The following is a 42,157-nucleotide window of genomic DNA, read 5'->3' as shown; positions in this document are numbered from 1 at the left end:
TACCTCCCCCCCCCCCCCCCCCCCCCCCCCCCCCCCCCCCCCCCCCCCCCCCCCCCCCCCCCCAGCTCCCACAGTTGATTTGTGTTGTATTCAGAATTGCTGTTTAACCGCTGTATTAGAAGAGAAGCACCTTTCACCCCATGCGTATCGATCCCCGCCCCTTGCCTGCTGTCCTGCCGTTTCTCGGTGAATTGCCGCCGCTGTTGACCCGTCTCTATGCCGCACGCGGGGTGCAGTCGGAAGCCGAGCTGGATAAAAGCCTGGCGCGGCTGATTCCCTATCAGCAACTCAAGGGCATTGATGCTGCCGTGGACTTGCTGGTGACCGCCTTGGAGCAGCGCCAGCGCATCCTGATCGTCGGTGACTTCGACGCCGACGGCGCCACGGCCAGCACAGTGGGCACCCTGGGCTTGCGTCTGCTCGGCGCGGCCCATGTCGATTACCTGGTGCCGAACCGCTTCGAATACGGCTACGGCCTCACCCCCGAAATCGTCGCCGTGGCCCTGCAGCGCAGGCCGCAGTTGCTGATCACCGTGGACAACGGTATCTCCAGCGTCGAAGGCGTGGCGGCGGCGAAAGCCGCGGGGTTGAGCGTGCTGGTGACGGACCACCACTTGCCCGGCGACGAACTGCCGCTGGCCGACGCTATCGTCAACCCGAATCAGCCCGGCTGTGAGTTCCCCAGCAAGGCCCTGGCCGGCGTGGGCGTGATCTTCTACGTGCTGATGGCCCTGCGTGCGCGCCTGCGCAGCCTGGGTTGGTACGAGAACAAGCCGCAGCCCAACATTGGCGAACTGCTCGACCTCGTCGCCCTGGGCAGCGTGGCCGATGTGGTGCCCCTGGACGCGAACAACCGCATCCTCGTGCACCAGGGCCTGGAGCGCATTCGCGCCGGGCGTGCGCGGCCGGGGATCAAGGCGATCCTCAAAGTGGCTAAGCGCGATGCGGCGCGCATCACTTCTACCGACCTCGGTTTTATCCTCGGGCCGCGCCTGAACGCAGCCGGGCGCCTGGATGACATGAGCCTGGGCATTGAATGCCTGCTCACCACGGATTTTGCTGCCGCGCGTGAAATGGCCGCGCAACTGGACGGCATGAACCAGGACCGTAAATCCATCGAGCAAGGCATGCAGCGCGAGGCCTTGGCCCAGCTCAAGGACCTGCCGGTGGAGTCAATGCCTTATGGATTGTGCCTGTTCGATCCGGAATGGCACCAGGGCGTGATCGGGATTTTGGCGTCGCGCATGAAAGAGCGTTATTTCCGCCCGACGATCGCCTTCGCCGACGCCGGTGACGGCCTGCTCAAGGGTTCTGGGCGCTCGGTACAGGGCTTTCACATCCGTGACGCGCTGGCGGTGGTCGCGAGCCAGCATCCCAACCTGATCGCCAAATACGGCGGCCATGCCATGGCGGCGGGGCTGACGCTGGCTGAGGAAAACTTCCCACTGTTTGCCGAAGCCTTTGATGCTGAAGTGCGTCGCCAACTGCGTGAAGAGGACCTGACCGGGCGCCTGCTGTCCGACGGCACCCTGGCCGTGGAAGAGTTTCACCTGGAACTGGCCCGCGCACTGCGCCACGCAGGTCCCTGGGGCCAGCACTTTCCCGAGCCGGTTTTTCACGGGGTGTTCCAGTTGGTGGAGCAGCGTGTGGTAGGGGAGCGCCACCTCAAAGTGGTACTCAAGACCGAGTGCGGGTCGGTGAAGCTGGACGGGATTGCGTTTGGGGTGGACCGGGAGGTCTGGCCGAACCCGACGGTGAAGTGGGTGGAATTGGCCTACAAGCTGGATGTGAACGAGTTTCGTGGCAATGAAACCGTGCAGTTGCTGATTGCCCACATCGAACCGCGCTAGATCTCAGCAACACCACAAAACAAATGTGGGAGCTGGCTTGCCTGCGATAGCATCACTCCGGTGTAACTGACATACCGTGGTGACTGCATCGCAGGCAAGCCAGCTCCCACACAAGCCAGCCCCACATAAGCCTGTGTAGGCCGGGAATTACTCGGCTTTATCCTTGGCCTGATGCTTCACGATGATGTCCACCAACCGCTTGGCCAGCGCGGGGTAGTTCTCATCGAAGTGATGGCCGCCTGGCAGCTTCACGGCTTCGCCCACGGCCGTCTTGTCGGTGCAGCCACTCTCGTCGACTTCTTCGGCACCGTAGATGCACACCACTTTGTCCGCTGGCAGCTTGGCCATTTCCGGGCCGGTGGCGGCTTCTTTGCCGGCGTTGCCCAGCCAGCCTTCCACTTCAATCTCAAAGCTGCCGGTACGGGCGAATGCCAACAGGATGATTGCGTCTACGCGCTGCTGCTCGTTTTCCGGCAGGCGGTTGTAGATGGCCGGCAGTACGTCGGCGCCGAACGAATAGCCGGTCAGCACGAAGCGCTTGGTGCCCCACTTCTGCCGATAGTGCTGCATCAGCTCGGTGAGGTCCTTGGCGCTTTGTTCCGGGGTCTTGTGCTGCCAGTAGTAGCGCAGGGTGTCGATGCCCACCACCGGGTAGCCGATCTTGGCCATCTCGCCGGCCACGTCGCGGTCCAGGTCACGCCAGCCGCCATCGCCGGAGAGGAACAGGGTCACGGTGTCCTTGGCTTGGCCGGCTGGCACTTCCACCACGGGAATGGCCAGGCCGCCGTTGTCCGAACCCACCAGCTGCTTGCGCAGTTCGTTGTTCAGCACTTGCGGGTAGTGAATGTCGTAGTCGCTGATGCTGGTGGTTGCGCGCGGCGTATCGCGTACGAAACTGGCGGCATCATCGTCAGGGTTATCGTTCCAGGCCACCAGCCAGCTGCCGTGGGCAGAGGTTTTTGGCAATGGGTCCTTGCAGCCTTCCTGCGTCATGGCGAAGCCAACCGAGATGGCGTTGGCCTTGTCGTCGCTCTGTGCAGCCAGCCAGCGCCATGCCAGCGCTGCGCCAGGGCCGATGCCGCTGACGAGGGTTGCCGGGCCCTTGAGTTGGCTCAGGGCGCCTTGCAGGGCTTGCTCCTGCAACGTGCAGTCATCTTTGGGCAGAACCACTTGGACAATCTGTGCCTTGCCGCCCTGGCTCAGGGCAATCAGTTGGCTGTCGCTCAAGGTGTCAGCGGCCAGCACCGCAACGGCGACGCGGGCTTTGGCCGTGCCGGCCGGGGTGACGCGGGTCATGACAGAGCCGTCGGCCTGGGGCAATTGTTCCAGGGTCGGTTGCGGGGCAGGGCGGTTCCAGTACCAATAGCCGCCACCCAGGATCAGGGCGAGCAGCACTACAAAGGCCAATACATACCGCCAGGAGCGTCGAATCATCAGCGTTTCACCAATCCAGTCAAGCCGCCCGCGATCAGGGCGGCGGTATCGGCCAGTGCCACCAGCGGATCAAGTCCTGCGGGCACGGCCATGTAACGGGGTTCCCAGTCAGGCTGGAACTTGTCTTTGAAGCGGCGCAAACCTTGGAAGTTATACAACTGCTCGCCACGGCGGAACACCATCGAACCCAGGCGCTGGGTCAGTGGGGCGCCACGACGCGGTTGCAGGCCCGACAACGGCACCATACCGAGGCTGAAGCGGGCGTAGTCATGGTTCTTATAATGTTGGATCAGGCCGACCATCATGAACTCCATGGTCAGCTTGGGCGCGTCTGGGTGGGCGCGCATCAGGTCGAGGCTGGCCAGGTCGTGGTTGTAAGTCTCGAGCAAGTTCGCGAAGGCCACCGGGCGCCCTTCAAAGCGAATGATCGCGATGCGAAAGTGCTTGAGGTAGTCGTCACTGAAGCGTCCCAGGGAAAAGCCTTTTTCCCGCACGTTCTTGCCGGTCAACCAGGCGTCGGAAATGACCTTGAGTTCATCCATCGGGGCGTGGCCCGGATCGAAGATTTCCAGGGACAGGCCGTCCCGGGTGCCACGGTTCCAGGTGTAGCGCAAATCCTTCATCTCTTTGCCCTTGGCTTCCAGGTCAAAGCGTTTCAGGTCGACGCGGGCTTCTTCACCCAGTTTGATCGCGGTGAGGCCGATGTCCATGTAGTACGGCAGGTTCTCGGCGCGCACTTGGTAGAACACCGGGCGGGCGTGGTGAATGTCGCACAGGTCTCGGAACTGCCAGATCATCTCGGCCCGGGGTTGGGTCGGGCCGATCGGGTCATACAAGGCCACCAGGCTGCGCCCACGACGGGCGTACATCAAAAAGGCTTCGTCGTTGGGATGGAACAGCAGCGCCTTGTCGCCGGTCAGCGCGAGGCCACCGTCAGGCTGGGATGAAGCCATCAGGATCTTGGTGGCGCGCTCCAGCTCGTCAGGCGTCGGCAGGTGGATCACCGGGCGTGCGGTACGCAACAGCCAGGTCAGCGACACGATCACCAGCAGCACGGCGGCACCCAGCAACGACCGCAAGCCACGTGGCGCGTTGGCGTCCAGGGTGAACTGCCACCACAGTTGATGGCTGTACGGCACGTCCTGGTAGGCAAACAGCAGCAGCCAGATCGAGGCGCCCAGTACGCAGACGCTGGCCACCAGGTACAGCGGCGAGAACGGCAGTTCAGTCAGGCGGCTGGCGCGGTAGAACGAGCGACGGAAGATCGCCAGCAGCACGGCGGTCATGATCATCAGGCTGGCTTCTTCCCAGTCGAAGCCCTTGAGCAGCGAGAGCAGGGCGCCGGTCAGCAGCAGCACCATCGTCAGCATCCAGGCTGCCGACAAGCGTCGGCGCAGACCCTGGGCGAGCAGCAGGCAGAGCACACCGATCAGGCTGGCACCAAAGTGGGAGGCGTCAATCAGGCGGTGGGGAATCAGGAAGCCGATGTTTTCCAGGCGTGAGTCGATTTCCGGCGTGGCGCCGGAAAACAGCAGGACCACGCCTGACAAAAAAACCAGTACGGCCAGTACCGGCGCCGCCAGCCCGGAAGCGACCCGCAGGCTCTGCTGCGTTTGGAACAGGCGCTGTGCTTCGTTGACCAGCAGAAACACACAGGCGATCAACAGCGGCAGTACCACGTAGATCATTCGGTACAACAACAGGGCCGCAGCCAGTGGCGCGGCGCCGAGCTTGTCGGCAAACGCGGCCAGCAGGATGGCTTCAAATACACCCACGCCGCCCGGTACGTGGCTGAGTACACCCGCCGCCAGGGCCAGCAGGTACACCAGCAGGAACGGGCCGAACGGCGGCGCTTCCGGCAGCAGCATATAAAGGACGGTTGCAGCGGCGGCGACGTCCAGTGCGGTGATGATCAGTTGCAGGAACGTCAGGCGGCGGCCCGGCAGGCGCAGGGTACGACGGCCAGCCTTGACCAGCAGGTTGTCGGGGTAGGGTTGTTCTGGCAGGCGGCGACGATAAATGCCGATGCACAGCACGGTCGACAGCAGCAGCACCGCGCCTGCAATACCGCCGAGCACCATCTGTGGCAGGTGCAGGTAGGTCGCGGCAGCGGGCAGGTTGCTCAATGTCGCCAGTGCGGCCAGGGGGGGCAAGGCGGTGCCGAGGGCCAGGCTGGCAAACACGGTCATGTGGGCCACTTCCGAAGCCCCGATGCCATGACGTGCATATAAACGGTAACGCACCGAGCCGCCCGAGAGCATCGATAAACCAATGGCATTGCCGATGGCGAAGGCGGTAAAACCGCCGAGGGCCAGGGTCTTGGCGGGCAGCTTCACGCCGGCATAACGCGCGCCCGAAAACTCGTAGCCCAACAGAATGATGAAACCGGCCACGGCGGCGGCAAACGCACCGAGCAGGGCAGGCTTGGGCACTTCCAGGATCGAGTCGTGGAGGGCGTAGAGGTCCAGTTCCAGCAGCAGGTGCCGGCAGGCGATCAGGGCGATTGCGAACAGCAACAGGGTAACGGCCAACCCGATGGGCTGACGGTATTTGCTCAACAGATCCAGCCAACGCAAACGAGTGGGAGTGATCGGTTGTTCTGCTGTGACAGTGTCTTGTGGTTCAGACGAGTTGGCGCGCATCAATCACCTCGTGGATTGTGCGCGACAGGATGGAGGTATCCAGCCAAGTTACCAATCCCTATGGACAAAATAATTACAAATATTAACGCGTATCGCCGGGGGCGGCGACAGCGGCCATTGGTCGTAGAGGGTAGCGCTTGAGCATTGAGCATAGCTTGCAAAGACATGGACTCAACAAACCGTGTAGGGTTTCATGAAATATGCCATGTCATTGTTTCAGAAGAACTTTTTCACCGGATACAAAAAAGGCCACTCTTTCGAGTAGCCTTTTTTGATGTTTGGTTGCGGGAGCCGGATTTGAACCGACGACCTTCGGGTTATGAGCCCGACGAGCTACCAGACTGCTCCATCCCGCGTCTGTGTGTCGGCATTCTACAGAGGAACTTCGGTGTGTCAACCGTAGATTCCAGGAAAAGCGCTTCTGCTTCAATCGGTTAGCGTGCCGGGGTGGGTTTCCGAAAGGGCTTGGGGCCAGTCAGGCCGTGGCTTTCAGCTCTATCGGATTGCCGATTTCGATTGAGAAAATAAATTCATTGGCGAAATTTCCTACCACTCAGACGGAAGATTCAAACTACTGGTGCTATATACAGGGGTGAATGCGATACTGGCCACCCGTAGGACCACACCCCTTTATATGACGCAGCGCAAAATCATCCACGTCGACTGTGATTGCTTCTACGCCGCCATCGAGATGCGCGATGACCCGAGCCTGGCGCAAAAGCCCCTGGCCGTGGGCGGCTCGGCGGACCGGCGTGGGGTGATCGCCACCTGCAACTACGAGGCGCGGGCCTATGGCGTGCGCTCGGCCATGTCTTCCCGTCACGCCTTGAAGCTGTGCCCGGACCTGACCATCGTCAAGCCGCGCATGGACGCCTATAAAGAAGCGTCAAAGGAAATCCAGACGATCTTTCGCGATTACACCGATTTGATCGAGCCGCTCTCCCTGGATGAAGCCTACCTGGACGTCTCCGACAGCCCGCACTTTGGCGGCAGCGCGACGCGTATCGCCCAGGACATCCGTCGGCGGGTCTCCAACCAGTTGCATATCACAGTGTCTGCCGGGGTCGCGCCGAACAAGTTTTTGGCCAAGATCGCCAGCGACTGGAAGAAACCCAACGGGCTGTATGTGATCACGCCGGATCAGGTCGAGGATTTTGTGTCCCAGTTGCGGGTCAGCAAGCTGCACGGGGTGGGCAAGGTCACGGCGGACAAGCTGGCGCGCCTGGGCATCGAGGACTGCCTGCAATTGCGCGAGTGGAACAAGTTGGCGCTGGTGCGTGAGTTCGGCAGTTTCGGTGAACGACTGTGGAGTTTGGCCCGTGGGATCGATGATCGCGCCGTGCAGAACGACAGCCGCCGCCAATCGATCAGCGTGGAAAACACCTACGATGTCGACCTGCCGGACCTTTCAAGCTGCCTGGCGAAATTGCCTGAACTGATGGAAACCCTGGCCGGGCGCATGTCGCGCATCGACAGCAGCTACCGCGCCGGTAAGCCGTTCGTGAAAGTGAAGTTTCATGACTTTACCCAGACCACACTGGAACAGGCGGGGGCAGGGCGGGACCTGGAGAGTTATCAACAGCTGCTGACGCAGGCGTTTAATCGCGGTGGCAAGCCGGGCTCCTACAAGGAAGCGTGCGCATCAGGTTTCAGCGTGCGCCGGGGTCTGCCACCAAACGCCCCGCATCCTTGGTCAATGCCTGCAGGAATTCCTGCTGCAACTCCGGATCATTGCGGGTCAGTTCGATCAGGCTTTGTTCCAGTTCACTGGCTTCTTCTTCCAGACCCAACTCCGACAGGCGCTTGACGCGGTGCACCCACTGGTTGACCTCGTCGTCTTCCAGGTCGTCGTAGATCAGGCCGTGGGCCTCCAGCAACTTGCTGCGCAGGGTGCTGCTGATCGCCAGGGTCGAGTCCGAATGCACATCGTCCTGGCCATCTTCCACGCTGATCTTCAAGGTGCTGACGCGGTTCAGATCCTGTTCGGCAAATGGGCTGTCCAACAGGTTCAGGCGCAGGACGCCGTTGCGGTCGGTGGTCAGTTCATGGGTCTGCTTGCCGGCAGTGACCTGCACCGGGCGCTCGCTCCAGGGCAGGCTCGAATACTCCACGCGCTTGTCGCGCTGGACTTCATCGATACCCGCCAGGTTCTGTTGCGCACGGCCATGGGATTGCACGTTCATGAACGGGTTGATGCCGTCCACGCCGTAGCTCAGCCAGTCGCGGGTCATGCTGGTGGGCAGGTTGCCGAGGGCGAAGATATTCGCCACGTTGGCGCCGGCGCCAGCCACCAGAGCCACGGCACCCAGAGGCATCTCGTAGAGTTTGCGCCAGGGCTGGTAGGGGGTGTAGCGATCGTAACGACGGGTGACTTCGAACTCGGTGACCTCAAAGGTCTTTTGCTCGTGAATCCGAACCCGGCGTTGCGGCAGTTCCAGCACTTTGGGCTCGCCTACATCGATCTGCAGGCTGTGGTCGAGCAACTTACGCTCGACCCGTTCCTCGTGCTCACTGCGTTGCGACATCTGGTTGGCGCAGCCGCTGACCAGCAGGGCGCCGCACAAGGCGGCGCCCCCCAGGGCTCTGGTGTTTCGCTTGAACATGACTTCTCTTGATCTGGTTTTCAGCGACGAATACGCGCCTGAAGGAAAGACAGCACGTCAGCCACCGGCAACGGTTGGGCTTCGGCTTCGGTCCGGCTCTTGTATTCCAGATTGCCATCCGCCAGGCCGCGGTCACTGACCACGATACGGTGCGGGATGCCAATCAGCTCCATGTCGGCAAACTTGATGCCCGGGCTGGTTTTCTTGTCCCGGTCATCGAGCAACACTTCAAAACCGGCGGCCGTCAGTTCGGCATACAGCTTGTCAGTGGCTTCGCGTACTTGCTCGTTGTCGTAGCGCAGCGGTACCAGGGCGATTTGGAACGGGGCCAGGGCGTCGCTCCAGATGATGCCTTTCTCGTCGTTGTTCTGCTCGATGGCAGCTGCCACCACGCGTGACACGCCAATACCGTAGCAACCCATTTCCAGGGTGATCGGCTTGCCGTTCTCGCCCAGCACTTCGCACTTCATCGCCTTGCTGTACTTGTTGCCCAGCTGGAAGATGTGCCCGACTTCGATGCCGCGCTTGATCTCCAGGGTGCCCTTGCCGTCCGGGCTTGGGTCGCCGGCCACCACGTTACGCAGGTCCGCCACGGTCGGAACCGGCAGGTCACGCTCCCAGTTCACGCCGAAGTAGTGCTTGTCGTCGATGTTGGCGCCGATACCGAAGTCGCTCATCAGCTCGACCGAGCGGTCGATGATGATCGGCAGTGGCAGGTTCAGCGGGCCGAGGGAGCCCGCACCGGCGCCAATGGCGTCGCGCAGTTCGGTATCGGTGGCCATCACCAGCGGGCTGGCCACGCCAGGTTGCTGGGCCGCCTTGATTTCGTTGAGCTCGTGGTCGCCACGGATTACCAGGGCAATCAGCTTGCCTTCTTCTTCAGCGCGCACGATCAGGGTCTTGATGGTCTTTTCAATCGGCAGATTGAATTTTTCCACCAGAGCCGCGATGGTCTTGGTCTCTGGGGTATCCACCAGGCGCAGTGCTTCGGCCGGAGCAGGACGGGAGGTTTCCCGTGGCACGGCTTCGGCTTTCTCGATGTTCGCCGCGTAGTCGGAACCGTTGCTGAACACGATATCGTCTTCGCCGGACTCGGCCAGCACGTGGAATTCGTGGGAGCCGGCACCGCCGATGGAGCCGTTGTCCGCTTCAACCGGGCGGAACTTCAGGCCCAGGCGCGTGAACACGTTGCAGTAGGCGGTGTGCATGCGGTCGTAGGTGACCTGCAGGGACGCCTGGTCGGCGTGAAACGAATACGCGTCCTTCATGATGAATTCGCGGCCGCGCATCAAACCGAAGCGTGGGCGGATTTCGTCACGGAACTTGGTCTGGATCTGATACAGGTTCAACGGCAGCTGCTTGTAGCTGCTCAGCTCGTTGCGCATCAGGTCGGTGATCACTTCTTCGTGGGTCGGGCCGGCGCAGAAATCGCGGCCATGACGGTCCTTGAAGCGCAGCAACTCAGGTCCGTACTCTTCCCAGCGCCCGGATTCCTGCCACAGTTCAGCCGGTTGAGTGCTCGGCATCAACACTTCCAGAGAGCCGGCGGCGTTCATTTCCTCACGAACGATGGCTTCGACCTTGCGCATCACCTTCAAGCCCATGGGCAGCCAGGTGTACAGGCCGGAGGCCAGTTTGCGGATCATGCCGGCGCGCAGCATCAACTGATGGCTGATCACAACCGCGTCGGAAGGCGTTTCTTTCTGTGTGGCGAGCAAATATTGACTGGTACGCATGGTAGGCCGTTGTCGGTTGCTTGGACTTGAAATGACTCTGGATTGTACGGGCGCAAACTGCCGGAGTACAGGCATCAGAATACAGAGGGGTATGTAGGAGCCGGCTTGCCGGCGATGGCGTCTTTGAGATTGACGCGAGGCTTGCGGGCCTCATCGCCGGCAAGCCGGCTCCTACAGGGGAGATACTTCGTCAGCTGGCGGATTCAACCGAGCCCGCCGATTTTCCTGGAACCAATGCAAGGCAATCAGGAACAACGTCGGCACGCCCAGCAGGCAGGTGATCAGGAAGAAGTTGTGGTAGCCAAACTTCTCCACCATCACCCCTGAATAGCCGCCGATCAGGCGCGGCAGCAACAGCATGATCGAGCTGAGCAGCGCGTATTGGGTCGCGGAAAACTTGAGGTTGGTCAGGCTCGACAGGTAGGCCACGAACGCCGAAGTGGCCAGGCCGGAACTGAAGTTGTCCAGGGAAATCGTGAAAATCAGCATCTGCAGGTCCGGGCCCATGTCGGCGAGCATCACGAACAGCAGGTTGGTTGCGGCCGAGGCCACGCCGCCGATGAACAGGATCGGCAGGATGCCGAATCGTACGATCAACAGGCCGCCCATGCCCGCGCCGAGCAGGGTCATGATCAGGCCGAAGATCTTGCTGACGCCGGCGATCTGATCCTTGGTAAAGCCTTGGTCGATGTAGAACACGTTCGCCATCACGCCCATCACGGTGTCGGACATGCGGTAGGTCGCAATCAGCCCGAGCAGCAGCAGCGCCTGCCAGCGGTAGCGCACGATGAAGTCGTTGACCGGCGTCAGCACCGGCGCCAGGCCACGGCGACCCATGGCCGAAAGGCACAGGCAGGTGAGGGTAATGTAGAGAATGGCGCGCAGGAAGGCGCGGTCTTCCATCAGCAGTTCCCACAGGCTCACGCCATGGAACAGCACGCTGGCGAAATCCGTGTTGTACAGCTGGGTGAACATCGCCGGCACCGACACCAGCAGCACAATCAGGACGAACACCGACACCAACTGGTGCATGAAACTGTAGCGACCGGCCTGCAACTGGGTACGCAGTGGTACGTTCGGCTCGCGCATGAACAGGGTGGTCAGCAGTGCCGGGATCATCAGCACGCCGAACAGCACGTAGGTGCCGGTCCAGGCCGAGTGCTTATAGTTGAAGCCGGTCGAGCCGAAGCCTTCGGCAAAGAACAGCGCGCCGGCCGTCGCCAGCAGGGCGGCAATGCGGTAGCCAGACATATAGCTGGCCGCCAGGGCGGCCTGGCGGCTGTCGTCGGCGATTTCCAGGCGATAGGCGTCTACTGCAATATCCTGGGTGGCCGACGCGAAGGCGACGATGACAGCGATGGCGATCAGCCAGGACAAGTGTTTCTGCGGATCGCAGAAGCCCATGCCGATCAATCCGAGGATTACCAGTGACTGGGCTAGTACCAGCCAGGAACGACGGCGCCCGAGTTTACCGAGCAGCGGCAGGCGCCATTGGTCGAGCAGCGGTGACCAGACCCATTTAAAGGCGTAGGCCAGACCGATCAGGCTCGCATAGCCGATGGTCTCGCGGGCCACACCGGCCTCACGCAGCCACACGGAAAGCGTCGAGAACACCAACATGTAAGGCAAGCCGGCGGCGAAGCCGAGCAACAACAGCACTAACGTCGAGGGGCTGGCATAGGCGGCGAGCGCGGCGCGCCAGGTTTTACGGGGCATGGGCTGGAGTCTGCCTCAGATTTGCGGAAACAAAGCGCGCACTCTAACCGCTGTGCTCTACCGGGCGCCAGCCATGACGCTGAATATCCACGCGATTGTTGCGGATCGTGACGCCTTCGCTGCGCAATCGCGCGCGTTGCTCGTCGCCTGAGGCACTGCCCACCGGTAGGCTTATCCGACCACCGGCACCCAGCACCCGGTGCCAGGGCAGCTTGGTGTCCTCGGGAAGCTGGCTCAAGGTGCGCCCCACCCAGCGTGCCGCGCGTCCCAGCCCGGCCAAGTGCGCCAGTTCACCGTAGCTCACCACGCAGCTAGGCGGGACCTGCGCCAATGTCAGGTAAAGCGCCGTGCGGCGCATCTCGGCGGGGCTTTGCGGGGTTTCGGCGGGTTTATTCACTGTGGGCATATCCGTTGAGATCGTCGGCATTTTTGTCAGAAACGTCTGTAAATATCGCGATGAGCACTGAACTCAACCCCAATCCCTGAGTCAGTCCTTGCTAAGGCGTTATCTAACACGATAATGCCGCCTTTTTTGTCAAACTTGAGCCCCGAACCTGCTTATGTTGTCCAGAACCCTGCTGTGCCTCGCTGTTTTCAGCGCCTCCACGCCCTTGTTGGCCGACACCGTCTGGTTGAAGAACGGTGATCGCCTGACCGGCAAGATCAAGGTCTTCGACGGTGGCAAGCTGCTGATCCAGACCGACTACGCAGGGGCCATCCCGGTGGATTGGAAGCAGGTGAAAACCCTGGAAAGCGACCAGGAATTGCTGGTCAAACAGGATGCCTACACGGGCGAGAAAGCCAAGTCGCTCAAAGCCGCAGATGACGGCAAAGTAGTCCTGGCCAATGGCGAAGCGCCCAAGACCGTGGAGCTGGCGAGCATCCAGCAGATCATCAAGCCCAAGCCTGTGATCGAAGACCTGGTGTGGAAAGGCAACGTCGACCTGGCGCTGGACTACAAGCGCGCAGAAAAAGATACCAACGACTACGACATCGACTTCAAGACCACCGCCCGTCACGGCCAATGGCGCCACACGGGGCAGGGTGAGTACAACCGCGAGTTCCAGGACGACGTCACTACCACCGACAACTGGGCCCTGGAATACGACCTGGACCGCTTCCTCACCGAGCACTGGTTCTGGCAGGGCCGCCTGACCTATAAGCGTGACAAGGTGGAAGACCTGTCCCGCCAACGCACCGTCGGCACCGGCCCGGGCTACCAGTTCTGGGACGATGAATTGGGCGCGTTCTCTCTGGGTTCGCTGGTCAACCGTACTGACTACGAATATTCCGACGGCGGTAAGGACAACTTCTACTCCGTGGCCATGAAGTGGAACTACAACCGCTACCTGGTGGGCAAGACCGTCGAGTTCTTCACCAGCGGCGAATTGGGCCGGCCGATCGATGGGCCGGTGGATTACTCCCTGGATGCGGAAATGGGCCTGCGCTACAAAGTCACCGAATGGGCCTCGCTCAACCTCAAGGCCGAGCGCGACATCATCAGCGGCGATTCGGACAGCAGTCTGAGCAAAACCCGCTACACCGCCGGGTTCGGTGTGGCCTGGTAATAAGGCCGCACAAAACCTGCTTGGCAACCTTTGCCGATATTGATTACCTTGTGGTTGAGATCCATTCCCATATGCCATGGGCGGCTGAATACCCCGAGGAGTCATACGTTGAGCACACAGGTTGCCAAGAACGCCCGAGAGCTGTTGCTCAAGGAATACCGTGGGGCGCTCGCCACACTGTCCAAAGCCATGCCAGGCTTTCCCTTCGGTTCGGTGGTGCCGTATTGCCTCGACGATCAAGGCCGCCCGCTGATCCTCATCAGCCGCATCGCCCAACACACCCATAACCTGCAGAAAGACCCCAAGTGCTCGCTGCTGGTGGGTGAGCGCGAGGCCGATGATGTACAAGCGGTAGGGCGCCTGACCTACCTGGCAGAGGCCGAGAAGCTGGAGGACGCCGCAGCCATCGAGGCGGCCGCCGAGCGTTATTACCGCTATTTCCCCGATTCGGCCAACTACCATAAGGCCCATGACTTCGATTTCTGGGTGCTCAAACCGGTGCGCCACCGTTATATCGGCGGGTTTGGCGCGATTCACTGGGTCGATGAACTGACGCTCGCCAACCCGTTCGCGGGCAAGGCCGAGCGCAGCATGATCGAGCACATGAACAGCGATCACACCAAGGCTATTGCCCATTACGTCGACCTCACCGGTTTGCCGACCTCCGAGCCTGCACAACTGGCGGGCATAGACAGTGAAGGCATGCACCTGCGTATAGGCCAATCCTTATATTGGTTGCCCTTTGCGGAGTCTTGCAACACTCCGACACAAGTGCGCGAAGCCCTGGTTTCATTGGCTCACGCCCAGGTTTGGCCGAAAAAAGCGGCGGCCAGCGCTTGAATTCACGAAACGGCGACGTCATCTAAGGTGGACTGGCAAGGCATTCTTGCGTTGAGGAACCATTTGATGCGCCCTTTTTTATTGCTCTTTCTGCTGTTCCCGGTGTTGGAGCTGTTCGTATTCGTTCAAGTCAGCAGCGCGATCGGGTTTTTCCCGGCCCTGTTGCTGATCATTCTCGGCTCGATGCTCGGCGTTCTGGTGCTGCGCGTCGCCGGCCTGGCCACGGCGCTGCGTGCCCGTGAAAGCCTGAACCGTGGCGAACTGCCCGCCCAGACCATGCTTGAAGGCCTGATGATGGCCCTGGCCGGTGGCTTGTTGATCCTGCCGGGCTTTATCAGCGATGTGGTCGGCCTGGTGATGTTGTTGCCGTTCACCCGCAAGCTGCTGGCGGGCAAGATGCGCCAGCGTGCCGAAGAGGCTGCGATCCGTCAGCGAGCGTTCGCCGACGACCTGCAATCCCGTGGCGGCCCGACCCCGCGCCAGCCGCTGGAGCGTGAAGGCGACGTGATTGAAGGCGAGTTCGAACACCGCGACACCAAGTAACCGCTTCACCAGCACGGCACCTTCGGGTGCCGTGTTGCTTTTACCGCCCGGCGAGTGCAAAAAAAATCCGTCGAGCCCCCTTGTAATAAGCTTATGCGCCCTTATGTATCGGTCACCGCAAGGTTTCTGGTGGCAACGCCAGACAGACTTCCGCGTTTCGCTTGGCGAACCGCGACCGGCACAGCCGGATTACAACCCGCCGGTACTGACACCGGCCGATGAAAAACACAATTAGGAGAGATCGACAATGAGCAAGCTTCGTCCTCTGCACGACCGCGTCGTAATCCGTCGCAGCGAAGAAGAAAAGAAAACCGCTGGCGGTATCGTTCTGCCAGGTTCGGCTGCTGAAAAAGCCAACCACGGTGTGATCGTCGCTGCTGGTCCAGGCAAAACCCTGGAAAACGGTGAAGTGCGTGCTCTGGCCGTTAAAGTCGGTGACAAGGTTGTATTCGGCCCTTACTCCGGCAGCAACACTGTGAAAGTTGACGGCGAAGACCTGCTGGTCATGGCCGAGAACGAGATTCTCGCCGTTCTGGAAGCGTGATTTTTCCGCTTACTTTCCCGTTACTCCAAAGAATTTAAGGATTATCGATCATGGCTGCTAAAGAAGTTAAATTCGGCGATTCCGCCCGCAAGAAAATGCTCGTTGGTGTCAACGTCCTGGCTGACGCGGTAAAAGCGACCCTGGGCCCGAAAGGCCGTAACGTGATCATCGAGAAGAGCTTCGGCGCTCCGACCATCACCAAGGACGGCGTTTCCGTCGCCAAAGAAATCGAACTTGAAGACCGTTTCGAAAACATGGGCGCGCAGCTGGTCAAAGACGTTGCCTCCCGTGCCAACGATGACGCTGGTGACGGTACTACCACCGCTACCGTTCTGGCTCAGGCTATCGTTAACGAAGGCTACAAGGCCGTCGCTGCTGGCATGAACCCAATGGACCTGAAGCGCGGCATCGACAAGGCGACCATCGCCATTGTTGCCGAGCTGAAAAACCTGTCCAAGCCATGCGCTGACACCAAGGCTATCGCTCAGGTAGGCACCATCTCCGCCAACTCCGACGGCTCCATCGGCGACATCATTGCCGAAGCCATGGAAAAAGTCGGCAAAGAAGGCGTGATCACCGTTGAAGAAGGCACTGGCCTGGAAAACGAACTGTCGGTTGTAGAAGGCATGCAGTTCGACCGTGGCTACCTGTCCCCGTACTTCGTCAACAAGCCAGACACCATGGTTGCCGAGCTGGACAGCCCGCTGATCCTGCTGGTCGACAAAAAGATCTCCAACATCCGCGAAATGCTGCCAGTACTGGAAGCCGTTGCCAAAGCTGGCCGTCCACTGCTGATCGTTTCCGAAGACGTTGAAGGCGAAGCCCTGGCGACCCTGGTTGTGAACAACATGCGTGGCATCGTTAAAGTCGCAGCCGTCAAGGCTCCAGGCTTCGGCGACCGTCGCAAGGCCATGCTGCAGGACATCGCCGTTCTGACCGGCGGTACCGTTATCTCCGAAGAGATCGGCCTGAGCCTGGAAAGCGCCACCCTGGAAAACCTGGGCAGTGCCAAGCGCGTGACCATCTCCAAAGAAAACACCATCATCGTTGACGGTGCTGGCGTTGAGCAGGACATCCAGGCTCGCATCACTCAGATCCGTGCCCAGGTTGCCGAGACTTCGTCCGACTACGACCGTGAAAAACTGCAAGAGCGTCTGGCCAAGCTGTCCGGCGGCGTCGCAGTGATCAAGGTTGGCGCGGGTTCCGAAGTTGAAATGAAAGAGAAGAAAGCCCGCGTTGAAGACGCCCTGCACGCTACCCGTGCAGCCGTTGAAGAAGGCGTGGTACCTGGCGGTGGCGTTGCGCTGATCCGTGCTCTGGAAGCCTTGACTGGCCTGAAAGGCGACAACGCCGATCAGGACGTGGGTATCGCTGTTCTGCGTCGTGCCGTTGAAGCACCACTGCGCCAGATCGCTGCCAACTCCGGCGACGAGCCAAGCGTGGTGGTCAACGAAGTCAAGAACGGCAAAGGTAACTACGGTTACAACGCTGCGACTGGCGTCTACGGCGACATGATCGAAATGGGCATCCTGGACCCTACCAAGGTGACTCGTTCCGCGCTGCAAGCAGCCTCCTCCATTGGTGGCCTGGTTCTGACCACCGAAGCTGCAATCGCTGACAAGCCGAAGCCTGAAGGCGCAGCTGGCGGCGGCATGCCAGACATGGGCGGCATGGGTGGCATGGGCGGCATGATGTAAGCCAGCCTTACGCCCGTACTGAAAAAGCCCCGCCTGCAGTGATGCAGGCGGGGCTTTTTTATTGCCGGTTACTAAGCGGGGCCGTGCCTTTGTAGTGAGCGGGCTCGCCCCGCGCCGCGGTCTATCAGGCGCCCCACATTTTCCTGACACACCGCCGCGCGGTGCAAGCCCGCTCACTACGGTCAGCGGTTGGTCAGTTGCGGGGTTGTGTCCTTGGGCGCTTTCCAGCTGAGCAACTGCTGCTTGAACCCATAACTGGCCCCCTGGTAATAGGTGATCGCGCGCTGGATCAACGGATCATCGCTGCCCACCCGCAGCTCCTGACTATCGCCCAGCGCTTGGTCATGGCGACGCAGCCCAAAACGCGGGCTGAGGATCGCCAGGTCCTTGCCGTCAAACAAACCCAGGTGCTGGTAATTACCCACCACCACGCGCGGTGGCAACGGGTTGTCCTGCAACAGGTTGCGGCCAAAGAAGGTCGACTCGTAGCTCAGGTTGATCAGGCCCAGCAGCGTGGGCGCCAGGTCGATCTGGCTGGCCAGTTGAGCACTTTCCCGCGCTTCGATCAGCTTGGGCGCATAGATGAACAACGGGATCTGGTAGTTGGTGATGGGCAGGTCTTCCTTGCCCGCGCTGCCGGCGGTGTGGTCGGCGACGAAGATGAAGATCGTATTGTCGAACCACGGCTTCTGGCGCGCCGCCGTGAGGAACTCGCCGATGGCGTGGTCGGTGTATTTCACCGCGCCGTCACGGCCGTTGCCAGACTTGATATCGATGCGCCCGTCCGGGTAGGTGTAAGGGCGGTGGTTGGAGGTGGTCATCAGTTGCAGCAAGAACGGCTGCTGCTTGGCATAGTCGGCATCCGCCAGTTTCAGGGTTTGTCGGTATAGGTCTTCGTCGGCCATGCCCCAAGCGTTTTTGAACGAAATCTCCGATTCAGCCACGCTGCTCTGGTCCACGACCCGATAACCGTTGCCGCTGAAAAACGCGTTCATGTTATCGAAGTAACCGCGCCCGCCGTAGACGAACACGCTGTCGTAGCCGATGGCACTCAACTGCTGGCCGAGGCTGGCGAAGCCACTTTCACGGCCGATGCGCTTGACGATCGAGCGCCCGGGCGTGGGGGGAATGGCCAGGGTGATTGCCTCCAGGCCGCGATCGGTGCGGGTGCCGGTGGCGTAGAAGTTATTGAAGTACAGGCTCTGCTGGCGCAAGGCGTCCAGGTTGGGCGTGAGGTTGCGCCCGTCGCCATTGCTGCCCATGTACTTGGCGCTGAAGCTTTCGATGGTCACCAGCACGATGTTGGGTTTGCGCAGCGTGCCGGGGTTGGTGATGGCACGGCGGATGTCCAGCGGGTCCTTGCCGATGAAGCGGGCGTTGGGTTCGCTGAGTTCGGCGCGCAACTGCTTGGCGACCACGTCGGCGGGCAGGCTTTTATAGAACTGCGTGTAGTCCAGTTCGTTGTTCCGGAACGCTGCAAAAAACTGGTACGGGCCATTGCTCGCCAGTTCGTTCTTGTAGGCATTGCCGCCTTGGGCGCGGGGGCTGTCCTGGCTGATCAGTTGCAGGCTGAGCCCGGCAACCAGCAACAGGCCCAGTGCATTCAGCAGACGACCACGCAGCGGCGGCAGCGGGGCACTCATCGCCGCATTGAATGGCTTGCGCAGGACCAGGCTCAGCACAATGGCGAGCATCGCCAACAAGCTGAGCAGCTTGCCGATCGGGTAGGACTCCAGCAGGTTGTTCAAGACCTCGTTGGAATACACCAGGTAGTCGACGGCAATAAAGTTGAAGCGTACGCCGAACTCATCCCAGAACAGCCACTCGGCGACGGCGGTAAACAGCATGGCAAACAGGCTGACCGTCAGTACCGCCTGCAGGAACCAGCGATGGCCACGGCGGCGCCACAATGCGGGCGGGCACAGCAGCAAATACAGCCCTAACGGCAACGCCGCATAGGTCAAGAAGCCCAAGTCATAGAGCACGCCCACGCCAAACACCGGCAGCAAATTGCCACCGACTTCGTCCAGGTGAGTGACGAGCAACACACTGCGAGTGAGCAGGAAAACAACCAGCCAGGCGCCGGTGACGAGCAGCAAATAGCGCATAGGCGCCGTTCTGAGAAACCCCATGTCTACATTCCTTATATCAATGGGCGGCGATCTTCGCCCTGACACTGTAGTCAGTTTGTGAAGCTATAGTGAAAATCTCGTTCAACTAAAATATCGGTTGAAAACCTTAATCGACGGGCCTTCCAGGTCTATCCCTGAGCCGCACTTGGCCTTAAGCTGCGCGAGCCAACACGGCCGTTACCGCGTACGGAGACACTGCCCATGCGAATTTTATTGGTTGAAGACAACCGCGATATTCTGGCCAACCTGGCGGATTACCTGGGGCTAAAAGGCTATACCGTGGATTGCGCGCAGGACGGTTTGTCGGGCTTGCACCTGGCCGCCACCGAACATTACGACTTGATCGTGCTCGACATCATGCTGCCGGGTATCGATGGCTATACCCTGTGCAAACGCCTGCGCGAAGACGCACGCCGCGACACCCCGGTGATCATGCTCACCGCTCGCGACCAACTGGATGACCGGCTGCAGGGCTTCAAGTCTGGCGCCGACGACTACTTGCTCAAACCGTTCGCCCTGTCGGAACTGGCGGCCCGCATCGAAGCCGTATTGCGCCGTGCCCAGGGCGGCGGGCGACGTGCCCTGCAAGTCGGCGACCTGAGCTATGACCTTGATACGTTGGAAGTCACCCGCGAAGGGCGCCTGCTCAAGCTCAACCCGGTCGGCCTGAAATTGCTGGCGGTGTTGATGCAAAAGAGCCCGCACGTGCTACGCCGCGAGATCCTCGAAGAAGCGCTGTGGGGCGATGACTGCCCGGACAGCGACAGCCTGCGCAGCCACGTTCACCAATTGCGCCAAGTGATCGATAAGCCGTTCGCCAAGCCGTTGCTGCAAACGGTGCACGGTGTGGGTTATCGCCTGGCCGAGGGTCGTGATGGAGTTTAAGCAAAGCCTTGCCCAGCGGATCATCATCGCCTTTGCGTTGATGAGCGCACTGGTGGCGGGGGCCTTCGCCATGGGCATTGTCGCCACCGTGCATTTGGTGGAAGAGAAGCTGATCTCGGCTGGCCTGGGCGGTGACTTGCAACGCCTGCTGCTGATGGACAGCGTCGAAGACTGGAGCCACCGGCCTGAGCCGGACCAGCTGTTTTATTTCAGCGGTGGGCGCGGTGATTTCGAGTTGCCCAAGGACCTGCGACACCTGGAGCCGGGTTTTCACGAAGTGTTCCGCGAGGCGCTGTCGTATCACGCCATGGTGGAAGTGGTCGACGGCCGGCGCTACGTGCTGCTGCAAGACCAAAGCGATTTTGAAGAACGTGAGCGCGTGCTGTTCGCCGTGGTGTTGGTGGGCTTTGTGCTCAGCCTGGCGCTCGCGGTGTTCCTCGGCTGGGTGCTGGCGCGCAAAGTGATGGCTCCGGTGGTCCGCCTGGCCCGCCAGGTTCGCCATCGTGACCAGCTGCTGGGCCTGGCGCCGCCCTTGGCGCCTGACTACGCCGCTGACGAAGTGGGCGAGTTGGCCGTGGCCTTCGACGCCACCCTGGGCCGGTTGCGCCAGGCGCTGAACCGCGAGCAGTTGTTTACCAGCGATGTGAGCCACGAGTTGCGCACCCCCTTGATGGTACTGGCCAGTTCCTGCGAATTGCTCCTGGAGAACCCGGCCATCGACCAGCGCGGTCGCAACCAGGTCGAGCGAATTGCCCGGGCGTGTGAGGAAATGCGCGAACTGGTGCAGACCTTCCTGATGCTCGCCCGTGCCCAGCACGATAACGGCGCCATGTCGCCTCAGGTCAGCCTCTCCCAGGTGGCCGACGACCTGCTTGGCATCTGGCGTGAACCTATCGAACGCAAGGGCCTGGAGCTGATCTACCAGCCTGGCCAGCCGCTGGATACGCGCTATAACACGACGTTCCTGCATGCGGTCATGGGCAACCTGTTGCGCAATGCCTTGCACTACACCGAGCACGGGTTTATCCGCTTGACCCTGGAGCCCAGTGGTTTTGTGGTGGAAGACTCCGGCGTGGGCATCCCCGAAGACAAGCGCGAAGCGATGTTCGAGCCGTTTGTACGTGGCAGCGAGAAGCGCGGTGATGGCCTGGGCCTTGGGCTTTCACTGGTGCAGCGCATCTGCGAGAACCAGGGCTGGAGCGTCAGCCTCAGTACCATGGAGCCTAACGGCTGCCGCTTCCACGTCGAGTTGAGCCAGGTCAAACCCTGAGCCCCCTCCCTGCCGCTATCCTGCGGCAGATCCCCACCTTTTCGGCGAAGATGGCCCCATGCCACTGCTTGTATCTGTAAAGTCTTGAAATGTATGGGATTGGACAGGACAAGTTTTTCACAACGGGTTGACCTGTTGATCACAGTTCGCTGCTTAAGGTTGTAGGCATCAGCAACTGGAGATCCGTTGATGTCTACCCCGACCAAACTCGAATTTTCTGAAAAGTACGACGATCAGCACGCTCAGAAATATTTGCTCAAGCATCAGGACAATCTGGCTCGCCGGTTGTCCCACAAACGCGACGAGCAATTGGCGCGTGGTGCACTGGCGATGGCTGGTGAGCCCGGCCTGGTGCTGGACCTGCCTTGCGGGGCGGGGCGTTTCTGGCCGTTACTGGCCGAAAAACCCAACCGTGTGATTATCGGGGCCGACAATTCAGCGTCGATGTTAAAGGTTGCTACAGCCGCCCAGCCCGCCGATGTGGTGAAACGGGTACGGCCCTTGCAGACATCTGCCTTTGATATCGATCTGCCCGATAACTCGGTCGACAGCATTTTTTGCATGCGCTTGATGCACCACATTGGTGAGCCTGCGCATCGGTTGGCGATTTTGAAGGAATTTCAGCGGGTTACCCGTGACAGCGTGATTATTTCGCTGTGGGTGGATGGCAATTTCAAGGCATGGAAGCGCAAGCGCACCGAAGCGAAACGTCGCGAGAAAGGTGAGCAGGAAGGTTACCAAAACCGCTTTGTGCTACCGGCTGCTACTGTTGAGGCAGAGTTTGAGCAGGCCGGTTTCCGTGTTCAGGAATCCCTGGACTTCATACCGCTCTACGCCATGTGGCGAGTGTATGTCTTGCGTAAGAGGTAACAGGATGGCAGTTGAGTGCGCAGTAGGCAGTCATGTAGCTCCCGAAGAACGATTCGATTTTTTCTGGCGCCAGCAGGGCGAGTGGGTGGAAGAGCCTAACCGTCGGCGCGGCGGTGAAAGTGGTGTGCAACGGGTGATCAGCCCCAATGGCCGTTTGCTCTACAGCAAGCGCCAGACCGGGCATATCTACCGCAGCCTGCTGCACCCGTTTGGACGCCCGACCGTCTTGCGTGAACGTGATGCCCTCAAAGGACTGCGTTTGCTGGATGTGCGGGTGCCGGAGTTGGTGTTCTGCGAAGCGCGCCGCGACCCGGAGCATCAATGGAAAGCCCTGTTGGTGACTGCGTCCCTGGACGGTTTCGACGAGATCGAAAACTGGTACGCCGCCGGTGGGCGTGAGCAGTACGGCGAACAGGTTCATGAGCGTTTGCTCAAGGAGCTGGCGGGCACCCTGGCGCGCATGCACAAGGGCCGTTGGCAGCATGGTTGCCTCTACATCAAGCACATTTTTGTGCGGGTAACGGGTGAGGGTGACTCGGCCAATGTGGAGGTGGCGTTGCTGGATTTTGAGAAGTGTCGCCAACGTTTGACCGCTTATCGGGCCGCCTCCCACGACATGCTGCAATTGCGCCGCCATTCGTCGTGGAACAGCACCGACTGGAAAAAACTCAGCTACTTTTACGAGACGGCGTTTGGCAGCGCTATCAAGGGTTTAACCAGATGAAGCTAGAAATAGCACGAGGTTTGTTTCTGGTCGGGGCATTGGGCATTGCAGCCCTCGCCCTGGCGGCGTGGGAGCAGCCTCGCACACAGGTTCTGCATGCGGTGCAAGGTGGCGGGCAATGCCTGTTGCCACGCGTCGCCAAGGCCAGTGTGGCGGTCAAACCCGATCATGAGCTGTTGCTGTTCATGTTCGGGATGTCTCAAGGCATGAGGCCGCAAAGTTGAAATTATTCAAACCCCCGGAGAAGGGCCTTGCGATGCGAGGCCCTTTTTTTTGCCTTGAATACCCTGGCGTCAGACCAGGTGCAGGTGGTTGTCCCAAAGCCCGGTCGGCAGCTCCAGTGGTTTGGCCACCAACGGTTTCTGGCGGCAGTCGTAGAAACGGCAGCGCCCCTGGCCTGAGGTGACAACAAACCCATCGGCCACCGCACCCACGCCGGCGCAATCGGGCAGCGGCCCATCCAGGCGCAGCTCACCGCTGTCCATGTCCCAGATAAAGAAGCGATTGCCACGCGGTGCCGTCAGCGCCACCAGCCGCAGCTCACTGTGTACCGCAACGCTGGCGGTGTAGTGCCCCATGGCCTGCAACTGCTCATCAGCCACCGGAAACGCCACGAACGGTTGCCCTGGACGCTTGATCGCCAGCAGCTCGGAACGCTCCTGGGACGGCCCCATGAACTGCTGCCCGGTGAGGATGGTGCCATCGCTGGCAATCCCCATATGCCGCACGCTGTTCATCTGCTGGCCGAGGGTTTCCTTGCTGATCAGCGTGCCGTCGCGGTGCATCAGCACCAAGCTCGGTTCCATGGCGTTGAGGTTCATCTCCACCCGGCTTTCGGCCTCGGTGCGAATGCCTCCGTTGGCCACAATCAGGGTTTCGCCGTCGGGCATCCAGGACACCTGATGCGGGCCTATGCCATGGGTGGAGATCTCACCCGTGTGCACCAGCCGCTCGCCTTCGAATTTATACACGCCGAGCAGGCCACGGCCGGGGTCGGAGGTGTCGTTTTCGGTGGCATACAGCCAGTCGCCGCTCTTGTGAATCACCGCGTGGCCGTAAAAGTGACGATTGGCGTTAGAGGTGATGGTTTGCAGCAGCGTGCCATCGCGCAGGTCGATCAGGTAACTCTCGGTGCCCGGACGGCGGGCGACAAACAGGGCAATCGGCAGCGTCGGATGGTTGATGATGTCGTGGCAGCGTTGGCCGACCTGGGTGGCAAACACGGGCTTGCCGTCCAAGCGGTAACCCACGGCATAGTGTTTGCCGTCCGCATCATCGCGCGCCGACAGCAGCAGCGGGCCCTTGTCTTTGCTTTTAAACAGCGCCCAGCCACCCAAGGTGATTGCACTGAGCAGCACGCTGCCAACGGCCAAAGCCTGTCGCCTGAGCATCATCAGTCACCGTCGTTGGCGTTAAAGCCCAGTTGAATGCCCAGCGCCTTGGCCAGCTCGCCTTCGTGCAGGCGGTGGACGACGTTGAGGCTGTCATAGAGGTCGTTGAGTTGCTGGCGCCCGGCATCGTCGGCCAACAACTCATTGAGGGTGCGCTGGTTGCTGGCAAACAGTTTGAGGGAGGCGGCGTAGGCGGCGTCGATCTTGTCAGCCAATGGCTTCTGGTCCGACGGCAACAGGCCACGCAGGCCCTTGTTGTCGATGCCGACCCATACGGTCTGAGCGGCGGCCAGGCTGGCTTCGAGGCTTTGCAGGGACGACTCGCTGCGCCACGCATCGGCCTGGAACGGCTGCGGGATGCCCTTGGTCTGGCGGCCCATCGGCGTGCCGAGTTTCTTCTTGAGCGTGTCCAGTGCGGTTACCTGCACGCGCAACAGATCGGCGATGGCCTCGTGGGAATCGGCGTAGCGCTGGTTCGGAAACTTGGTCATCTGCGCGAGCATGCCGTCGGTGCTGTTCCAGCTGGCCAGGATCTCTTCGGCCAGGGCTTTCTGGCGCTCGCCAATGGCCACCAGCAGCGGGCAGTAACGGGCTTTCTGGGCTTCGTCAGCGACGTCGGTCTTGGCGTCGTAGAGGATGTATTCGTAGGCCGACAGGCCTTGTACCACAACGCTGGATTTGGCCAGCGCTGCGCCATCGATCTGTGGCTGGGCGGTGACCAGTTGTTCAACCTGGCGACCGACCAGGTTTTTCTTGTCCGGCCAGAACTGCACTTGCCACGAACGGTTGCCTTCGGCCAGCGGGCCGATCAGCAGCGGTTGCAACTCGGCCCAAGCCTTTTGTGCGTGCAGGAAATCGGCGCGGGCGGTCTCCAGGCTTTCCTTGCCCTGGCAGTAGGCGAGGGCGCTGACGGCCAGTTGGCGGTCGGCTTCGACCCAGCGGCTGTAGGTCGGCAGGATCACTTGCTTGGCGATGGCCGCCGAGGTCACGGCCTGCGGGTCTTGTGGCGAGCAGGCGCCCAGTGCGAGGGCGGCCAGGCTGGTGAACAACAACTTGGGACGGAACATGTAGAGCTCCCTTCTGTAATTGGGGCAACGCTTATAAAGAATTCAGGAACGCCAGCAACGCAGCGCGCTGCTCGGCATTAAAGGACAGCACATGCTGCTGCGCCGCGTGTGCTTCACCGCCGTGCCACAGCACGGCTTCGAGCAGGTTGCGGGCGCGGCCGTCATGCAAAAACTGGGTATGGCCACTCACGGTTTGCGTCAGGCCAATGCCCCACAGCGGCGCGGTGCGCCAATCGCGGCCACCGGCCTTGAATTCGCTGCGGTTGTCGGCGAGGCCTTCGCCCATGTCGTGCAACAACAGGTCGCTGTAGGGGTGGATCACTTGGTTGGCCAGCTCAGGCTCGGCGGCAGTCGCGGCCGTGGTGAACGACGGTTTGTGACAACCCTGGCAGCCGGCCTGGTAAAACAGGTTCTTGCCGGCCAGTACCTGCGGCGTGTTGACGCCTCGGCGAGCGGGTACGGCCAGGTTGCGCGTGTAGAACAGCACCAAGCGCAGGATATTGTCGCTGACTTCCGGCTCGCCATCCGGGCCATTGCCATTGGGCGCCTGTTTGCAGGCGACTTGTGCATCGGTGCAATCATCAAAGGGTCTCAGTGACGTGGTGAGGCCCATATCACCAGAAAATGCGTGAACATTTTGTTGATTGAGGTTTGGCTGCCCGGCTTTCCAGCCAAATCGCCCGAGGACGGTGGTGTGCTGGGCGTCGTCCCATACCCGGTTGGCGCGGCCGATGAGGGCTTCCTTGTCGGCGGTTTTTGGGTCGGTGTTGCGCAGGATGTCGGCGTCGCTGATGGCTTCCAGCAGCCCCAGGCCGATCATGGGCGGCGCAATTCGCGCGGAAAAAAGTGTATCTGGATGCATCGGGCCGTAGCCGAGCTGGGAGATTTGCAGGTTGGGCTTGCGCAACTCGACAACGGTGCCGTCCTTGAACGTGACGTTGACCGGTGTGTAGTCCACTCGCACTTTGCCTTCCGGAGCCACGCCGGGCACGGCCATGTCCTGCAGTTGACCGCCGTAGACCGGCTCGGGCACCACGCCGATCTGTTCGATGACCTTGGCATAGGCCGGCGTGCCCGGGATCGACAGGCGCACCAGCATCGACACCGCGTTGGGCGCGTCGGGCAGCGGCGGATGGCCACGGCCGTCTTTGATATGGCAGTTCTGGCAGGCATTGGTGTTGAACAGCGGGCCCAGACCATCCCGTGCGGTGGTGGTGGACGGCGCGATCACCCACGGGCTGCGAAAGAAGCTGTTGCCGACGCTGAAGTCCAGACGGCGGGTAGGGGGCAGGTTGGCCGAGGGTAGGGAGAACGCGTTCTGGTCGCGCTTGTTCACCGTCGTGGCGCCACCGCTGCGCGATTCACCCGGCTCGGCCTTGGTGAAGCGAGGGGCGTCATCGCAGGCCGTGAGGCTCAAGGCCATCAATGCTGCGGACAGGCGAAAAAGCGAACGGAACATCGAGTTTCCTGAACGGCGGCTGAAAATAAGGTCGCAAAGTCTAACAGGGCGGGGCGGATTGAATAAGAGCAATTATCGTTTGGTCCAATCCGATTCAATCCCGCTAGAATGGCCGCACATTTTTCTCTGGAGGTGGCCAATGCAGGCTCTCGACGCTTTGCTCAACCGTGTTTCCGTGCCGCGTTTGCTGGAGCCGGCGCCGACCCAGGAGCAGCGCGACGTGCTGTTCGCCGCCGCCATGCGCGCGCCTGACCACGGCCAACTGCGCCCATGGCGTTTCCTCACTGTGGAAGGCACCGCCCGTGAGCAAATGGGCACGTTGCTGGCCGAGGCCGCCCGCCTGCAAGACGCCGACGCACCGCAAGCGGTGATCGACAAGGCCCAGAACGGCCCGCTGCGTGCGCCGCTGGTGGTGGTGGTGATTGCCCGGTTGCAGGAGCACTTCAAGGTGCCCAAGTCCGAGCAACTGTTGGCCGCCGCCTGTGCAGCCCACGGCATCCTGCTGGCGGCCTACGCCCAGGGGATCGGTGCGGTGTGGCGCACCGGTGAATTGTCCTACTCAGCCCACGTCGCCAAAGGCCTCGGGCTGACGGCGGATGAGGAAGTGATTGGCTTCCTGTACCTGGGCACGCCGCAGAACCCGCCGCGCACGGCGGGCAAAGAAGACGTAGCAGCGTTCGTCCAGGCCTGGCCCGGGCGTTAATCTGTAGGAGCCGGCTTGCCGGCGATAGCGGTGTGTCAGCCAATAGAGTCATTGCTGACCCACCGCCATCGCGGGCAAGCCCGGCTCCCACAGGGTTTAGCGTGGGGTTTGAATAAGCGGTCAGACCTTGAACTGGTCCATCAGCGTCATCTGCTGCGTCGCCAGGGCATTGAGCTGGCTGCTGATGGCCGCCGACTCAGTGGCCTGGCCGGTCAGGGTTTCGGTCACGGTGCGGATCGCCGAGACGTTGCGGTTGACCTCTTCGGCCACGGCGCTCTGTTGTTCGGCGGCGCTGGCGATCTGCAGGTTCATGTCGCTGATCACCGTCACCGCATCGCTGATCTTGCCCAAGGCCTGCACGGCTTGATGGATCTGCCCGGCGTTGCTTTGCGCCTGGCTCTGGCTGGAATGCATGGTCGCGACCACGCCGCGAGTGCCAGTCTGGATGCGTTCGATCACCAGGCGGATTTCCTCCACGGAATCCTGGGTGCGTTTGGCCAGGTTGCGTACTTCGTCAGCCACCACTGCAAAACCCCGGCCGCTTTCCCCGGCACGAGCCGCTTCGATGGCGGCATTCAGCGCGAGCAGGTTGGTCTGCTCGGCGATGCTGCGGATCACTTCCAGCACTGAACCGATCTGCTCGCTGTTCACCGCCAGAGCTTCGACTTCGCTCACCGCCTTACTGACTTCTTCGGCCAGGGTGGTGATGTCACGTGTGCTCTGCTCAATGATCGACATGCCTTCACGCGCCGACTGGTCAGCTCCGCGTGCCGCACTCGCGGCATTGGATGCGCTGTTGGCCACATCGTGGGCGGTGGCACTCATCTCGTTGGACGCGGTGGCCACTTGGTCGATTTCGCGGAACTGCACTTGCATGCCTTCGCTGGTCTGGCGTGCGATGGCCGAGGACTGGTCGGCGGTGCCACGGGCTTCGGTGATGCTTTGCTTGATCTGCGCGATGGTCGGTTGCAGCTTGTCGAGGAAACGGTTGAACCAGTTGGCCAGCTCGCCCAATTCATCCTTCTTGGCGTAGGCCAGGCGCTGGGTGAGGTCGCCTTCGCCGCTGGCGATGTTCTTGAGCATGGCCGCCACGTTGTTAATGGGGCGGGTGACGCCGGTTGCGGTCAGCCAGATCAGCAGCAAGCCGAGCAAGGCGGCCGCGGCGCCGACCAGCAATGCCTTGAAGGTGGAGGCGGCCTGGGCTTTGTTGAGCACGCCTTGCAGCTTCACGGTATCGGCCAGCATCACGTCTTTGGGCAGCTTGATTACGATGCCCCAGGCTTTGGCGTCGGCAATCGGCTTGACCGGGTACACGGCGCGGATGGTGTCGTCCTGTTCACGGATCATCTGTGTGTTACTGGCCAGCAACTGCACAATCTCTTTGCCTTCGGCGCCGATGGTGTCGATCAGGTTCTTGCCGACTTTGTCCGGTTGGCCGCTGTAGGCCGCGATCAAGCCGGTACCGGCCAGGATTTCCAGGTGCGCCGCACCATCGAACAGTTCTTTTTGCGCAGCGTCCGTCACGGCCTGCAGGGTGTTGAGGGCGATATCGATCCCCACCACGCCAATCACTTTACCGTCTACCAGCAAGGGCAGGGCGATGGTGGTCATCAGCATCGATTTACCGGCCACTTCGTCGGCGTAAGGGTCCAGCAGGCACACATTGCGGGTGTCCCGTGGGCAGGTGTACCAGATGTTGTAGGGCGTACCGCTGAGGTTGGGGGTGGTCTTGGTGAGGTCGTCCTCGACCATGATGGTGTTCAGGCCATCGCCACCGGCGCGGCTCCAGTAACTGGAGAAGCGGCCTTTTTCATTGGAGACGCGTGCCTTGTCGTCGATGAACTCGCTGTCCTTGCCATCCAGGCCGTTGGGTTCGAAGGACAGCCAGATGCCGAGCACCTTGCTGTTGCGCTCGAACGTGGTCTTGAGGCTTTGGTTGAGTTCTTCACGCAGGGCGCCGGCTTCAAGCCCGCGCTTGGCGGCGGTGGTGCGCAAGCCTTTGATCTGGTCGGCCAGCGCGGTGATGACGATCAGGTTTTCACCGAAGGTTTTCTGCAACTGCACCGCTTGTTCCGCGGCCTTGGCTTGCAACAGGTTTTGCACGCTGTGGGTGAGCATCCGCGAGCTTGAATCACTGACCACTCGGTTGTTCTGATCGGCCTCGTACAGGTTGACCCCCACCACCAGCGCGATGACGCCCAAGAGGCACAGGCCGGACAACAGCACGATTTTCAAGCGGATTGAGAGGGTGTCGAACATAGGTTCACTCGCGTATGGACTTGTTGGAATGCAAGCAGGGCGAGCCAAGTCCATTCGGCGCTATATCCGGAACATCGGCGTTATGGGATGTTTCATGAGGGGAAGGCGATGAGCGGTAGGCAAAAGGCTACACGCAGCGTTATACGGGGGCTGCAAGCCGTTCCGGGCGGGACCAGATCCACAGGTTGCCCAGGCTCATCCCGGCAATGGCCAGGTACACCGGCCAGCCGTGTTCGAGCATGACCAGCATCAGCACGGCGCAGACCAACATGCTGATGGTGGCGCTGATTTTGGCGCGGCGCGCGATGATTTTGCCGTTGCGCCAGTTGAACAGGATCGGCCCGAACAACCGGTGGTTTTCCAGCCAGGCACTCAGGCGCGGCGAACTTTTGGTAGCGGCCCAGGCGGCGAGCAGGATGAATTCGGTGGTGGGCAAACCCGGGATGACAATCGCCACCAACCCGATGCCCAGGCTGACGTAGGCCAGCAGGCCGAAGAGGATCTGCGCGATTTTCGAGGTGGATTGGGTTTTGCCGGTCATGGGGAGTGATTTGCAGAGAGAGGGATTACACCCATTGTAGGAGCCGGCTTGCCGGCGATGAGGCCTTTGAAATCAGCGCAAGGCTGATGGCCTTATCGCCGGCAAGCCGGCTCCTACAGGGAGTGTTGAATCAGGCGAATTCAGGGGCGCTAGCGTACGCCTGTTCCAGTAGCACGGTGAAGCGCACGAACGCGTCGATTGCACCTTTTTCCACCGCTGCTTCTTCTTCGGCGCTGAAATCCAGGCCGTCGAGGGTGCGGGTGAAGCTCTTCCAGCCTTCGGCACGACCACCGGCCGGCTCACCGAGGTGGCGGGCGCCGAAGGTTTCGCTCAGGCCCAGGCCCACGGCGCGCTTGATCAGGAACGCAGCGCCCAGCTTGGAACCTTCGGACACAAACAGCCAGCCCAGGGCTTCGGCCTTGCTCGGGTTTTTCACCGCGCCCGCAACGGGGGCCGGTACGTCGGTGTCCAGGTCGCCCAGGTCCAGTTTGGCGGCTTCTGCGCGGCAGCGTGCCGCCAGGTCCGGCACAATCTTGATCAACTCGGCGTCGTTGTACAGCGCAACCAGTTCCGATTGGAACAGGTACTGCGCCACCACGAAGCGGGCGAAGTTGGCCTGGGTTTCAAACGGCGCGTGAGCCTTGACCAGGGCGTCGAGCTTGGTGTGTGGCTCGTTGGTGATCTGGTTCAGGCGCTGGGAGCGCAGGCTTGGGCGTTCTGCGGTAGGGGAAGCGGTCATCGGAAGAGTCCTTGAGAAGGGTAGCGCCTTGTGGCTCTAAAGAGAGCTGTTATCAACTAGACGAACAAGAAGACGCAGCACAGTAAAAAATCCTCACCCCGCCGATGAAATTCCAGCGGGGTGAGGCGGGCGTTATCAGATGTCCCAGATCAGGTTGATCGCAAAGTTTCGGCCCGGCTGGGTCAGGCGGTCGAGGTTGGCGGGCGCGGTCACGCCGGCTTCGCCGACACCGTCGTAGCTGCGCACGTCATCCCAGTTCCAGTACTTCTTGTCGGTCAGGTTGTACACGCCGCCGTTGATGGTCACGTCGTCGGTGACTTTGTAGAAGGCGGTCAGGTCCAGCACGCCGAAGCCCGGGGTTTTGAAGGGCGCACTGGTGCTGCCATCGGGGGCGTGGAAGGTGGTGCTGTCCACACGGTTCTGCTTTTTCACCAGGGTCCAGCTCAGCAGGCCGCCGTAGTTGTCCTGGTCGTAACCCAGGCCGAACACGCCTTTGAGCGGGTTGACGCTGTTTAGCGGCTCGCCGTTGTCGTCGTTGCGGCCATAGGTGTAACCGACGGAACCCTGGGTGTAGAGGCCTTGCGGTGCACCGAACGCATCAAGGTTCAGGCGGCCCTTGGCTTCAATGCCCTTGATGGTGGCGTGCTTGATGTTGTTGGCTTCGAACTGCTGCACGGTGCCGCCGGCGACGGAGGCGTCTTCGTCAATGAAGTCGCGGTATTTGTTGTAGAAAACGGCGACGTCGAACGAGCCCTCGTCGAAGTTGCCGCGAATCCCGGTTTCAATGCCTTTGCTGGTTTCCGGCTTGAGGTTCGGGTTGGGCTCGACGGTGTAGCCCTGGTTCAGGTTTTCGAAACGGCCGTACAGCGCTTTCGCCGATGGCGTGCGGAAACCTTCGGCGTATTGGCCGAACCAGGTGTAATGGTCGGTCAGCGCGTAGGTCAGGCCGAACTTGGGGGTGACGCGGTGCCAGGTTTTGTCGGCATCGCTGTGGTCATAGATCCGCGTCGGGTCAACGGTGTTGAGGAACTCTTCGGTCAGCTTGGGCTTGAGCTGGGTGTAGTCGTAGCGCACGGCCGGCAGGAAGGTCCATTTGTCCCAGGTGATCTGGTCCTGGGCGAACAGCGAATAGGTGTTGATGGTCGGGTCCGGGAAGTCGCTGGCCTTTTTCACGCTGTCGCTGGCCTGTGGGCTCGGTGCGCCAATGGCCGTGCAACCGCCGCCGACGGCCAGGCAGGTCGCGCCGCCTTCGCGGGAGCCGGTGACTTTTTGTTGTTTCAGGGTGGTGCCGTAGGTCACCTGATGATCCGTTTCGCCGATGCTGAAGGCCTTGTCCAACTGCGCGTCGAATACCCACTGTTTTTCTTCATACAGGGTTTCGCGGGTGCGCAACACGCGGCGTGAGGGTTGGTAGATCTCGGCAGTGGTCTGGTCGGTCTTGGCGATCTGGTAGTTGAGGCTGGTCTTGATGTGATCGGCAATCGGCGAGTCGAGGGCGAAGCGGTTTTCAATGGCGAAACGTTCACGGGTGATGGTGTCGTTACCCGAACGTGCACGGTAGAAGTTGAAGCCACGGCCGCCGGTGAACGGGCCGCCCACAGCGTTTTTCAGGTTCACGTCGCGGTCGTCCTTGAACTTCTCGTAGGTGAGGCCCAGGCGGTTGTCATCGCCGTAGTTCCAGCCCAGTTTGGCCAGCACGTTGGTGGTGCGCGCATCTTCCGGGTTGGCGCCGGTGCGGGCGAGGCCGGTGGCGTTGTTGCCATCGTAGGATTCCATCTCGTGGCCATTGCGCTGGCTCAGGTGCAGCAAACCGTCGAAGTCCTGCACGCGTCCGGCGACGGTGCCGGAGGTCAGCCAGCTGTCGTCGGCCGAGCTGTAGCCGGTTTTCAAGCGGGCGCCGTAGTCCTGGCCGGGCTTGATGATGTCATCCGAGTCGAGGGTGAAATAGCTGACGGCGCCGCCGATGGCGCTGCTGCCGTACAGGGCCGAGGCCGGGCCACGCAGGATTTCCACACGCTTGACGATTTCCGGGTCGACGTAGTTGCGACGGGTCTTGGCGTAGGGGCCGTTGAAGAAGTTGTCCGGTACTTCGACGCCGTCGACCTGGGTGAGGATGCGGTCACCGTCGATGCCGCGAATGTTGTAGCCCGCATTGCTGGCGCGGGTGCCGGCACCGCCGACGGATACGTTGGGCTCGTAGCGCACCAGTTCACGAATGGTGTTCACGTTGTCGCGGTCCAGGTCCTGGCGATCATGCACGGTGACGGTGCTGGGCACGCTGCTCACGTCCTGCTCGGTGCGGGTGGCGCTGATGGTCACCTGTTGCAGGTTGAGAGTGCTGCCGGCGGCACGTTTTTCCAACACGATGTTGTTGTTGCCCAGTTTGCGGTAGCTCAGGTTGGTCCCCACCAACAAGCGATCCAGGGCTTTTTCTGGTGTCAGCGGGCCGCGCACGCCAGGTGACGACACACCCTGGCCCAGTTCAGCAGGCAGGCCGACTTGCCAGCCGGTCACCGCGGTGAACGCGTTCAATGCCGAGACCAGCGGTTGTTGTTCGATGCTGAAGGTGTAGTTGCCGTGGCTACGCGCGGCCGGTTCAGTGGCCGTGGCGGCCATGACTGGCGTTGCGGCCAGCAGGATGGCGGCGGTCAGCAAGGACAGAACGGGCGAAGAAGACCGGCGATTGAAACAAGAGGACATCGAGAGCGCTCCGGGGGTACGAATCTTATAGTTGCGAACCGAACCAAATAGGAATCAGTTGCATTGGCTAAGACGAGACGTACCACCGACAGCTATCGAGTAAAAATAATTCTCATTTAGTTCAGGATGACCAGCGCGGGGTATTCCGAGAGCTTGGCCGAGGTGATGTGGGCCAGGGAACGCACCACGTCCAGCGGCTGGTCGAGGCGGTAATTGCCGGTGACCGCGACACTGGCGAGCTTGTCGTTGTTATTCACGATCCAGCCCGGGTAGTAGCGGCGCAGCTCGGCGAGTACTTCGCTCATCGGGCAGTTTTCGAAAATCAGCCGGCCCTGCACCCAGGCCAGGTCTTTGTTGAGATCAAGCTTGGCCGGTTGGCCGAAACCTGTGGGGCCGATACGGATGCTTTCACCGGCGCTCAGGCGTACGCGTGCATCGTTGACGGTATTGCTCAGGTCGACATCGCCGCGCTGTACCTGCACCTGGGCTTCGCCATTGAGGTAACGCACGGCGAAGGAGGTGTCGCGCACGCTCGCCCGCACCGGGCCTGCATCGATTTCCAGCGGCAGTCCATGGGTGGGCAGAACCTCGAAAAACGCCTCGCCCTGGTACAGGCGCGCGATGCGCTGGTGATCCTTGATGCTGCTGGAAAACGCCGAGTTGGTGTTGAGCAATACTTTGGAGCCGTCGTCCAGCTGCAGGCGCTGGCGTTCGCCCACCACGGTGAGGTGGTCGGCTTGCAGGCGCACGGGCAAGTTGCTGAAGCTGAACAGGCCGATCAGCAGCACGGCGGCGGTGGCCAAGGGTTTCCAGTGCGGTTTGAGCCGCCGCCAGGCCGACGGCTTGCGCGGTGCTGCCAGCGCCACGGCGGCGCTGTACACCGGCGCGCCACCCCAGGCAGCCTGGGCTTTGGCGAAGGCGTGGACGTGGGCAGGGTCTTTGGCCAGCCAAGCCTCGAACTCGGCCTGTTGCCCGGGTTGCGGGCACTGCAAGGCGATCAGCCAGTCGAGGGCTTGGTCCATAGCCACGTCTTGCAGCACCTCATGAGCCAGCTCATGGGGGCGCAGTTTATTCGGGTCCGTCACGGTGTTCCTCGGGTCTTCGCCACGTCTTATTCATCTTTCCTACAGCCTGGATCGACCTATCTGCCGGGTGAAGCTTAAGGCTGATCCAGCCGTTCGGCCACACCTACACAGATGGCCATGATCAATTTCAGTTCCTTTTGCACCGTGCTCAAGGACACGTCGAGCTGATCGGCGATCTCCTGATAGCTGCAACCGTGCAGGCGGCTGAGGATGAAGATCTGTTGCTGGCGGGCGCTCAACTGGCCGAGGCTGACGCTCAGGTGCTCAAGCAATTGCTCGGCCTGAGTGGCGTCTTCCGGGGTGCTGATGGGGGCGACGACGCTTTGCAGGATGTCCAGCGGCACATCTTCCTGCAAGGTGCGAGCCTGGATCCTGCGCGAACGCAGGTGATCCAGCGCCAGGTTGCGCGCGGTTTGATAGACGAAAGGTTCGAGGTGATCGATGGGCCGCTCGCTCAAGGCCCGGGTGACGCGCAGGTAGGTTTCCTGCAACAGGTCCTCTGCGGTGCTGTGGTTATTCACCATCCGCTGCAAGGTGCGAAGCAGAATCACCCGTTGGGTGAGAAAGACGTGGTTGAAGCGAGATTGGCTCACAGTGATACCAGACCGATTTGCAGTGAATGATAATGCTTATCATCAACTCAAATGGCAAGTGGCACGTTGGCCGGCGTTGCAAAACCTTGTAGGAGCCGGCTTGCCGGCGATGCAGGCAACTCGGTTTCCTGGAAAACCGTGTCGATGCGATCGCCGGCAAGCCGGCTCCTACAAGGGTTGAGGATTATTCGGCGTTGCACAGCGCCAGGCAGTTATCCAACATACGGTTGGAGAAACCCCACTCGTTGTCGTACCAGGCCAGCACTTTCAGCAATTTGCCACTGACCTTGGTGTGATTGGCATCGAAAATCGACGACAGCGGGTTGTGGTTGAAATCGCTCGAAACCAGCGGCAGGGTGTTGTAGCCGAGGATCTTCGAGTGTTGGCTGGCTTCCTTGAGCAGCGCATTGACCTCTTCGGCCGTGGCGTCTTTTTTCAGGGTGACGGTGAGGTCCACCAGCGACACATTGATCACCGGTACACGCACGGCCATGCCGGTCAGCTTGCCGGCCAGTTCCGGCAGCACCAGGCCCACGGCTTCGGCGGCGCCGGTCTTGCTCGGGATCATGTTCTGGGTGGCCGAGCGCGCACGGTACGGGTCGGTGTGATAGACGTCGGTCAGGTTCTGATCGTTGGTGTAGGCGTGAATGGTGGTCATCAGGCCGCTTTCGATACCCAGTTCACGGTGCAGCACCTGCGCCACAGGCGCCAGGCAGTTGGTAGTGCACGACGCGTTGGAGATGATCTGGTGGGATTGACGCAAAATGTCATGGTTAACCCCATAAACCACGGTCGCATCAGCGCCCTTGGCGGGTGCAGAGATGATCACCTTGCGCGCACCAGCGGTAATATGGGCGGCGGCCTTGTCGCGGTCGGTGAACAGGCCGGTGCATTCGAACACCACGTCGATCTTGTGCGCAGCCCATGGCAGCTCGGCCGGGTTGCGAATGGCGCTGACGGCGATCCGGTCACCATTGACGGTCAGGCTTTCCTGATCGTGGGCGACCTCTGCTTCGAAAGTGCCATGCACGGTGTCGTACTTGAGCAGGTGGGCATTGATTGCGCTGTCGCCCAAATCATTGATGGCGACGATCTGCAAATCCTGACGGTAGCCTTGGGTATACAGTGCGCGCAGGACATTACGGCCGATACGGCCAAAACCATTGATTGCGATACGAAGAGTCATTGGAAAGTGCCTGTCGTCGATTTGTTGTAAGAATTACAAGATTATTCGCATAAAAATAGAAAACAAGCCTTTTTAGTGGCAATATTTTGTTCAATCTACAACGAGTGACCTGAATCAACTGGTCCGATTGGTCAAGCAACACCCTGCCAACCTCTTCGCGGCGGGCGTTTGACCAGCATAGACACTCAGGTCGCCACATCCGTTAGCCTGGAGTTCTACACATGCATCCCCGCGTCCTTGAGGTCACCGAACGGCTTATCGCCCGCAGCCGCGCCACCCGCGAGGCCTACCTTGCGCTCATTCGCGGCGCAGCCAGCGACGGTCCGATGCGCGGCAAGCTGCAGTGCGCCAACTTCGCCCATGGCGTGGCCGGTTGCGGCACTGAAGATAAAAATAGTCTGCGCATGATGAATGCCGCCAACGTGGCAATTGTTTCGTCATATAACGACATGCTCTCGGCGCACCAGCCGTACGAACATTTCCCTGAACAGATCAAGAAAGCCCTGCGCGAAGTCGGCTCGGTCGGCCAGTTCGCCGGTGGCACTCCCGCCATGTGCGACGGCGTGACCCAAGGCGAGCCCGGCATGGAGCTGAGCCTGCTCAGCCGTGAGGTCATTGCCATGTCCACGGCGGTAGCGCTGTCCCACAACATGTTCGACGCGGCGCTGATGCTGGGCATTTGCGACAAGATCGTACCGGGCCTGATGATGGGCGCACTGCGCTACGGTCACCTGCCGATGGTCTTCGTGCCGGGTGGCCCGATGCCGTCGGGTATCTCCAACAAGCAAAAGGCCGACGTGCGCCAGCGCTACGCCGAAGGCAAGGCCACCCGCGAAGAGTTGCTGGAGTCGGAGATGAAGTCCTACCACAGCCCGGGCACCTGCACCTTCTACGGCACCGCCAACACCAACCAGTTGCTGATGGAAGTGATGGGCCTGCACCTGCCGGGCGCCTCGTTCGTCAACCCGTACACGCCGCTGCGTGACGCGCTGACCCGCGAAGCCGCGCACCAGGTCACGCGCCTGACCAAGGCCAATGGCAACTTCACGCCGATCGGCGAGATCGTCGACGAAAAATCCATCGTCAACTCCATCGTCGCCCTCAATGCCACCGGTGGTTCCACCAACCACACCCTGCACATGCCGGCCATCGCCATGTCGGCGGGCATCATCCTCACCTGGCAGGACATGGCCGACCTCTCCGAGGTGGTGCCGACCCTGTCCCACGTGTATCCGAACGGCAAGGCCGACATCAACCACTTCCAGGCGGCGGGCGGCATGTCGTTCCTGATCCGCGAGCTGCTCGAAGCCGGCTTGCTGCACGAAGACGTCAACACCGTGGCCGGCAAGGGCCTGAGCCGCTACACCCAGGAGCCGTTCCTGGTGGACGGCGAACTGATCTGGCGCGACGGCCCTATCGAGAGCCTCGACGAAACCATCCTGCGCCCCGTGGCCCGGGCATTCTCGCCGGAAGGCGGCCTGCGTGTGATGGAAGGCAACCTCGGCCGTGGCGTAATGAAAGTCTCGGCCGTGGCCCTTGAGCACCAGGTCGTCGAAGCACCGGCGGTGGTGTTCCAGGACCAGCAAGACCTGGCCGATGCGTTCAAGGCCGGCCAGCTGGAAAAGGATTTCGTTGCGGTGATGCGCTTCCAGGGCCCGCGCTCCAACGGCATGCCCGAATTGCACAAGATGACCCCGTTCCTCGGTGTGTTGCAGGACCGTGGCTTCAAAGTGGCCCTCGTAACAGACGGGCGTATGTCCGGCGCCTCGGGTAAGATCCCCGCCGCGATTCACGTCAACCCCGAAGCCCAGAGCGGCGGGCCGCTGGCGCGAGTGCAAGATGGCGATATCATTCGCGTCGATGGCGTCACCGGCACCTTGGAGCTTAAGGTGGACGCCGAAGAATTTGCAGCGCGCACGCCTGCCACGGGCCTGTTGGGCAATAACGTGGGGGCCGGTCGCGAGCTGTTTGCATTTATGCGCTTGGCCGCAAGCTCCGCAGAGCAAGGCGCCAGCGCCTTTACCGCTGCTTTGGAGACGCTTAAGTGAAGCTTGCGCTGGTCGGTGATATCGGGGGCACCAACGCCCGTTTTGCGTTGTGGCGGGACCAGGAACTGCATTCGATCCGCGTGCATGCCACGGCGGATCACCAAAGCCCTGAGGAGGCCATCAAGGTCTACCTCAAGGAAGAAGGCCTGGAAATCGGGGACATCGGCGCGGTGTGCCTGTCAGTCGCCGGGCCGGTGAGTGGGGATGAATTTAAATTCACCAACAACCACTGGCGCCTGAGCAAGACTGCGTTTTGCAAAACCCTGCAGGTGGATGAACTGCTGCTGGTCAACGACTTCTCGGCCATGGCCCTGGGCATGACCCGCCTTAAGCCGGACGAATTCCGCGTGGTCTGCGAAGGCACGCCGGAACCATTGCGCCCAGCGGTGGTGATCGGCCCGGGCACCGGCCTGGGCGTCGGCACCCTGCTGGATTTGGGTGGCGGCCGTTGGGCAGCGTTGCCGGGGGAGGGCGGCCATGTCGACCTGCCCTTGAGCAGCCCGCGTGAAACCCAGCTGTGGCAACACATCTACACTGAGATCGGCCACGTCAGCGCCGAGACCGCCTTGAGTGGTGGCGGCTTGCCGCGTGTGTACCGCGCGATTTGTGCGGTCGACGGCCATACGCCGGTGCTCGATACGCCCGAAGCCATTACCGCAGCCGGCCTGGCGGGTGACCCGGTGGCGATGGAAGTGTTGAACCAGTTCAGCATCTGGCTGGGCCGGGTAGCCGGGAACAACGTGTTGACCACGGGTGGACGCGGCGGTGTGTATATCGTGGGCGGGGTGATTCCCAGGTTTGCCGACTTCTTTATCAACAGCGGCTTTGCCAAGAGCTTCGGTGACAAGGGCTGCATGAGTGACTACTTCAAAGGCATTCCGGTGTGGTTGGTGACGGCGCCTTACTCCGGGTTGACTGGGGCGGGCGTGGCGTTGGAGCAGGCATTTGCGTAGACAGTGATGGCGCCATCGCAGGCAAGCCAGCTCCCACAGTTGGAATGCATTTCCCTGTAGGAGCCGGCTTGCCGGCGATGAGGCCCCGAAGAACACCCCATAACAACAAGGAGGACCCCGTGAGCGTAATCAGTAAATCGATTCTCCTCGTCGACGACGACCAGGAAATCCGCGAATTGCTGCAAACCTACCTCAGCCGCGCCGGTTTCCAGGTGCGTGGGGTGCCGGACGGTGCGGGGTTCCGTCAGGCGATGAACGAGGCGCCCTGCGACCTGGTCATCCTCGATGTGATGTTGCCGGACGAAGACGGTTTCAGCCTCTGCCGCTGGATCCGCCAGCACCCACGCCAGGCGCAGGTGCCGATCATCATGCTCACCGCCAGCTCCGACGAAACCGACCGCGTGATCGGCCTGGAGCTGGGCGCCGACGACTACATCGGCAAACCCTTCAGCCCCCGCGAATTGCAGGCTCGCATCAAGGCGTTGCTGCGCCGTGCCCAGTTTGGCCAGGAGCGCAGTGGCGCGGGCGATGTATTGGTCTTTGACGAGTGGCGCCTGGACATGATCAGCCACCGGCTGTTCCACGTGGATGGCGAAGAGGTGATTCTCTCGGGTGCCGACTTTGCCCTGCTCAAATTGTTTCTCGACCACCCCCAACAAATTCTCGACCGCGACACCATCGGCAACGCCACCCGGGGCCGGGACCTGATGCCGCTGGACCGTATCGTCGACATGGCCGTCAGCCGCTTGCGCCAGCGCCTGCGCGATACCGAAAAACCTCCGCGACTGATCCGCACCGTGCGTGGCAGCGGTTATCAACTGGCAGCCAGCGTGGTTGCCGGCAATGCCCACTGAGCATTTGACCGAGCGCCGCCGTCGCTTCCCGGTGCCGCGTTCGCTGCTGGGGCGGATGCTCTTGCTGACGTTGCTGGCGGTGTTGTTTGCCCAGGCGCTGTCGAGCGTGATCTGGGTCTCGCAATTGCGCGCCACCCAGCTCGAAGGCCTGGTCACCAGCGCCCGTAGCCTGGCGCATTCGATGACGGCCAGCGTGAGTTACTTCCGTTCGTTGCCGGTGGCCTATCGCCCGTTGGTCCTGGACCAATTGCGCAGCATGGGCGGCACCCGTTTTGTGGTGACCCTTAACGACCGTCCCCTGGACATGGCCATCCTGCCCCAGACCCCGCGCAAGCAAGCGGTGCTGGAGGCGGTGGATGAAGTGCTGCGCCAGACCCTGGGCGCCGACGTGCATATCTCGGTGGAATTCGTCAGCGCCGAAGACCTGCGCATCTTCAACGCCGGCTTGAAGCTTGATGAGCTGCCGCGCTCTTGGGCGCACTATGCGCTGACCCTCGAACCGGTGAACCCGCCGGTGCTGGTCACCCAGATCCAACTCGCACCCGGCGAATGGCTGTACATCGCCTCGCTGCTGCCCGAGCCCTACACCAGCCTTGAAGAGCAAGGCCTGCCGTCCCAGCAAGTGTGGTTCATCGTGCTCACCAGCGGTTTCCTGCTGCTGTTCATCGGCCTGCTGGTGCACTGGCAGAGCCGGCCACTCAAGCGCCTGGCGCGGGCCGCGCGGGACATGTCCCTGGGCGCCGATGTAGAACCGGTGGCCGAAGGCGGCGGCAGTGAAGTGGTGGAAGTGGGGCGGGCCTTCAACGCCATGCGTGAACGCATCAGCCGTTACCTCACCGAGCGCAGTCAGTTGTTCAGCGCCATTTCCCACGACCTGCGCACCCCGATCACGCGGCTGCGCTTGCGTGTGGAACTGCTGGAAGACGAGAACCTGCAAACCAAGTTCGGGCGCGACCTGGACGAACTGGAGTTGTTGGTCAAAGGCGCGCTGCAATGCGTGAAAGACACCGACATCCACGAAAACATCGAGCCCGTAGACCTCAACCACGTCCTCGATTGCTTGGTGGAACCCTACCTCGCCCCCAACGGCAACGGCCGGATCACCCAGGACGGCCGTGCGCTGGCGCCGTACCCGGGCAAGCCGCTGGCGCTCAAGCGCTGCATTGGCAACCTGATCGACAACGCCTTGAAGTACGGGCAGAACGCGCACCTGCACATCGAGGACGATGGCGCGGAATTTATCCTGCACGTCGATGACGAAGGCCCGGGCGTGCCGGAGCAGCGCCTGGAGCAAGTCTTCGAACCGCACTTTCGCCTCGCCGGCCAGCAGCAGGGTTACGGCCTGGGCCTTGGGATTGCGCGCAACATTGCGCACAGTCATGGCGGGGAAGTGAGTTTGCAGAATTTGCGCGAGGGTGGATTGCGGGTCACCTTGCAGCTCCCTCGCACTCTCGACTGACTACACCGCATCCCTTGTAGGAGCGCGGGGGGGGGGGGGGGGGGGGGGGGGGGGGGGGGAGGGGGG

At 61.3% G+C, this 42,157-nt stretch carries 33 protein-coding genes, 1 tRNA gene and 2 pseudogenes; 17 read left to right on the top strand and 19 right to left on the bottom strand.

The genetic code is table 11. The features are described 5' to 3' along the window. Nucleotides 1-140: 140 nt before the first annotated feature. On the top strand, nucleotides 141-1,850 hold the full coding sequence (gene recJ, locus AC07OV_RS08840; protein WP_495092060.1) for a single-stranded-DNA-specific exonuclease RecJ: 1,710 nt from the start codon (nucleotides 141-143) through the stop codon (nucleotides 1,848-1,850). Nucleotides 1,851-1,997: 147 nt separating this feature from the next. Here recJ and AC07OV_RS08835 read toward each other — a convergent pair whose 3' ends face one another. The 3 genes from AC07OV_RS08835 to AC07OV_RS08825 form a co-directional block, all read right to left on the bottom strand. Next, a complete protein-coding gene (locus AC07OV_RS08835; RefSeq protein WP_176994377.1) occupies nucleotides 1,998-3,284 on the bottom strand; it encodes a virulence factor family protein in 1,287 nt (428 codons plus the stop codon). Further along, entirely contained in the window at nucleotides 3,284-5,926 is a 2,643-nt protein-coding gene (gene mprF / locus AC07OV_RS08830) for a bifunctional lysylphosphatidylglycerol flippase/synthetase MprF (protein ID WP_176994376.1), read from the bottom strand. Before mprF ends, AC07OV_RS08835 begins: the two co-directional genes overlap by 1 nt. A 279-nt stretch (nucleotides 5,927-6,205) precedes the next feature. Continuing rightward, nucleotides 6,206-6,282: transfer RNA gene (locus AC07OV_RS08825), tRNA-Met, on the bottom strand. A 278-nt stretch (nucleotides 6,283-6,560) separates the two neighbouring features. Here AC07OV_RS08825 and dinB point away from each other — a divergent pair. After that, nucleotides 6,561-7,544, top strand: a pseudogene (gene dinB / locus AC07OV_RS08820) (DNA polymerase IV); the annotation flags it as partial. A 31-nt stretch (nucleotides 7,545-7,575) separates the two neighbouring features. On the opposite strand, the gene AC07OV_RS08815 reads toward dinB, so the two are convergent. The 4 genes from AC07OV_RS08815 to AC07OV_RS08800 form a co-directional block, all read right to left on the bottom strand. Next, the gene (locus AC07OV_RS08815) at nucleotides 7,576-8,529 is read right to left on the bottom strand and encodes a hypothetical protein (RefSeq protein WP_176994374.1); all 954 of its coding nucleotides are present in this window, start codon (nucleotides 8,527-8,529) and stop codon (nucleotides 7,576-7,578) included. Between the two features lie 20 nt (nucleotides 8,530-8,549). Next, nucleotides 8,550-10,265, bottom strand: coding sequence for a proline--tRNA ligase (locus tag AC07OV_RS08810; RefSeq protein ID WP_495092059.1), 1,716 nt, complete (start codon nucleotides 10,263-10,265; stop codon nucleotides 8,550-8,552). A 171-nt stretch (nucleotides 10,266-10,436) separates the two neighbouring features. Beyond that, entirely contained in the window at nucleotides 10,437-11,981 is a 1,545-nt protein-coding gene (locus tag AC07OV_RS08805; protein ID WP_494996671.1) for an AmpG family muropeptide MFS transporter, read from the bottom strand. A 43-nt stretch (nucleotides 11,982-12,024) separates the two neighbouring features. Next, nucleotides 12,025-12,387 carry an MGMT family protein gene (locus tag AC07OV_RS08800; RefSeq protein WP_495092058.1) on the bottom strand — a complete coding sequence of 121 codons (363 nt, stop codon included), beginning with the start codon at nucleotides 12,385-12,387 and terminating at the stop codon, nucleotides 12,025-12,027. A 154-nt stretch (nucleotides 12,388-12,541) separates the two neighbouring features. Between AC07OV_RS08800 and AC07OV_RS08795 the strand changes: the two genes are divergently transcribed. The 5 genes from AC07OV_RS08795 to groL all read left to right on the top strand — a co-directional run bounded on the left by AC07OV_RS08795 (nucleotide 12,542) and on the right by groL (nucleotide 17,173). Then, nucleotides 12,542-13,549: a DUF481 domain-containing protein gene (locus AC07OV_RS08795; RefSeq protein ID WP_495092057.1), complete on the top strand. Its 1,008-nt coding sequence runs from the start codon at nucleotides 12,542-12,544 to the stop codon at nucleotides 13,547-13,549. A gap of 108 nt (nucleotides 13,550-13,657) precedes the next feature. Beyond that, nucleotides 13,658-14,389 (top strand): HugZ family pyridoxamine 5'-phosphate oxidase, encoded by a 732-nt coding sequence (locus tag AC07OV_RS08790; protein ID WP_495092056.1) that lies wholly within the window; start codon nucleotides 13,658-13,660, stop codon nucleotides 14,387-14,389. 66 nt (nucleotides 14,390-14,455) lie between these two features. Continuing rightward, nucleotides 14,456-14,932: an FxsA family protein gene (locus tag AC07OV_RS08785; RefSeq protein WP_176994368.1), complete on the top strand. Its 477-nt coding sequence runs from the start codon at nucleotides 14,456-14,458 to the stop codon at nucleotides 14,930-14,932. A gap of 247 nt (nucleotides 14,933-15,179) precedes the next feature. Next, nucleotides 15,180-15,476, top strand: a complete 297-nt coding sequence (locus tag AC07OV_RS08780) for a co-chaperone GroES (RefSeq protein ID WP_016975516.1) — start codon at nucleotides 15,180-15,182, stop codon at nucleotides 15,474-15,476. 50 nt (nucleotides 15,477-15,526) lie between these two features. Next, the gene (gene groL / locus AC07OV_RS08775) at nucleotides 15,527-17,173 is read left to right on the top strand and encodes a chaperonin GroEL (RefSeq protein ID WP_176994367.1); all 1,647 of its coding nucleotides are present in this window, start codon (nucleotides 15,527-15,529) and stop codon (nucleotides 17,171-17,173) included. Nucleotides 17,174-17,355: 182 nt separating this feature from the next. On the opposite strand, the gene AC07OV_RS08770 is transcribed toward groL, so the two are convergent. Continuing rightward, a complete protein-coding gene (locus tag AC07OV_RS08770) occupies nucleotides 17,356-19,305 on the bottom strand; it encodes an LTA synthase family protein (protein ID WP_495092055.1) in 1,950 nt (649 codons plus the stop codon). A 201-nt stretch (nucleotides 19,306-19,506) separates the two neighbouring features. Between AC07OV_RS08770 and colR the strand changes: the two genes are divergently transcribed. The 5 genes from colR to AC07OV_RS08745 all read left to right on the top strand — a co-directional run bounded on the left by colR (nucleotide 19,507) and on the right by AC07OV_RS08745 (nucleotide 23,278). Continuing rightward, nucleotides 19,507-20,190, top strand: coding sequence for a two-component system response regulator ColR (gene colR / locus AC07OV_RS08765; RefSeq protein WP_003175870.1), 684 nt, complete (start codon nucleotides 19,507-19,509; stop codon nucleotides 20,188-20,190). Continuing rightward, nucleotides 20,180-21,460 (top strand): sensor histidine kinase, encoded by a 1,281-nt coding sequence (locus AC07OV_RS08760; RefSeq protein WP_494996674.1) that lies wholly within the window; start codon nucleotides 20,180-20,182, stop codon nucleotides 21,458-21,460. The genes colR and AC07OV_RS08760 overlap by 11 nt, the downstream gene beginning before the upstream one ends. A gap of 189 nt (nucleotides 21,461-21,649) precedes the next feature. Continuing rightward, on the top strand, nucleotides 21,650-22,330 hold the full coding sequence (locus AC07OV_RS08755; protein WP_176994364.1) for a class I SAM-dependent methyltransferase: 681 nt from the start codon (nucleotides 21,650-21,652) through the stop codon (nucleotides 22,328-22,330). 4 nt (nucleotides 22,331-22,334) lie between these two features. Next, nucleotides 22,335-23,054 (top strand): lipopolysaccharide kinase InaA family protein, encoded by a 720-nt coding sequence (locus tag AC07OV_RS08750; protein ID WP_494996675.1) that lies wholly within the window; start codon nucleotides 22,335-22,337, stop codon nucleotides 23,052-23,054. After that, nucleotides 23,051-23,278, top strand: a complete 228-nt coding sequence (locus AC07OV_RS08745; protein WP_494996676.1) for a hypothetical protein — start codon at nucleotides 23,051-23,053, stop codon at nucleotides 23,276-23,278. Before AC07OV_RS08750 ends, AC07OV_RS08745 begins: the two co-directional genes overlap by 4 nt. 69 nt (nucleotides 23,279-23,347) lie before the next feature. Here the strand turns inward: AC07OV_RS08745 and AC07OV_RS08740 are convergent, their stop codons facing one another. Genes AC07OV_RS08740 through AC07OV_RS08730 form a run of 3 tightly spaced genes read right to left on the bottom strand, consistent with a single transcriptional unit; the run spans nucleotide 23,348 to nucleotide 26,971 of the window. Next, nucleotides 23,348-24,445, bottom strand: coding sequence for a DUF1513 domain-containing protein (locus AC07OV_RS08740; protein ID WP_495092124.1), 1,098 nt, complete (start codon nucleotides 24,443-24,445; stop codon nucleotides 23,348-23,350). Between the two features lie 2 nt (nucleotides 24,446-24,447). Beyond that, nucleotides 24,448-25,512, bottom strand: a complete 1,065-nt coding sequence (locus tag AC07OV_RS08735) for an imelysin family protein (RefSeq protein ID WP_494996677.1) — start codon at nucleotides 25,510-25,512, stop codon at nucleotides 24,448-24,450. Nucleotides 25,513-25,543: 31 nt separating this feature from the next. After that, entirely contained in the window at nucleotides 25,544-26,971 is a 1,428-nt protein-coding gene (locus tag AC07OV_RS08730) for a di-heme oxidoreductase family protein (RefSeq protein WP_495092054.1), read from the bottom strand. A gap of 139 nt (nucleotides 26,972-27,110) precedes the next feature. Here AC07OV_RS08730 and AC07OV_RS08725 point away from each other — a divergent pair, with 139 nt between their 5' ends. Next, on the top strand, nucleotides 27,111-27,674 hold the full coding sequence (locus AC07OV_RS08725) for an NAD(P)H nitroreductase (protein ID WP_495092053.1): 564 nt from the start codon (nucleotides 27,111-27,113) through the stop codon (nucleotides 27,672-27,674). Nucleotides 27,675-27,794: 120 nt separating this feature from the next. Here the strand turns inward: AC07OV_RS08725 and AC07OV_RS08720 are convergent, their stop codons facing one another. The 8 genes and pseudogenes from AC07OV_RS08720 to gap all read right to left on the bottom strand — a co-directional run bounded on the left by AC07OV_RS08720 (nucleotide 27,795) and on the right by gap (nucleotide 36,777). Beyond that, a complete protein-coding gene (locus tag AC07OV_RS08720; RefSeq protein ID WP_494996687.1) occupies nucleotides 27,795-28,550 on the bottom strand; it encodes a methyl-accepting chemotaxis protein in 756 nt (251 codons plus the stop codon). 102 nt (nucleotides 28,551-28,652) lie between these two features. Beyond that, nucleotides 28,653-29,792 (bottom strand): annotated as a pseudogene (locus tag AC07OV_RS08715) (methyl-accepting chemotaxis protein); the annotation flags it as partial. Nucleotides 29,793-30,072: 280 nt separating this feature from the next. After that, nucleotides 30,073-30,474: a YbaN family protein gene (locus AC07OV_RS08710; RefSeq protein ID WP_176994357.1), complete on the bottom strand. Its 402-nt coding sequence runs from the start codon at nucleotides 30,472-30,474 to the stop codon at nucleotides 30,073-30,075. 130 nt (nucleotides 30,475-30,604) lie between these two features. Further along, entirely contained in the window at nucleotides 30,605-31,213 is a 609-nt protein-coding gene (locus AC07OV_RS08705; RefSeq protein WP_495092052.1) for a biliverdin-producing heme oxygenase, read from the bottom strand. Between the two features lie 135 nt (nucleotides 31,214-31,348). Continuing rightward, the gene (locus tag AC07OV_RS08700; protein ID WP_495092051.1) at nucleotides 31,349-33,913 is read right to left on the bottom strand and encodes a TonB-dependent receptor; all 2,565 of its coding nucleotides are present in this window, start codon (nucleotides 33,911-33,913) and stop codon (nucleotides 31,349-31,351) included. A 116-nt stretch (nucleotides 33,914-34,029) separates the two neighbouring features. Beyond that, nucleotides 34,030-34,998, bottom strand: coding sequence for a FecR family protein (locus AC07OV_RS08695; protein WP_494996681.1), 969 nt, complete (start codon nucleotides 34,996-34,998; stop codon nucleotides 34,030-34,032). 74 nt (nucleotides 34,999-35,072) lie between these two features. Continuing rightward, entirely contained in the window at nucleotides 35,073-35,591 is a 519-nt protein-coding gene (locus AC07OV_RS08690) for an RNA polymerase sigma factor (RefSeq protein ID WP_495092050.1), read from the bottom strand. 184 nt (nucleotides 35,592-35,775) lie between these two features. After that, nucleotides 35,776-36,777: a type I glyceraldehyde-3-phosphate dehydrogenase gene (gene gap / locus AC07OV_RS08685; protein WP_176994352.1), complete on the bottom strand. Its 1,002-nt coding sequence runs from the start codon at nucleotides 36,775-36,777 to the stop codon at nucleotides 35,776-35,778. Nucleotides 36,778-36,998: 221 nt separating this feature from the next. On the opposite strand from gap, the gene edd reads away from it, so the two are divergent. The 4 genes from edd to AC07OV_RS08665 all read left to right on the top strand — a co-directional run bounded on the left by edd (nucleotide 36,999) and on the right by AC07OV_RS08665 (nucleotide 42,091). Further along, on the top strand, nucleotides 36,999-38,825 hold the full coding sequence (gene edd / locus AC07OV_RS08680) for a phosphogluconate dehydratase (RefSeq protein ID WP_176994351.1): 1,827 nt from the start codon (nucleotides 36,999-37,001) through the stop codon (nucleotides 38,823-38,825). After that, entirely contained in the window at nucleotides 38,822-39,778 is a 957-nt protein-coding gene (locus AC07OV_RS08675) for a glucokinase (protein WP_178921724.1), read from the top strand. The genes edd and AC07OV_RS08675 overlap by 4 nt, the downstream gene beginning before the upstream one ends. Nucleotides 39,779-39,897: 119 nt before the next feature. After that, entirely contained in the window at nucleotides 39,898-40,632 is a 735-nt protein-coding gene (locus tag AC07OV_RS08670) for a response regulator (RefSeq protein ID WP_176994349.1), read from the top strand. Between the two features lie 31 nt (nucleotides 40,633-40,663). Then, nucleotides 40,664-42,091 (top strand): ATP-binding protein, encoded by a 1,428-nt coding sequence (locus tag AC07OV_RS08665; RefSeq protein ID WP_176994414.1) that lies wholly within the window; start codon nucleotides 40,664-40,666, stop codon nucleotides 42,089-42,091. The last annotated feature ends 66 nt before the right edge of the window (nucleotides 42,092-42,157 follow it).

This window comes from Pseudomonas sp. GW821-FHT09A09 (assembly GCF_059418405.1).
Note: the sequence above shows the minus strand (reverse complement) of the source record. Positions and strands in the feature narration are given on the sequence as shown.

Coding starts and splice junctions, on each gene's coding strand:
- AC07OV_RS08705 (WP_495092052.1), bottom strand. CDS start 31,213: ATGACCGCTTCCCCTACCGCAGAACGCCCAAGCCTGCGCTCCCAGCGC.
- AC07OV_RS08800 (WP_495092058.1), bottom strand. CDS start 12,387: ATGCCCACAGTGAATAAACCCGCCGAAACCCCGCAAAGCCCCGCCGAG.
- AC07OV_RS08720 (WP_494996687.1), bottom strand. CDS start 28,550: ATGCAAGTGCAGTTCCGCGAAATCGACCAAGTGGCCACCGCGTCCAAC.
- AC07OV_RS08780 (WP_016975516.1), top strand. CDS start 15,180: ATGAGCAAGCTTCGTCCTCTGCACGACCGCGTCGTAATCCGTCGCAGC.
- AC07OV_RS08785 (WP_176994368.1), top strand. CDS start 14,456: ATGCGCCCTTTTTTATTGCTCTTTCTGCTGTTCCCGGTGTTGGAGCTG.
- AC07OV_RS08760 (WP_494996674.1), top strand. CDS start 20,180: ATGGAGTTTAAGCAAAGCCTTGCCCAGCGGATCATCATCGCCTTTGCG.
- AC07OV_RS08750 (WP_494996675.1), top strand. CDS start 22,335: ATGGCAGTTGAGTGCGCAGTAGGCAGTCATGTAGCTCCCGAAGAACGA.
- AC07OV_RS08835 (WP_176994377.1), bottom strand. CDS start 3,284: ATGATTCGACGCTCCTGGCGGTATGTATTGGCCTTTGTAGTGCTGCTC.
- edd (WP_176994351.1), top strand. CDS start 36,999: ATGCATCCCCGCGTCCTTGAGGTCACCGAACGGCTTATCGCCCGCAGC.
- AC07OV_RS08730 (WP_495092054.1), bottom strand. CDS start 26,971: ATGTTCCGTTCGCTTTTTCGCCTGTCCGCAGCATTGATGGCCTTGAGC.
- colR (WP_003175870.1), top strand. CDS start 19,507: ATGCGAATTTTATTGGTTGAAGACAACCGCGATATTCTGGCCAACCTG.
- AC07OV_RS08725 (WP_495092053.1), top strand. CDS start 27,111: ATGCAGGCTCTCGACGCTTTGCTCAACCGTGTTTCCGTGCCGCGTTTG.
- AC07OV_RS08710 (WP_176994357.1), bottom strand. CDS start 30,474: ATGACCGGCAAAACCCAATCCACCTCGAAAATCGCGCAGATCCTCTTC.
- recJ (WP_495092060.1), top strand. CDS start 141: ATGCGTATCGATCCCCGCCCCTTGCCTGCTGTCCTGCCGTTTCTCGGT.
- groL (WP_176994367.1), top strand. CDS start 15,527: ATGGCTGCTAAAGAAGTTAAATTCGGCGATTCCGCCCGCAAGAAAATG.
- AC07OV_RS08770 (WP_495092055.1), bottom strand. CDS start 19,305: ATGGGGTTTCTCAGAACGGCGCCTATGCGCTATTTGCTGCTCGTCACC.
- AC07OV_RS08815 (WP_176994374.1), bottom strand. CDS start 8,529: ATGTTCAAGCGAAACACCAGAGCCCTGGGGGGCGCCGCCTTGTGCGGC.
- AC07OV_RS08795 (WP_495092057.1), top strand. CDS start 12,542: ATGTTGTCCAGAACCCTGCTGTGCCTCGCTGTTTTCAGCGCCTCCACG.
- AC07OV_RS08810 (WP_495092059.1), bottom strand. CDS start 10,265: ATGCGTACCAGTCAATATTTGCTCGCCACACAGAAAGAAACGCCTTCC.
- AC07OV_RS08745 (WP_494996676.1), top strand. CDS start 23,051: ATGAAGCTAGAAATAGCACGAGGTTTGTTTCTGGTCGGGGCATTGGGC.
- AC07OV_RS08805 (WP_494996671.1), bottom strand. CDS start 11,981: ATGCCCCGTAAAACCTGGCGCGCCGCGCTCGCCGCCTATGCCAGCCCC.
- AC07OV_RS08700 (WP_495092051.1), bottom strand. CDS start 33,913: ATGTCCTCTTGTTTCAATCGCCGGTCTTCTTCGCCCGTTCTGTCCTTG.
- AC07OV_RS08735 (WP_494996677.1), bottom strand. CDS start 25,512: ATGTTCCGTCCCAAGTTGTTGTTCACCAGCCTGGCCGCCCTCGCACTG.
- gap (WP_176994352.1), bottom strand. CDS start 36,777: ATGACTCTTCGTATCGCAATCAATGGTTTTGGCCGTATCGGCCGTAAT.
- AC07OV_RS08755 (WP_176994364.1), top strand. CDS start 21,650: ATGTCTACCCCGACCAAACTCGAATTTTCTGAAAAGTACGACGATCAG.
- AC07OV_RS08740 (WP_495092124.1), bottom strand. CDS start 24,445: ATGCTCAGGCGACAGGCTTTGGCCGTTGGCAGCGTGCTGCTCAGTGCA.
- mprF (WP_176994376.1), bottom strand. CDS start 5,926: ATGCGCGCCAACTCGTCTGAACCACAAGACACTGTCACAGCAGAACAA.